At 29.5% G+C, this 57671-nt stretch carries 49 protein-coding genes (1 of these 49 only partly in view); 5 read left to right on the top strand and 44 right to left on the bottom strand.

Annotated elements, in window-relative coordinates; genetic code table 11:
- The 4 genes from queA to CUEA01_RS05195 all read right to left on the bottom strand — a co-directional run.
- Positions 1–555: the 5' portion of a tRNA preQ1(34) S-adenosylmethionine ribosyltransferase-isomerase QueA gene (queA, locus tag CUEA01_RS05210; RefSeq protein WP_234122124.1), read on the bottom strand. 471 nt of this gene lie to the left of the window's left edge; only the first 555 of its 1026 coding nucleotides appear in the window; its start codon is at positions 553–555; the stop codon falls past the left edge of the window.
- Between the two features lie 32 nt (positions 556–587).
- On the bottom strand, positions 588–1631 hold the full coding sequence (ruvB, locus tag CUEA01_RS05205; protein WP_234119376.1) for a Holliday junction branch migration DNA helicase RuvB: 1044 nt from the start codon (positions 1629–1631) through the stop codon (positions 588–590).
- Positions 1632–1643: 12 nt separating this feature from the next.
- Positions 1644–2252 carry a Holliday junction branch migration protein RuvA gene (gene ruvA, locus CUEA01_RS05200; RefSeq protein WP_234119374.1) on the bottom strand — a complete coding sequence of 203 codons (609 nt, stop codon included), beginning with the start codon at positions 2250–2252 and terminating at the stop codon, positions 1644–1646.
- A 301-nt stretch (positions 2253–2553) separates the two neighbouring features.
- Complete coding sequence (locus tag CUEA01_RS05195) at positions 2554–3204, bottom strand: hypothetical protein (protein WP_234119372.1); 651 nt, start codon at positions 3202–3204, stop codon at positions 2554–2556.
- Positions 3205–4165: 961 nt separating this feature from the next.
- Between CUEA01_RS05195 and CUEA01_RS05190 the strand changes: the two genes are divergently transcribed.
- Positions 4166–5038, top strand: a complete 873-nt coding sequence (locus tag CUEA01_RS05190) for an aminoglycoside 6-adenylyltransferase (RefSeq protein ID WP_234119371.1) — start codon at positions 4166–4168, stop codon at positions 5036–5038.
- 283 nt (positions 5039–5321) lie between these two features.
- On the opposite strand, the gene CUEA01_RS05185 is transcribed toward CUEA01_RS05190, so the two are convergent.
- From CUEA01_RS05185 to hflX, 8 genes are all read right to left on the bottom strand, one after another.
- A complete protein-coding gene (locus CUEA01_RS05185; protein ID WP_234119366.1) occupies positions 5322–6674 on the bottom strand; it encodes an acyl-CoA reductase in 1353 nt (450 codons plus the stop codon).
- The gene (locus CUEA01_RS05180) at positions 6664–7824 is read right to left on the bottom strand and encodes a LuxE/PaaK family acyltransferase (protein ID WP_234119364.1); all 1161 of its coding nucleotides are present in this window, start codon (positions 7822–7824) and stop codon (positions 6664–6666) included. The genes CUEA01_RS05185 and CUEA01_RS05180 overlap by 11 nt, the downstream gene beginning before the upstream one ends.
- 673 nt (positions 7825–8497) lie before the next feature.
- Positions 8498–9382: a DMT family transporter gene (locus CUEA01_RS05175; RefSeq protein ID WP_234119363.1), complete on the bottom strand. Its 885-nt coding sequence runs from the start codon at positions 9380–9382 to the stop codon at positions 8498–8500.
- 107 nt (positions 9383–9489) lie between these two features.
- On the bottom strand, positions 9490–10230 hold the full coding sequence (locus CUEA01_RS05170) for a YebC/PmpR family DNA-binding transcriptional regulator (protein WP_234119361.1): 741 nt from the start codon (positions 10228–10230) through the stop codon (positions 9490–9492).
- Between the two features lie 197 nt (positions 10231–10427).
- Positions 10428–11072, bottom strand: coding sequence for a YigZ family protein (locus CUEA01_RS05165; protein WP_234119359.1), 645 nt, complete (start codon positions 11070–11072; stop codon positions 10428–10430).
- Complete coding sequence (pdxR, locus tag CUEA01_RS05160) at positions 11069–12481, bottom strand: MocR-like pyridoxine biosynthesis transcription factor PdxR (RefSeq protein WP_234119358.1); 1413 nt, start codon at positions 12479–12481, stop codon at positions 11069–11071. The genes CUEA01_RS05165 and pdxR overlap by 4 nt, the downstream gene beginning before the upstream one ends.
- A 10-nt stretch (positions 12482–12491) precedes the next feature.
- Positions 12492–13391 carry a nucleotidyltransferase domain-containing protein gene (locus tag CUEA01_RS05155; protein ID WP_234119356.1) on the bottom strand — a complete coding sequence of 300 codons (900 nt, stop codon included), beginning with the start codon at positions 13389–13391 and terminating at the stop codon, positions 12492–12494.
- Positions 13392–13412: 21 nt separating this feature from the next.
- Positions 13413–15206: a GTPase HflX gene (gene hflX, locus CUEA01_RS05150; protein WP_234119354.1), complete on the bottom strand. Its 1794-nt coding sequence runs from the start codon at positions 15204–15206 to the stop codon at positions 13413–13415.
- A gap of 458 nt (positions 15207–15664) precedes the next feature.
- Here hflX and hpt point away from each other — a divergent pair, with 458 nt between their 5' ends.
- Complete coding sequence (gene hpt / locus CUEA01_RS05145) at positions 15665–16189, top strand: hypoxanthine phosphoribosyltransferase (protein WP_234119346.1); 525 nt, start codon at positions 15665–15667, stop codon at positions 16187–16189.
- Positions 16190–16688: 499 nt separating this feature from the next.
- Here the strand turns inward: hpt and CUEA01_RS05140 are convergent, their stop codons facing one another.
- Complete coding sequence (locus tag CUEA01_RS05140) at positions 16689–16877, bottom strand: hypothetical protein (RefSeq protein ID WP_234119332.1); 189 nt, start codon at positions 16875–16877, stop codon at positions 16689–16691.
- Positions 16878–16973: 96 nt separating this feature from the next.
- Entirely contained in the window at positions 16974–17624 is a 651-nt protein-coding gene (gene yunB, locus CUEA01_RS05135) for a sporulation protein YunB (RefSeq protein WP_234119330.1), read from the bottom strand.
- A 196-nt stretch (positions 17625–17820) separates the two neighbouring features.
- Here yunB and CUEA01_RS05130 point away from each other — a divergent pair, with 196 nt between their 5' ends.
- Positions 17821–20181, top strand: a complete 2361-nt coding sequence (locus CUEA01_RS05130; RefSeq protein WP_329603966.1) for a transglycosylase domain-containing protein — start codon at positions 17821–17823, stop codon at positions 20179–20181.
- A 47-nt stretch (positions 20182–20228) separates the two neighbouring features.
- Here the strand turns inward: CUEA01_RS05130 and CUEA01_RS05125 are convergent, their stop codons facing one another.
- The 24 genes from CUEA01_RS05125 to CUEA01_RS05010 form a co-directional block, all read right to left on the bottom strand.
- Positions 20229–20798 (bottom strand): stage V sporulation protein AE, encoded by a 570-nt coding sequence (locus CUEA01_RS05125; RefSeq protein ID WP_234119322.1) that lies wholly within the window; start codon positions 20796–20798, stop codon positions 20229–20231.
- Positions 20795–21154, bottom strand: a complete 360-nt coding sequence (gene spoVAE / locus CUEA01_RS05120; protein ID WP_234119319.1) for a stage V sporulation protein AE — start codon at positions 21152–21154, stop codon at positions 20795–20797. The genes CUEA01_RS05125 and spoVAE overlap by 4 nt, the downstream gene beginning before the upstream one ends.
- Positions 21151–22176, bottom strand: a complete 1026-nt coding sequence (spoVAD, locus tag CUEA01_RS05115; RefSeq protein WP_234119317.1) for a stage V sporulation protein AD — start codon at positions 22174–22176, stop codon at positions 21151–21153. The genes spoVAE and spoVAD overlap by 4 nt, the downstream gene beginning before the upstream one ends.
- 9 nt (positions 22177–22185) lie before the next feature.
- Positions 22186–22638 carry a stage V sporulation protein AC gene (gene spoVAC, locus CUEA01_RS05110; protein ID WP_234119315.1) on the bottom strand — a complete coding sequence of 151 codons (453 nt, stop codon included), beginning with the start codon at positions 22636–22638 and terminating at the stop codon, positions 22186–22188.
- Between the two features lie 90 nt (positions 22639–22728).
- On the bottom strand, positions 22729–23487 hold the full coding sequence (gene sigF, locus CUEA01_RS05105) for an RNA polymerase sporulation sigma factor SigF (RefSeq protein WP_234119313.1): 759 nt from the start codon (positions 23485–23487) through the stop codon (positions 22729–22731).
- 48 nt (positions 23488–23535) lie between these two features.
- A complete protein-coding gene (gene spoIIAB, locus CUEA01_RS05100; RefSeq protein WP_234119311.1) occupies positions 23536–23973 on the bottom strand; it encodes an anti-sigma F factor in 438 nt (145 codons plus the stop codon).
- A gap of 13 nt (positions 23974–23986) precedes the next feature.
- Positions 23987–24322 (bottom strand): anti-sigma F factor antagonist, encoded by a 336-nt coding sequence (spoIIAA, locus tag CUEA01_RS05095; RefSeq protein WP_234119309.1) that lies wholly within the window; start codon positions 24320–24322, stop codon positions 23987–23989.
- 313 nt (positions 24323–24635) lie between these two features.
- On the bottom strand, positions 24636–26417 hold the full coding sequence (locus tag CUEA01_RS05090; protein ID WP_234119307.1) for an Eco57I restriction-modification methylase domain-containing protein: 1782 nt from the start codon (positions 26415–26417) through the stop codon (positions 24636–24638).
- A gap of 52 nt (positions 26418–26469) precedes the next feature.
- Positions 26470–27105: a cyclodeaminase/cyclohydrolase family protein gene (locus CUEA01_RS05085; RefSeq protein ID WP_234119305.1), complete on the bottom strand. Its 636-nt coding sequence runs from the start codon at positions 27103–27105 to the stop codon at positions 26470–26472.
- 265 nt (positions 27106–27370) lie between these two features.
- On the bottom strand, positions 27371–27934 hold the full coding sequence (locus CUEA01_RS05080) for a nitroreductase family protein (RefSeq protein WP_234119303.1): 564 nt from the start codon (positions 27932–27934) through the stop codon (positions 27371–27373).
- Positions 27935–27999: 65 nt separating this feature from the next.
- Positions 28000–28905: a glycosyltransferase family 2 protein gene (locus CUEA01_RS05075; protein WP_234119295.1), complete on the bottom strand. Its 906-nt coding sequence runs from the start codon at positions 28903–28905 to the stop codon at positions 28000–28002.
- Positions 28898–30031, bottom strand: coding sequence for a glycosyltransferase (locus CUEA01_RS05070; RefSeq protein WP_234119290.1), 1134 nt, complete (start codon positions 30029–30031; stop codon positions 28898–28900). Before CUEA01_RS05070 ends, CUEA01_RS05075 begins: the two co-directional genes overlap by 8 nt.
- On the bottom strand, positions 30031–31461 hold the full coding sequence (locus tag CUEA01_RS05065) for a flippase (RefSeq protein ID WP_234119288.1): 1431 nt from the start codon (positions 31459–31461) through the stop codon (positions 30031–30033). The genes CUEA01_RS05070 and CUEA01_RS05065 overlap by 1 nt, the downstream gene beginning before the upstream one ends.
- Positions 31462–31545: 84 nt before the next feature.
- Entirely contained in the window at positions 31546–32253 is a 708-nt protein-coding gene (locus tag CUEA01_RS05060) for a WecB/TagA/CpsF family glycosyltransferase (RefSeq protein ID WP_234119286.1), read from the bottom strand.
- A 23-nt stretch (positions 32254–32276) separates the two neighbouring features.
- Positions 32277–32480, bottom strand: a complete 204-nt coding sequence (locus CUEA01_RS25260) for an acyltransferase (RefSeq protein WP_407929245.1) — start codon at positions 32478–32480, stop codon at positions 32277–32279.
- A 715-nt stretch (positions 32481–33195) separates the two neighbouring features.
- Positions 33196–33849 (bottom strand): sugar transferase, encoded by a 654-nt coding sequence (locus tag CUEA01_RS05050; protein ID WP_234119277.1) that lies wholly within the window; start codon positions 33847–33849, stop codon positions 33196–33198.
- A gap of 27 nt (positions 33850–33876) precedes the next feature.
- Positions 33877–35103 (bottom strand): O-antigen ligase family protein, encoded by a 1227-nt coding sequence (locus tag CUEA01_RS05045; protein WP_234119269.1) that lies wholly within the window; start codon positions 35101–35103, stop codon positions 33877–33879.
- 62 nt (positions 35104–35165) lie between these two features.
- Positions 35166–36389 carry a glycosyltransferase family 4 protein gene (locus tag CUEA01_RS05040; protein ID WP_234119267.1) on the bottom strand — a complete coding sequence of 408 codons (1224 nt, stop codon included), beginning with the start codon at positions 36387–36389 and terminating at the stop codon, positions 35166–35168.
- A 219-nt stretch (positions 36390–36608) separates the two neighbouring features.
- Positions 36609–37655, bottom strand: a complete 1047-nt coding sequence (gene wecB, locus CUEA01_RS05035) for a non-hydrolyzing UDP-N-acetylglucosamine 2-epimerase (RefSeq protein WP_234119264.1) — start codon at positions 37653–37655, stop codon at positions 36609–36611.
- Positions 37656–37669: 14 nt separating this feature from the next.
- Positions 37670–38872: a glycosyltransferase family 4 protein gene (locus CUEA01_RS05030; protein WP_234119262.1), complete on the bottom strand. Its 1203-nt coding sequence runs from the start codon at positions 38870–38872 to the stop codon at positions 37670–37672.
- Entirely contained in the window at positions 38873–40441 is a 1569-nt protein-coding gene (gene murJ / locus CUEA01_RS05025; protein WP_234119260.1) for a murein biosynthesis integral membrane protein MurJ, read from the bottom strand. It abuts the gene before it with no gap.
- 105 nt (positions 40442–40546) lie between these two features.
- A complete protein-coding gene (locus tag CUEA01_RS05020; RefSeq protein WP_234119257.1) occupies positions 40547–42133 on the bottom strand; it encodes an O-antigen ligase family protein in 1587 nt (528 codons plus the stop codon).
- Positions 42134–42270: 137 nt separating this feature from the next.
- On the bottom strand, positions 42271–43011 hold the full coding sequence (locus CUEA01_RS05015) for an acyltransferase (protein WP_234119245.1): 741 nt from the start codon (positions 43009–43011) through the stop codon (positions 42271–42273).
- A 276-nt stretch (positions 43012–43287) separates the two neighbouring features.
- The gene (locus CUEA01_RS05010; RefSeq protein WP_234119243.1) at positions 43288–44373 is read right to left on the bottom strand and encodes a Gfo/Idh/MocA family protein; all 1086 of its coding nucleotides are present in this window, start codon (positions 44371–44373) and stop codon (positions 43288–43290) included.
- Positions 44374–44936: 563 nt separating this feature from the next.
- Between CUEA01_RS05010 and CUEA01_RS05005 the strand changes: the two genes are divergently transcribed.
- Together CUEA01_RS05005 and CUEA01_RS05000 are read left to right on the top strand one after the other, a co-directional pair.
- A complete protein-coding gene (locus CUEA01_RS05005; protein WP_234119241.1) occupies positions 44937–46403 on the top strand; it encodes a right-handed parallel beta-helix repeat-containing protein in 1467 nt (488 codons plus the stop codon).
- Between the two features lie 68 nt (positions 46404–46471).
- Positions 46472–47518 carry a glycosyltransferase family 4 protein gene (locus CUEA01_RS05000; protein WP_234119239.1) on the top strand — a complete coding sequence of 349 codons (1047 nt, stop codon included), beginning with the start codon at positions 46472–46474 and terminating at the stop codon, positions 47516–47518.
- Positions 47519–47589: 71 nt separating this feature from the next.
- Here CUEA01_RS05000 and CUEA01_RS04995 read toward each other — a convergent pair whose 3' ends face one another.
- The 6 genes from CUEA01_RS04995 to CUEA01_RS04970 form a co-directional block, all read right to left on the bottom strand.
- Complete coding sequence (locus CUEA01_RS04995) at positions 47590–48939, bottom strand: nucleotide sugar dehydrogenase (protein WP_234119236.1); 1350 nt, start codon at positions 48937–48939, stop codon at positions 47590–47592.
- A gap of 120 nt (positions 48940–49059) precedes the next feature.
- Positions 49060–50598: a murein biosynthesis integral membrane protein MurJ gene (gene murJ / locus CUEA01_RS04990; protein ID WP_234119227.1), complete on the bottom strand. Its 1539-nt coding sequence runs from the start codon at positions 50596–50598 to the stop codon at positions 49060–49062.
- 97 nt (positions 50599–50695) lie between these two features.
- Entirely contained in the window at positions 50696–52012 is a 1317-nt protein-coding gene (locus tag CUEA01_RS04985; protein ID WP_234119218.1) for a nucleotide sugar dehydrogenase, read from the bottom strand.
- 137 nt (positions 52013–52149) lie between these two features.
- Positions 52150–53259 carry a glycosyltransferase family 4 protein gene (locus CUEA01_RS04980; protein WP_234119215.1) on the bottom strand — a complete coding sequence of 370 codons (1110 nt, stop codon included), beginning with the start codon at positions 53257–53259 and terminating at the stop codon, positions 52150–52152.
- A gap of 79 nt (positions 53260–53338) precedes the next feature.
- A complete protein-coding gene (locus CUEA01_RS04975) occupies positions 53339–55198 on the bottom strand; it encodes a polysaccharide biosynthesis protein (protein ID WP_234119212.1) in 1860 nt (619 codons plus the stop codon).
- A 224-nt stretch (positions 55199–55422) separates the two neighbouring features.
- Positions 55423–57561 carry an N-acetylglucosaminidase gene (locus tag CUEA01_RS04970; protein ID WP_234119209.1) on the bottom strand — a complete coding sequence of 713 codons (2139 nt, stop codon included), beginning with the start codon at positions 57559–57561 and terminating at the stop codon, positions 55423–55425.
- Positions 57562–57671 lie beyond the last annotated feature (110 nt).

Here is a 57671-nt window from a genome sequence, read left to right as displayed (position 1 = left end):
TGTAAAATGTAATCCTGCTGTTGGTGCTGCAGCCGAGCCTTCATTTTTCGAATAAACTGTTTGATATTTTTCTTTATCATTAAGCTTTTCAGTTATGTATGGTGGTAGTGGCATTTCTCCAAGTTTATCTAATATTTCTTCAAATATTCCATTGTAATAAAATTCTACAACTCTATTACCATCTTCTCCAATTTTTTTAACTTCAGCTTTTAATATTCCATCTCCAAATGTAAACTTAGTTCCTACTTTAGCCCTTTTCCCTGGCTTAACTAAAGTTTCCCACATGTCTCCCTGAAGTCTTTTAAGTAGTAAAAATTCTATTTTTCCACCTGTTCCTTCTTTTTCTCCAATTAATCTCGCAGGCATTACCCTTGTATCATTAAGTACCAAACAATCACCAGGATTCAAATAATTAATTATATCTTTAAAAATTTTATGCTCAATTTCCCCTGTTTTTTTGTTAAGCACCATAAGTCTGCATTCATCTCTAACATCAGATGGATGCTGTGCTATAAGTTCCTTTGGTAAATCATAATAAAAATCTTTTAATTCCAAAACTCTCCACATTCCTTCCGCTATTGTATTTTTCAATCTTTGTCATCAAACACAGAGTATTGTTTATTTTCTATATTATTATTTTTTCTATAAACTCTATTTAAATGCTTATATGCTTTTTCAGTTGCAATTCTTCCCCTAGGCGTTCTTACAATAAATCCTTTTTGAAGAAGGTATGGTTCATATACATCTTCTATAGTATCTAATTCTTCACCAACAAAGTATGCAAGTGTTTCAATTCCAACCGGTCCCCCATTAAAATTATCTACTACAGCTTCAATAATTTTGTTATCTATACTGTCAAAACCTTCTTTATCTACTTCTAAAAGTTCAAGGGCTTTTTCAGAAGAATTAACATCTATAATTCCCTTTCCCTTAACTTCTGAGTAATCTCTTACTCTTTTTAAAAGTCTATTTGCAATTCTAGGGGTTCCTCTTGAACGTCTTGCTATTTCATAAGCTGCATCTTCTTCTATTTCTATGTTTAATATTGCCGCCGACCTAACAATTATTTCTTTAAGTTCATCATCACTATAAAATTCCATTGGACACAACACGCCAAACCTATCTCTCAAAGGCGATGTTAGAAGTCCAACCCTTGTAGTAGCACCTATAAGAGTAAACTTAGGTAAATCTAATCTTATAGATTTTGCTGCTGCTCCTTTACCTATCATTATATCCAAAGCATAATCTTCCATAGCAGGATACAATATTTCTTCTACACTTCTATTAAGCCTATGTATTTCGTCAATAAACAAAACATCAAATTCAGAAAGCCCTGTAAGCACAGCTGCTAAATCTCCTGCCCTTTCAATTGCCGGACCTGAAGTTATTTTTAAATTTCCACCCATTTCCCTGGCAATTATATTTGCAAGAGTGGTCTTTCCAAGCCCTGGAGGTCCATAAAGGAGCACATGATCTAAAGCTTCCTTTCGCTTTTTAGCGGCTGTAACAAATATATTCATTTTTTCTTTTACTTTACTCTGCCCTATGTATTCAGATAATTTTTGAGGTCTTAAACTATATTCATATGAATCCTCTTGTAAATTTAATGCCGTTAAAATTCTATCTTCCACAATTCATCACCATCAATTCATAAGAAATTTCAAGCAGCTTTTTATTATATTTTCTATAGTGTCATTCTTGTCCACAATATTTAATGCCTTTTCAGCCTCTTTTTCAGAATATCCTAAAGAAATTAAAGCAGCATTAGCTTCTGACATTTTCTTAGCATTTTCAGAATCTTCAACATATGTTAAATTGCTATTTTCCAATTCTTCCAGGCTTATTTCTCCTAGGTCTATCTTATCCTTAAGTTCAAGTATTATTCTTTGTGCCATTTTCTTACCCACACCAGCTGCTTTTGTAATTGTTTTCTCATCTTCATTTACAATAGCACATTTTAACTTTTCTACAGAACATATTGACAAAAGTGATAATGCCGCTTTTGCACCTACTCCGCTTATAGTTAATAATTTATTAAACATTTCAAGTTCTTCTTTAGTAAAAAATCCATAAAGCCCTATAAAATCTTCTCTAACAATTTGGTTTAAATATACAAATACTTCCTCACCAATTTTAGGCATATCAGCCATTGTACTTCCTGACGTAAAAATTTTATACCCAATTCCATTGTTATCTATTATTATATAATCTTTATTTATGCCTATAAATTTTCCTTTTATGTATTCATACATAAAACCACCACCTATTCCAGAGTACGGAGTACAGATGACAGAGTACAGTAAATGTTGATTTTTCTCCGCTAACGCTACAAAAAATCCAAAAACTTATTTTTTATTGCTTACGCAATTGCACCACACTTAGTGCTAAGCGAAGCTGACAATATATAAGTTCTAAGATTTACCTGAGTAAAACGAAATGTAAATCTCCCTTCACTGTACTCTGTACTCCGTCATCTGTACTCTGCTTCATAAATTCTAATTTAACAGAATACATTTAGCATTTCTTATTTTGCTGTTTCAAGCGGGTTTATCTTTAATTGTATCCTGCAAGCTTTTTAGCATCATCTTTTGAGCCAAAAACTAATAATCCTTTGTTTACTAAATCCAAAGTTTCTGCTTTCAAATCACTTAACTTTTTATACGATGTAGTATTAGTATCTAAAAGTTTACCATCATTACTTACCTTGTATATATCTATAGAATTACTAACCTTACTAGGTTTTACAACAAATACTCCATCAACTTGAGTATTATTAATATAGTTATTTTTTATAATTTCAACGTTTCTATCATTATCCCAAACAACTATATATCCTTGTTTTTCATAGCTTTTAGTAAGCTGTTGCTTTGACAAATTACTTTTCTTTTCATCTTTAGAATTTGTCATTTTGCTTGATTTTAATATGTTATTTTTGGTTTCATCATTTGGATTAAATGTTACATCATAATTTTTTATAGTTATAACAAGTGTATTTCCAACACTATTATTATTGTTTTGATTTGAAACATATTTAGTCCTCTTAGCTTGTTTCTTACCTTCATTGTTATTTATAAAATTCACAATTTTATTTTTTTCATATGATAGCATATTAATTATATTATTTTTATACCCTATACAAAATGATAGCATAAAAACAAAAAAAACAATCAAAAAGGCCAATATTATTTTTTTCTTTCTTGTCATACTATCCCTCCTATTACTGGATAGTATTGACATATTTTTATTTTTTATTCAATAGATATGCTTTAATAACTTACTTATTATAAGGTTACGTGGTATATTATATATCAAATTGATCACAAATTGCAACATGGGGAAGAGAGATTAGATCAAAGTACAAAGTACAGAGTACAGAGTACAATGAAGGATGATTTTTCTTCGTTAGCACTACTAAAAATCTCAAAACTTAATGCTAACGCAATTGCACCACAAGTGGTGTTCAGCGAAGCTGACATTATATAAGTTCTAAGATTTACCTGACACGAGGAAGGCAAATCCACCTTCATTGTACTCTGAACTTTGTACTCCTATATCTTCATACCTCTAGCAATATAGAAATTGCAAGTAAAGCAGTGTATAATAATTCCATATGCTCACATCATATTTTTAGACATATAAAAAAACAATAAATCCAAATTAAGAAATAGTTTTGTGTAATACAAGGAAATATAACTTGTTAACACTGGTTATCTTAGGGTGTTACAGTGACGAAGCATTATGCAAAAATAACTAAAAGTTGGACTTGGTATCTCTTTATAGATGAACCACTGTGAAACTTGAAAATTGCAAATTACAATTTGAAAAGCAGAGTATAAAGTACAAAGTACAGAGTACAAAGAATGATGATTTACCTTTCGTTTTACTCAGGCAAATCTTAAACTTAAATGGTATCAGCTTCGCTGAGTACCATGTATGGCGCGATTGCGCAGCAATAAAAAAATAAGTTTTCAGATTTTTTCGTAGTGCTAACGGAGAAAAATCGTCCTTCATTGTACTTTGTACTCTGTACTTTGTACTTTGGCTTCTCCTCGATAAATTGTAACTTATCAGGATGAATTTGGTATTAGCAATTTCAATCTTCTCGGCTGTTTATCTATAGTTCTTATGTAATTAAAAATAAGAAAATATAATTGGGGGTTTTGCAATGCGTACAAAAACTGAAATGATGAACTTAATCATGAAAAAAGCTATTGAAGATGAACGAATTCGTGCGGTTACTATGAATGGTTCAAGGGCAAATAAAAATTCCGTACATGATCAATACAGCGATTTTGATATTGTATATTTTGTTACCGACATACGTGAATTTACAAAAGATAAAAACTGGATAAGCTATTTTGGTGACATACTTATAGTCCAGTATCCGGTGGATTGGTATTCACATCCTTATGATTATTGTGGCCATGAAGCATTTGCATTTCTTATTCAATTTACGGATGGTAACCGCATCGACCTTAATATTGTAGATATAATAAATATAGAAAATGAAAAAGATAATAATGAACCAAGGATTGTTTTGCTTAATAAAGATAATTATAAAGAATTAATTCCCATAGCTACTGAAACTGCCTTTTTTATTAAGCCACCAACAAAGATGGAATTTTATAATACCACCAATGAATTCCGATGGTTATCTATTTACATATCAAAGGGACTGTGCAGAGAAGAGTTTTATTATGCGAAATACACTTATGATGTTCTAATTATGAAAATGTTCATGAAGATGCTAAACTGGGAAATTGGAATACAGCATCAATTTAATGTGACTACTGGAAGCAGTAATAAATATTTAAAAAGATTTCTTTCTGAGACTGAAATGAAGCGCTTGCAAAACATATTTCCAAATGGTGAATATGAGGATATATGGAATAAACTATTCCTTATGTATGATTATTTTAGTGAATTAGAATCAAAAGTTGCAATCCATTTTAATTTCATATGTGATAAAAATGAAACCAAAAAAGTTAGAGATTTTCTTGCAAAAAGAAGATTAGAAAAAAACTCTATTTTAAGATAGATATACGTAACGAAAGCTGCTACACTAAAATTATTTTATACTTAAATTTTAAAAATGGGAACCTTTATTCAAAGTACAGTTGACAAAGTACAGTGAAGGATGATTTTATGTAGCAAAGCTACAGAAAATCTCAAAACTTATTTTTTTGATTGCTTACGCAATCGCGTCATTACTGGTGTTAGCAAAGCTAACACCAGTTAAGTTTAAGATTTACCTGACTTAAGGAAAGGTAAATCATCCTTCGTTGTACTCTGTACTCTGTACTTTGTACTCTGGTCTAATCTCAAATTTGTCTGCTTACAAGCAGTGTCATATCATAAAGATTATGAGTGCCATCATGAGAAGTTCCCGGATAATGAATCGCCATATAGCCAGGTTTCGTTACTATACTTACTCCAAGCAAAGTCATTTTTTCAATGAAACCAATATCATCGCCAGCATACCCCATAGTTTGTAGATATTCCTTCAAATTTTCACTTACATATTCATAAACTTCATCTTCATTATCATAAGGACAAACAAATATAAATCTATAAAAACATCTATTTATATCTTCCTTATCAGGCATACCTTTACTTAAAATTACTGTATAATCAGCATTATATGAAGAATAAATTTTTGTATCATTTTCTTTCATTCCATATTTTATTTCACAATATTGCCTATCTTGTATAGTTTTTATAGAATTCCATGCAGTTGAATAAGCTTTAGGTATTGAACTACCGATTTCTTTTAAGCTTTTTCCTAATATTTTTGCAAATTTATTTACATCATTCTTTCTATTTATAAAGACTATTCTTGGTGACAAACATGCTTTTTGTTCCCAGCAAATAATGTCTTTTGCTACATTATTTGCGATTTCTATACTATCGTCTAAACTGTCAATAACCTCAAAGCTTATTTTTTGACCATGCATTATTAAATGTTTTTGATATTTTGCACATATGCTTGAAATCTTTTTACTTGAACTTTCCCCACCCCAATGGATTATAGAGTCACTATTTTTTACAATTGTATCATAAATATTTTCATTTGAACTATCAAAATATATTATAGATAATCTATCTTTTATACTATCATCAATTTCACATAAACTTTTATAAAAGGCATATGCAAAATAAGGTTCGTCGCCAGAAACTTTTACTAAATTACAATTTTTCGATAAAAGTCCCATTGCAATACTCATTAAGATTACAACAAGAGCATTTCCTGAAATATTATGAAAGATCAGTCCCCTAGGCTGCCTATGGGCATAACCATAGCTTCTTTTTACCCAAGTATCAAGTATATCTAAATCTCCCAATTCTTCTTTAATAGTTTTTTGAATATTGTCTTTTAAAAGCATTTCCATGCTTCCATTAAGTTCATAGGTTATAAGAGGAACACTTTGGTTTGTAATTTGGGCTAGTATATTTATATGTTCTTTAGAGTATTCTCCATCTAACCACATTCTTGCACACTTATCTAAAATTTCTATAGTTTTTTCTGTAATTATTTTATGACTTTTAATTTTATTTTTTTTAAGTCTCTCTATTTCTTTTAAGATATTATCCTCATTGGAGATATTTAGCTCCATTTTTAAACCATTTAATTCCTTTTCAGCAAACGTGCTTCCTGTAGAATAATTAATTCTCATTTTTATCCCCTCCAACATTTAAAGTTGCTCCACATCCTTTTGCTTCTGAACCTTTAACTCTTCCTAATATTTTAATTGTCATACAATTTGCCATGCACTCTGGACATTTTTCTTTAGAAACAATCTCTGCCATATCATCAACAAGTATAGAAGCTCCAGCAAAAGCCGATGTTCCATATGCATTTAATATTTGAATTAATCCCTTGTCACCATCATTATGAAGAGGCTTTAAAGTCTTTGGATCTCTTATAACAACTCTTCCTCCACTTGGCACATGAAATAAATAATTTTTTAATTTGCTAGAATAATGACCAGTTATAGGAAGACTATTTTCCGTAAATGAATATATGTCGATAAAATTTTCTTCTGGAATTCCTAAAAACTCCGAAACAATTTTTACAAATTGCCATCTTTCCATTTTCTTACCCATAGAGACATTTCCCTTTTTTCCATCCCAGCCTCCGCCGCCGGTACGAATAATCGCCTTATCTCCCAATTCAACTGGCTTAACTCCATTCTTTTTTAAAGCTTCCACTGCATTATATAGCAATATAGTTGATCCGCCTATTAATAAATAATGCTTCATTTTATCATGAACTTTAATAAATTCAGCAAACTCATCTATATCCACATCAAATCTATCCTCATATGGCTTTAATAAAAACTTTGCATTTGACCCAAAATCACTTGTATCTGCCATTAAATCTAATACATTCCCTATATATGACTCTGTTGGCTTGTCCATTATTTTTATACTTTTATATTTTTTCATTACTTCGGGTTCAGGATAAAAGACACAATTGAATTCACATTTAGGATCAATCATAGTATCATTTTTTATTATTTGTCTTAAGGTATCTATATCTTCATTTTTTCTTCCTACAAAGCTGGGATCACCACTTGTACTACTTGATACAGTCCATTTATCTAATTCATTAGTAGGTACTTTAAGCAATTTGTCAAATAAATTTGCAGATTTCTTAAAAACTGTAGTTACTAAAAAAGGAACCTTCTCAATATCTTCTTCACATTTTAATTGAGTTTTTGGATTATACTTTTGATTATCACATATTATTTTATAAGCTTCACATTTTTCATATTGATCAATTAAATTTCTTCTAAAATCGTCAAAAAAATTTAAATTTTCCATAAATCCTTCTCCTTACATCTATTTTGCATTCAATATATTGAATTAACTACATAGTAAATCAAATTTATATATATTGTAAAATGTTATAATTACATGAATACTTTATTTAAGCCAATTTGCTTTTAATTATCTGTATTTTCTTCCATATTTTATACTTTTATACTACTAAGTACAAACTTTCTAAAAACAATACCATATTCAATAATTATTCTTATTTATAGTAAAATAGAAAGGCTATGTTTTCAATAAGTGTGAAAATCAATACTTATTTAAAACATAGCCAATAAAAAAAGCTCCATCTAGTCATTTATTTCTCTGACTAAACAAAGCTCAAATTTTACTATAGATGTACAACTTGGAACATTGAAATTGCAAATACCAAGTTTATCCTGGCAAATTACAATTTAACTCAGAGTACAGAGTACAATGAAGGACGATTTTTCTCCGTTAGCACTACGAAAAATCTCAAAAATTATTTTTTTATTGCTGCGCAATTGCGTGATGCATGGCGTTCAGCGAAGCTGACACCATTTAAGTTTAAGATTTACCTGAGTAAAACGAAAGGCAAATCATCCTTCTTTGTACTCTGCTCTAAAAATTGTAATTTAATAGGATAAATTTGGTATAAGCAATTTTAACTTTTCAAATTGCTTATCTATATATGTTTACCTGCTCAACTATTTCTTGCAAAAATTTTAACTTGAGATACAACCATTCCTATAAGCATAAGTATACATCCCAAAACGGCTCTAATACTTAAATGTTCGTTTAAAAGAATAAAGCCGCCAATTGCTGCAAATGCTGCTTCCATACTCATTATAATTGAGGCATGCGTTGGTTCCGCATTTTTTTGTCCCACAATTTGAAGAGTGTATGCTATACCTACTGAAAAAACTCCCCCATAAATTATTGGTATGCCTGCATTAAAAATTTCAATCAAATTAATATTTTCGAATAGTACAGCTGCTATCATGCTTAAAATGGAGCATACAACATATTGAAGAAAAGCAAGTTTTATAGCATTTACCTTTTGCGCTGAATGATCAATAAATAAAATATGTATAGCAAATACAAAAGCGCTTGCAAGAATAACCAAATCGCTATTTGTTATATTAAAATTTTCTTTTACACATAAAAAATACAATCCTACAGCTGCAATGATTGCCCCAATCCATGAATTTATTGCAACCTTCTTTTTCAATACTATTCCAATTAATGGAACAATTACAATATATAAATCCGTTATAAATCCAGCTTTTCCTGCTTGTGTCTTTATAAGTCCTATTTGTTGAAGATTAGAGCCTGCAAAAATTAAAACACCAGCTATAGCTCCATAAATCAAATAGGTTTTTTTTTGACTTTTTTCATTTTTTCTATTTTTATCGCTCCTAAAAAACATAATTGGAATTAATGATATAGCTCCAAATGCAAATCTTACACCATTATACGTATAAGGTCCTATGTAATTCATTCCAACTCTCTGAGCAACAAAAGCAAATCCCCATATTGCTGCTGTAATTAAAAGTAACAAATCTGACTTGTATGAATTTTCCTTCATCTAGTGGCCCCCTAAAATTAATAACTATAATTTAATAATCGAATCTAGAAACAGAATAGAGAGTAGGTAATTACTCTCTACTCTCTACTCTAAATAGATATTACAAATTAGCCTTCAAAATCCTCTGCAAATTCAGCATTATGCCAAACATCTTGAACGTCATCATTATCTTCTAATTTATCTATTAATGACTGAACTCTTTCAGAATCTTCAAGATTTAAACTTACAGTATTATCTGGTATCATTGTTATTTCTGCAGATTCAAATTCAAAATTTTCTTTTTCTAAAGCTTCTCTTACAGTTGAAAAATCTTCTTGAGCTGTTGTAATTACAAAAACTTCCTCTTCTGCTGAAAAATCTTCTGCACCAAGCTCTAATACTTTCATCATTAATTCATCTTCATCTATTCCATCTTGCTTTTGTATAACTATTTGTCCTTTTCTTTGGAACATCCATGATACACAACCTGTAGCACCTAAATTTCCACCATTTCTATCAAATATACATCTAACATCGCTTGCACTTCTATTTTTATTATCAGTTAAAACATTAACAAGTACAGCTACTCCTGCAGGACCATATCCTTCGTACATTAATTCTTCATAATTTACGCCTTCAAGTTCTCCTGCTCCCTTTTTAATAGCTTTTGTTATTGTATCCATAGGCATATTAGCTGCTTTAGCTTTAGCAACGCAGTCTCTTAATTTTGAATTTCCGTCTAAATTAGATCCTCCTGATTTAACAGCAACCGCTATTTCCTTACCTATCTTTGTAAATATTTTTCCTCTTTTAGCATCTACCTTACCTTTTTTAGCTTGAATATTATGCCACTTTGAGTGTCCTGACATTTGCTATTCCTCCTAACTCAAACCTATATATTAGAAATATGTATTACATATTTACAGTCACGCTTAATATTATACCACAAAATTTCTTTTAAGACACATAAAAATTACCAAGAGCTACTGCACTAATTTAATTATTGGCTATGTTTTAAATAAGTGTTGATTTTCACGCTTATTTAAAACATAGCCTATTTATTACACTACGAACTAATTAATCTATTTTCAGACTTAAAATAATATCCTTCTTTATCAATTTTAAATTCGCATTTTCCCGAACAAATCTCTGATATTTCCTTTTTTATTTTATCTAAATACTGACTTTCAAAATTAAATTTGATTTCAACTTTATCAGTATATAGTATATCTTCAATGTGCCAGTTTTTAATTGAAAAATGATATTGGAGTTTACCAAGAAGCTCATAATTTAAGATAATTGTAATTTGTACTCCCAGCACCTTTTCCACTATTCCGCTTTCATTTACAGCTTCAGAAGCTCCCTTTGAATATGCCCTTACAAGTCCACCTGTACCTAAAAGAATTCCTCCAAAATATCTTGTAACCACTATAGCAACATCTGTTATTCCATTCTTTTTTATTACATCCAAAACTGGAACTCCAGCGGTACCTTGGGGTTCTCCATCATCCGTACATTTTTGTATAAGCATATCCCTTCCAACAATATATGCATAAACATTATGCGTAGCATCTTTATGCTCTTTTTTTATTTTTTCTACAAATTCTTTTGCTTCACTTTCAGTTTCAACTCTCTTTGCATGGCCAATAAAAACCGATTTTCTTTCTTCAAATTCAGCACATGCTTCTTTTCTTATTGTAAAATAACTCATACATCCATCCCCAGTATATTATTTATTACCCCAATACCTTTTAAAATTTCACTTTCATTTGCTTTAGAAAATCCAATTTTAAAATACTTTAAACCATCATCATTATTTTTATAAAAAAATACTCCCGGAGTTATAAGTACCTTTTTTTTCTTACAGCTATAGAATAAATCAACACAATTATTTTCTACATTATCTTTAATTTTTAAATAAAAACTAAATCCACCCTTAGGATCACTAATTTCAACTTTATTACCTAATATATCCTCTAGTTTCTCGTGCATATAATAATATCTTGCCCTATACATGCTGTTAATCTTAGCTATATAACTTCTCCAATAGCCTTTTCTTATATATAAATCAAGTGCTCTTTGCATAAGACTTGATGTTGATATATCTGTTGTAATCTTTGAATTTTCAATTTGTTCTTGAAGTAAGGATGGCATTATTAAATATCCTATTCTTATTCCTGGAAGAAATATCTTAGAAAAACTTTTTATGTATATAACCCTATCCTTTGTATCTAAGCTTTTAAAACTTCTATATTCAAATTTATCATTATATTGTATTTCTGAAAGGTAATCATCTTCTATTATATAAAAGTCATACTTTTCAGCTAATCTTAATATTTCCTTTTTTTTATTAATACTATATGAAATTCCTGTAGGATTCTGAAAATAAGTCATTGTATAAAAACATTTTATATAATTCTTTTTCAATATTTTTTCAAATTGATTTATATTTATTCCATCTTCCTCCATATCAACTTCAAAGATGTTAGCTCTTCTCCATTTGAATAGTGATAAGGCACCACTATATGTTGGCTTCTCAATAACAACATTATCATTTACATTTACAATGGCCTTAGAAATTATATCAATTCCCTGCTGTGCACCAGAAACAATGATTATCCTATCCTCGTCAACTGTTTTATTCCACAAAAAATCACTTATACTACTTCTAAGTCCTATATATCCTAGAGCTTCTTGATAAACAAGAGCATCTAATCCATCCCTTACGAGCACTTCATCAATTACATTTTTAAAATTTTCTATGGGAAAATATTCTCCGCACGGATTTTCTTCTGCAAAATCTATATAGCCCTCTTCACTTCTACCATCCATTTTCTTAAATATATTTGAATAGTCTCTTTTTAAACTTGTATATGCATCCTTTTTTTTAGCATATGTGCCGCTCCCCATTTTTAGGTATGCATAACCTTCACTTTTCATTTTTCTATAAGCTGCAACTATAGTATCACTATTAACATTTAAGTATTTTGCAAGTTCCCTTATTGGTGGCAATTTTTCTTCATTCTTTATTACATCTGTATCTATTAAATTTTTAATATGTCTCGCTATTTGAACATACTTTGGAACTTCCTCTTTAAATTTCATTGCATACTTTTTCATTATAAATCACCTATATATAATATACATTTTCTTTTACTAAAATACTTCCATCTTTAAGTAAATATTCCCTAGTTTTTTTCTTAATAATATTAAGAATCCAAAGTTTATTTAATAATTCCTCCGAATTTATATTAAAATCTTTAAATATTAAATCATTATTTATATCTTCCTCACTTAAAAAGCAATCTTTTTTCCTCATATAATCAATTAATAAATCAGCAATATTCTTTAAATTGGCATTTACAAATAAATCCATATAAGTAACCATAGCTTCAATTGACTTTTTAATATCGCTTTTATCAAATAATAAATTATCAACATGTTTTTTAAATTTCTCATCTATATTCATAAGCATACTTACAGCATCCTTATTTATCATATATCCAGAGTAATTAACATAAAGCTTTGAAAAATCATCTACACATTTCACTGCTTCACAATAAGCCGTATATATTCCATCATTAATCAAATATTTTTTACAAGTATCTATACTCTTAATTACATTTCCTGCATAAACCATATTCCACTTTCTTCTATCGATATCTGGGTAATATCTCCCACTATCATATCTTGCTGTTATTTCCATATCATTAGAAAATACAAGCTTAGACGAAGCAAATATTCTGTGAAAAAAGCCACCCTTAAGGTCATTTTCATTGAGTCTCAAAAACTTATTTTTGCCCATTAATTTTATATGAATTGATATACCTTCTTCTTCAGTAAATATGTTTTTTATACTATTTGATCCTTCATCATTTGCAATAACAAAAAGGTCTATATCAGATCCATCCCATAAATCTCCAGAAACCATACTTCCGAAAACCATAACTGCAAGAACATTTTTATTGGACTTTAAATTTTCAATTTCTGTTGTAAATGCTTTTTGATATTGTGAAATTGTCTTTTTCAAAAGAAACACCTTCTTCCCCTGTTACTCTCCAATCATATATTCTCTGCATTTATTATAGACTTTTTCATCTACAATTGCTTTTAAATATGTTCCATTATCTTTAAATTCCTCTAATTCGACAACTGAATATTGATGAATATAAGCTGTCACTTTTTGAGCATCATATGGAATTAAATACTCAACCTTTTTAGTTTTACTTGGGAGCTTATCTTCAATCTCCGATAATAATTTATCTATATTAATCTTTTCTTTTGCAGATATTTGAACTACTTCATAACCTTCACAAAACTTAACTAAAGCCTCTATTTTTTCATTTTCCGCTTTATCTATTTTATTAAGCACAATAATTGTATTCTTGTCTTTCGCATTAAGTTCAGTTAAAACTTCATTTACAGCTTTAATTTGATCTATTGCTGTATCAGAAGAAGAATCCACGACATGAACTAAAAGATCAGAATAAATTACTTCTTCAAGCGTAGATTTAAATGATTCAACAAGACTGTGTGGAAGTTTTCTCACAAAGCCAACAGTATCCGTAAGAGCTGCTGTTCTATTATCCGTGAGCTTAATAGCTCTTGTAGTTACATCTAGTGTCGCAAATAGCATATTTGCTTCAAATACCTTTTCTTTAGCAGCATAGTCCCTTGGTGTTAGAAGTTCACAAAGTAAATTTCTAAGAGTTGATTTTCCTGCATTAGTATACCCAACTAATGATATTTGAGGTAATTCACTAGAAACTCTTTTTTCCCTTTGTACTTCCCTTGTTTTCTTTGCCTTTTTTAATTCATTTTCTAAGTCATGTATTCTATCTCTTATATGTCTTTTATCAACTTCAAGTTTCTTTTCTCCAGGTCCCCTTGTTCCTATTCCTCCCCCCGTTCTAGATAATACGCTTCCAAGTCCCATTAATCTAGGCAGCCTATACTTTAATTGTGCTAATTCAACTTGTATTTTAGCTTCCTTGCTCTTAGCTCTCCTTGCAAAAATATCTAATATTAAAGTAGTCCTATCAATTACCTTTGTTCCTATACTATCTTCTAAGTTTCTAACCTGCGAACCCGCAAGCTCATCATCAAATATTATGACATTGGCCATCTTTACTTGCCTCAAAAGCGCTATTTCCGAAACTTTGCCCTTTCCTATAAAAAATGCGTTATCGATTTTATCCTTCTTTTGCATAACCTTCATAACTGGTTCTACATTACAAGCTCTAGCAAGTTCCCCTAATTCTTCTAAACTTTCATCAGTATCAATTCCAACTAGTATAGCTCTTTCTTTATCGTCTTCATTTAAATTTTCAATATTACTGATTATTTCCTCAGTATATGTAAGCTTATTTAAATATTTATATTCAATAGCATCTTCTAATTTTAATGGTCCAACTTCTTCAAATGTAAGGATATCATCTTTAACATCACAAAATCCAATACATACACCAGTAACCAAATTATTAAAGGTGCCAATTGCAACAATACAATCTAACTTTAGCTTAAGCAAAGCAGATGTATCTACGGCTGAAAGTTTTGGATTGCCATTTGGATGAGTATGTATTACCCTTACTCCAGAAAGCTTATTTTGATAAACATCTACTAGCGGCAATTCAACTGTACTACTGTCACCTATGGCTACACTAATAACTTTTCCCTTCCTATTAATTGACACACTTACTTCTCTTTCTATTAAATTTGATACCTTGCATAATAAACTTACAATTTCATCTGTAAATATACTATCTTTTGGTACAAAAAAATTATATATATTATCGAGTTCATTTAAAATAGAGTTCTTTACTCCTTCTATATTACCTAAAATCATAATTGATACCCTCTTTTATTCACATTTTTTTAATCTTGACAATTTCCATATAATTGTATACTATAAAAGAAATATTGTAAATACATAAGTACATTAGCTTTACCATATTGTAAAAGTTTTATTACTTCTACAATTTTTTTATTTATGAATAACTTAGCTATGTTTTAAAAGAAAGATTATATGAGCTTATGACATTAATGGACTCTAAGAATTGCTCGTATATAATTTGCTACCCATTTAGATGCATCGTCCTGATGCCTAAATGGCTTTGACCGTCCTAGTCAAAATTACGCAAATTATAAACAAGCAATCCTAAGAGTCCATAAAAGTCAACACATCATAGAAACATTCTTTTAAAAATAGCTAAACTTACTAAAGGAAGCTATGTTTTAAATAAGTGCTAAAATCAACACTTATCTAAACCATAGCCAATTATTTTTATTTGGGAGGATCTTTTTATGGAAAAGAAAAAAAGAAATATAGTAATAAGTGAAGATGCAATTAAAAGTAAAATTAAAGATTTAGGAAAAATTATAACTCATGACTATAGTGATAAAAATCTGTATGTTTTATCATTATTAAGAGGTAGCTTTATATATACCGCTGACCTTGTACGTGAAATTGACCTTCCTACAAAAATAGGTTTTATGACAACTTCAAGTTATGGTAATAACGAAACTTCTTCAGGGGCAATTAAAGTAGTAAATGATATTAAAGATGATATTAAGGATTTAGACGTATTAATAATAGATGATATAGTTGATTCAGGATTAACTATGAATTTTGTTATAGAACATGCTAAATCTCTTGGCGCCAAAAGTGTAAAATCATGTGTTCTACTTGATAAACCAGAAAGAAGACAAGTTGATTTAAAGCCGGATTATTTTTGCTTTGAAATACCTGACATATTTGTTGTTGGCTATGGCCTTAATTATGGAGATTACTACAGAAATGTTCCGTACATATTTAATTGGGAAGAGTAAAATTGTTGGGAAGTAAGAACATTCTGGAACATTAAATAACATCAATAAATCTAAGGTGAAAAACTTTAAAAGCCTAAGATTTATGAGATGCTATTTAAATCGTTCCAAAACGTTCTTACTTCCCAATTACAGTGGTTTAAGGTAAAAATTCCTCCGTGCCTACGGAATTTTGGTATACAATTGTTTTTCAAATTATAACAAGGGGCTGTCGAACAAAAAAACAGAGTACGGAGTACAGAGTACAAAGTACAGTGAAGGATGATTTTCTTACGCCTTGCTACAGAAAATCTTAAAGCTTATTTTTTGATTGCTTACGCAATAGCTACATTAATGTTGTTCAGCTTCGCTGAACAACATTTAAGTTTAAGATTTACCTGGCGCAAGGAAAGGTAAATCATCCTTCGTTGTACTCTGTACTTTGTACTCTGTTTTAACGCTTCGCAATAATTTTAAGTTACGTATTAAATAAGTTTATTTCGACATCCCCTAGAAAGCATATCTATAAATTTTTTCCTAATAACCAAATTTTTTCACATGAATTAGGCATTTGTTTTTCATCCACATTGCAAGGGTCAACAAAAGAATCTTTTATTTTTTCTGTGAACCCCATTCTTTTGTATAAACGTATATTATCTGTTTCTTCCCATAAATTTAGTAAATCTTTTTCATTTGCTAACCTAATTTCCATTAAAATCACCTTTCTATTTATATAAAAAAAAATTTCTTTATTATATTCTTTGTGCTGATTATATCATTAATTCCAAACATTTTTTACCTATACCAACTAATTACTATTTTTTCCCATATTTAACTGAAGAGCATTATCCGGTACCTTACCTACAATAATCGTTTCAGATATTGGTACTTCATTTTTAACTTCAATATCATTATAAGATGTGGGAATTATAACCCTAATTTTAGTTTTTACATTAACATATATAAGAAGTCTTGTTTGATTTATTCCAGCACCTTCAAATTTTGACTTATAGCTTGTTTGTACATTTCCTACTGGCTCCATTCTTACTGTTATATTTGGTCCAAAATATGCAAGTATGTTATTTTTAAATATATATCCTGCTGGTATCTTAATACCAATTTGTCCAATTTTTCTTATGCTCTCTTGAGATTTCAGTGAAACATCACATGCAATTTTATTCATCTTAAGTGTGTTAGCCTTTACCATAACAATATTGCCCAAATTATCTTTTTCTACATTAATTATATCATCAGAATTGAAATTATTGTTATACTCATTAATTAAGATTTTATTTACGATATCATTACTTTTTTCCCGCATTTCTGCATCACCAACTGCCAAAACGGTTGGAGTAATTATCTTATCAAATTCATATATAAATAAATTGAATACTAATAATATAACTGTCAATATTATTAGTATTGTTATTTTAAATTTCTTGGCTTTAATATTTCTCACCTCTTAATTTCAACATAATTAAATTTAATATAAAATTAATACTTTCTATTCATATACTATGTTATTAAGAATCTTTTTATTAACAATAGTAAAATTTAATTATACTTTTTGTATTTTATGTATAAATATGGATTTATTATTTTTCTATTATATGCTATAATTATTCAACATAGTGATTTACTTAAGGAGGAAACTTATGTCTGGTAATGTAAAAACTAAAAAGACAAATAATACAAAATATAAAAAGAAAAAAAAGCGTTTTAGAATTTTCAAAACACTATTACTTATATTTTTTTGTGTATTTTTTCTATGTTCTGTAGCTGCTGCTGGATTCATTTTTGCAACAATAAAAAACGCTCCAGAATTAGACGTTAATGGTACAATACTCAATCTTGCTCAAGCATCACAATTATACGACGATAGTGGTAATCCAATGGATACCGTAATTACAAACCAAAAAAGAGTGGTTGTATCCTTGAAGGATGTACCTGCAAATTTATCTCATGCCTTTGTAAGCATAGAAGATGAAAGATTTTATAAGCATAATGGAATAGATTTGAAAAGAATAGTAGGTGCCCTATATAACGATATTAAATCTAAAATTCATAGACAAAATAATATCCAAGGTGCATCAACTATAACTCAACAACTTATAAAGACAAGACTATTTTTAAATGATTCACTTCAAAATAGATTGTCCTTAAGGCGAAAAATTCAAGAAGCTTATTTATCAATTCAGCTAGAAAAACAATTATCAAAAGATCAAATATTAGAAGCCTATATGAATACAATTTATTTAGGCGGTCAAGCAAATGGAGTCGAAACTGCTGCAGAGCAATATTTCGGAACAGACGTAAAAAATTTAAATTTAATACAGTGTGCTTTTATAGCTGGACTCGCTCAAAGCCCTTCAGCATACTACCCATTTTCACCAAATGCACAAAAAAATCACAACATTTATCTAAACAGAACAAGAACTGTTTTATTTAAAATGAAAGATAATGGATACATAAGTGATTCAGAATACCAAAATGCACTGAATGATTTAAACAACAACAAGTTAATTTTTCCTGGCTCTAAACTTTCAAATAAATATAATTATGAATGGTTTTCAATTCCTGTTGTTGAACAAGTAAAAAAAGATTTAAAAGCTCAGTATCAATATACTGATGAAGAAATTGATAATCTTCTAAGAGATGGCAATCTAAAAATATATACTACAATGAACACTAATCTTCAAAATAAAGCTCAAGAGATTATAAACACTACTAAATATCTTCAAGGTGTTACTCATACTGATAAACATGGAATAGTTCAACCAGAAGCTTCTGCTGCAATTTTTGATTATCATACTGGTGAAGTTAAGGCTTTAATAGGTGGTAGAGGAACGCAACCTCCTACTTCGTATAATAGAGCAGCCTCAAATAGCTATTTAAGACCTACTGGTTCAAGTATCAAGCCACTTACAGTCTACGGTCCTTCTATAGATACTAAACTAATAACATCAGAAACAACAATAAATGACTCTGCGCTTTCACCTGAACTTCAAAGTAAATACGGATCTAATGGTGACCCTTATAATCCTAAAAATGATGATGGTGTCTTTACTAACACCCCACTTTCCGTAAGAACGGCTCTTGCAGAATCAAAAAATGTTATAGCAGTTAAGGTTGAAGATAAATTAGGTTTAACTACAGGTGTTTCATATGCTGATAAATTTGGACTAAAGTTTAATAACACTGATAAATCAAGTATTGCTGCTGTAGCCTTAGGTGAATTCAGTGGTAGTAATACACTTACCATGTCAGCCGCTTACGGGGTTTTTGGTAATCAAGGTTTATATAGTTCACCTAGACTTTATACAAAAGTTGTTGATAAAAAGGGAAATGTTTTATTGCAAAGTAGCTATGCCACTAGAAAAGTAATTTCTCCTCAAGCTGCTTATATAATGTATGATTTATTGAAGGGACCTATGGATTATAATGATGGAACCGGTACAAATGCTAGAGCTGAACTTGGAGAGATGCCTGCTGGTGGTAAAACTGGTTCTTCAACAGGTTTTAGAGACTTATGGTTTTGTGGATTAACTCCATATTACTCTGCAGCTGTTTGGGTAGGCAATGACGACCATAGTATCCCCGGCATTTATAGTAATGGTGCTGCAGGTATTTGGGGACAAATAATGAATGCTGCTTCTCAAAATGAGCCTATAAAAGATATTCAAATGCCTGATGGAATAGTTCAAATTGGCAATGACATATTTATTGATGGAACTGCACCTACTAGCTTAGACCCTACTGACAATGCACAAAATAGCAATGCTGAACAGAATACACAGACACAGACACAACCACAGACTGGTACACAACAAAATCAAAACCAAAACTCACAAGTTCCACAAAATAATATTCCATCAAACAACACTACTAATACTACTAAAGTTCCACAAAATAATGTTCCATCAAATAACACTACTAATACTAATAACACTACTAACACTACTAATACCACTAATACTACTAATAGCACTAATAACAATTCTCAAAATAAACATTAAATTCTCTATAGTATATATGCTAAAATAGATAAGGTCTAAAAAATGCCTTATCTATTTTTTTTGTATTCTTCAATAATTATTTTTAACGCTTTACTTAATATTCTATCTTCATTTTCAATATCATTACCTTGTTCTACTTTGCCTGGATCACCTATTCCTACAACACAAACCTTACTTCCTAAATTTATTGTATTTACCGTATCACCTTTTAATACATTTGTATTTTGTACATTTCCATACTTATCTACGGCACAATTTACTTGCTCACAATTTCTATCAACTGAATACTTTATTTTTATACCACTTGCATTTTTAGTATTTGATGCTACTGCTACAATACCTATAACTTCAACTTCTTCACATTTTATAAGAAAATTTATTGCTTTTTCACCATTACCTCTTCCAATATTTCCCCTATCATCTGCCATAACAATAACAGGATCAAATTTCACACACTTTATAAGCCTAACCATTTCTTCCCCTGTTATTTTAGTTGGGTTTCCCCAAGAAATTGAAAGGCATCTTCCACCTACACTTAAAGCTGATTTTTCAACAACCTTTTTTGCAATACTATCTCCATCAGTTACAACTATAACTTTCCTCTTCAATTTATTCATCCTTTCGTCTTAGAATTGAAGATTAAAGCTGCAATGTATCCAAAAAAGACAGCTCCAGTTATACCTCCCGCTGCCCCTTTAATTCCACCTGTAAATGCACCAACAAGTCCATTTGTCTTAACCTCTTTTATTGTTGCTTTAGCAAGTGAATATCCAAATCCAGGAAGAGGTATAGTTGCACCTGCTTTACCATACTTTATTATAATATCATATATGTTTAATGCTCCAAGTATTACACCTATTGTTACAAAACTTACCAATATTAATCCTGGTGTAATTGTCGTTTTATCCATTATTATTTGAGCAATTACACAAATCAGTCCTCCTACTAAAAATGACATTATATAATTAGTCATTTTTTAACACCTCCAAATTCTATAGAAACTGCATGAGCAATTCCCGGAATTGATTCACCTTGCAAAGTAGCAGTTGTACTCATAAGGGCTCCCGTTGAAACAAGAAGAACCTTTTTATATTTTCCCTTTAAAATATTTTTATATATATATCCACAATCAACAACAGCTGAACAACCACATCCACTTCCACCTGAATTAGTGTTTTGCTTCTCACAATCAAATATTTTTTCACCACAATCCATATAAACATTACTTATGTCATATCCATATTCTTTCTTTAAAAGTTCAGCTGTTATTTGTCTACCAACTTTGCCTAAATCTCCTGTAGCAATTAAATCATAATCTGTTGGTTTTCTACCTGTATCCTTAAAATGTTGTTTTAGTGTATCAACTGCTGCCGGCGCCATAGCTTCTCCCATGCTATCTGGGCTACTTATACCATAATCCTTTACTTTTCCTGTTGTAGCATAGGTTATACATGGATGATCACCTTTTCTTCCAAGTAACATGGCTCCTGCTCCTGTAACTGTCCATTGAGAATTTGGTTTTCTTTGACTTCCAAATTCAAGTGGAAATCTAAATTGCCTTTCTGAAGAAGAAAAATGAGAGGACGTAGCTGCTATAGCATGATCTGCAAATTCACCTTCAATTGTCATTGCTGCAATTCCAAGCGATTCCGTCATAGTTGAGCATGCTCCATAAAGTCCATAAAATGGTATTTCAAGTTCTCTTGCTGCAAAGTTTGAAGAAGATATTTGATTTAAAAGATCTCCTGCAAATAAAAAATCAATATCTGTTTCTTTAAGCTTTGCTTTCCTTATAACCTCAGTTATAACATTATATATCATACTACATTCTGCTTTTTCAAAGCTTTCTTTTCCATTTAAATCATCACTTAGTATAATATCAAAGTAATCTTTAAGAGGACCTGCCCCTTCCTTAGGTCCAACTATTGACTCTGCAGCTATAATTTTAGGTTTTGTTTCAAATTTTACTGTTTGAATTCCTATTCGTTTACTCATTAAATCACCCTATCTCATAATAAAATAATATATTATACCTACAATAACCGAGGAGCTTAATCCATAAACTAGCACAGGACCTGCTATAGTGAACATTTTGGCACCAACTCCAAACACAAAGCCTTCTTTCTTAAATTCAATTGCAGGTGCAACTATAGAGTTTGCAAAGCCAGTTATAGGCACAACAGTTCCTGCCCCACCTATATTAGCTATCTTGTCATAAATACCTATTCCAGTTAAAAATGCACCTATAAAAACCATAACTATAGCTGTATATGTACCTAAATCATCCTGTGGAACTCCTACGCTAGAAAAAAAATCTGAAACCAATTGACCAACATCACAAATCAAACCTCCTATTATAAAGGCGCAAATACAATTTTTAATAATTTTAGGTTTAGGCTTTGAATTTTGTGATAATGATTTAAAATCTTTTTTTATTTTTTCTTCACTAACCTTCATTATTTTCACCCCTTAAATAACTTTTATACCATTATTGTTTGCATAAATATTTTTTTTAAACAAAAAAAAGATGCACTGATTATTTGTGCATCATTTACTTAATTTTTGTTTCATAACTTTTAAAACTTTTTTTTCAATTCTTGAAACTTGTACTTGACTAATTCCTAACATTTTAGCAACTTGAATTTGAGTTTTATCCTTAAAATATCTTAGAATTATTATCTTCCTTGATTTTTCGTCAAGATTATTAATTGCCTCTTTTAAAACTATTTTGTCTACAACATCTGAATTTTCATCAGCTGATTGGCTTATTTTATCTATTAATAAAACTGGTGAACCGTCATCTTGATGAACTACATCATATAAGTACTGTGTATTTATTGTTGATTCAGTAGCAAAAACTATTTCTTCTGGAGCTATTCCTGAAAACTTTGCCAATTCCTCTATAGTAGGTTCCCTGTTTAGCTTTTTCACTAGATTTTCCCTATCATAGTGTAATTGACGTGCTGTGTTTTTTACGCTTCTACTTACTTTAATCATTCCATCATCTCTTAAAAACCTCTTTATTTCACCCATAATCATGGGAACAGCATAAGTTGAAAACTTTACATTAAACTTACTTTCAAAATTATTTACAGCTTTAACTAGTCCCATACATCCTATTTGAAATATATCATCATACTCATATCCTCTGTTTAAAAACTTTCTGCTTATAGCTGAAACAAGTGGAAGATTATTTTCAATAAGCTTATCTAGAGATTCCTTATCCCCTGCTTTGGCAAATTTTATTAATTCTTGATTATTTCCATACTTGCATTCTTCCTTTTTTACAGTATTTTCATTCTCCATATCATATAGCTTCTTCGCTATTTCACTCCTCTTTATACTCTTAACCCTCTATTCCTTTACTGATGTAAATCTCTTTCTTAATACTACCTTTGTACCTTTTTTAGGCTCAGATTTTATCTCCATTGTATCCATAAAACTTTCCATAATCGTAAATCCCATTCCAGACCTTTCTAAATCAGGTCTAGAGGTATATAATGGTTCTCTAGCTTTTTCTATATCTGCAATTCCAATTCCCTCATCAATAATCTCTAAAACAAGTTCATTTCTATTAATAGCTGCTGAAATTTCAACTATACCTGCCTCATTATTTTCATATCCATGAATAATAGAATTAGTTACAGCTTCAGATACTGCAGTTTTAACATCCTCTATTTCTTCAATCGTTGGATCAAGCTGTGATGCAAAAGCTGCAACAGTAACTCTTGCAAAACCTTCATTTTCTGGTTTTGCTAAAAATTTTACATTCATTCTGTTGTTTTTAGACATTAAAATCCCCCCATTAAATGCTTTCAACAGCTAAATTTACATTATTATAAACATTTATTATTTTAAATAATCCTGATAATTCAAAAACCTTTTTCACGGAATTGCTTATATTAGCAATACATAATACTCCATTTGATAACTTTAATTTTTTATATCTTCCAATTATAACTCCAATACCAGAGCTGTCCATAAATGTTACATGTGAAAAATCTAAAATTACTTTTTTATAACCACCACTTTTTATCTTATCATCTATTTTATTTCTAATTTCGTCAGTACTGTGATGATCAAGTTCACCTATAATAGATATTATAAGTTTATCATTTACTTGTTTAAATTCTAAATCCATATTAATTTTCCCCCTAAAAATATTCTATAGATTTATTATTCTATATTTGTATATTATTTCCTTTTTTATTCATATAAGTTTTACATTTTTAATTATTGACACATTTTTCATACAATATACACTTATTTAAAAAAAAGAGTACGGAGTACAGAGTACAAAGTACAGTGAAGGATGATTTTCCTCCGCTAACGCTACAAAAAATCTTAAAACTTAAATATTGGCAGCTTCGCTGAACAATATTTATTCTACGATTGCGTAAGCAATCAAAGATAAGTTATAAGATTTCCTGTAGCAAAGCGCAGGGAAATCATCCTTAATTGTACTCTGTACTCTGTACTTTGTACTCTGAGTCAACGCTTTTTTCAATAATTTTAACTTCTTCTTTCGTTAAATTAAATATATCATATAAACTTTTCTCACCAAATTTTAAATTAAGTTTTTCTATATTAGGAATGCGTAATTTCATTACTGTGTTAGGATAATACTCATATAGGTCGTTTCCAAGCTTTTTGCCAAAGGTTTTAAAATAAAATTCATATACTTTACTATTCAACAAACATAATAAATCTTCATAAGTAAATGAAGAATTTTCTTTTAGCTTTAGGCAATAAACATCTGCACTGAAATAACTTCCTGTATCAATTGCGAACCTATTACTTGAAGACTTATATGGAAATATTATTTTTGTTCCTTCAAATATGTTTCTCTTTCTTCCCCACTGAAGCTCGTACCAATTTCTAATTCCATTTTTACATTCTCTTCGTAAAGAAAGTTTATCTTTATACTTGCTAATATGTTTAATTGCATTAGGATATAGTGAAGTATCTTTAATTACATCAGAATATATTATATAAAGCTGTTCCTGTTCAACTACGCCCTTTTTAATAAGCTTGCTTTTAAGCCACGGCTTAATTAACTCTTGCTCTATATATTCATCCCTTATGACATTTTTATCAATTATAAATGCCTTGTCACACCCTGTAATGATACCTTGAAAACTATCACAAATATTTGATAATGAAAATTCACAATTTTCTTCTATCTTTTTAATTATATTCATTTCATCATCAGTTCTTAATATCCAGCCTTCATTATTTAAAGATAATTTATTTATAAAAAATCTATTACAGTTTTTTATGCCTCCATTAAATAAAGAATAAAAAAAGTCATCTCCAATTTTACCTTTAGTACAATACGGTTTTATAATTTCTATTTTTTCATTAAAGTTTTGTTCTTTTTGGAGGAAAATTATAACTGGATCTATTCCAATGTTTTTAAATGGTCTTATACCATAAAAATCGACAATTTTATAAATTTTACATTCCTCTTTTAGCATTGTTCTAAGTTCTCTTCCACTTGGTGATTCTAAAAAATACCTAGAGGTTATAAAACTTAATTTGCCCTTATTATTAACACAATTAATGGCTCTCTGAAAAAAACAATATGACAAATCACCTTTGTCCTTATATGTACTATATATTTTCTTTAAATTTAAAGAATATTCCTTATCTATAACTTTTTGTCCTATGTAAGGAGGATTACTCAAAAACACATCAAATTTCACATCTACTGTATCAATTAAAAAATCTTTTATATAAAAATTTTTCGTCAGTGTAGAAGTTTCACAAAACAAATCTATAATTAAAATTTGGACAGCTGCTTTATCTATATCGAAACCAAATAAATTATTTTTAATTATATGCAAATTTATGTTATCTTTATTTAAGTTAATACCATGCTTTTTATTAATTTCCGCCATAAATTTCAAATATATATTCTTCAAATATCTAAAACATGGAATAATAATATTTCCACTTCCACATGCAGGATCTGAAATTTTTAAAAACGGATTTTCAATTATATCTTTATCTAAAATTGTATTTTTAACTATATAATCTGCTATTTCATAAGGAGTATAAACTACTCCTTTTTCTTTGTTTAATGATATCCTATTATAATATTCAATTGAAAAGCTTTGTTCTATGCCTAAAGACTGTTTTAATTTTTCTATACTCTGTCTTTTAAAATTCAATTCTTCATCACTTTTAATTATTTTATACAATTCGTCAATTCTACATATAAAGTCTTTTAACATAATATCTCCATTCCAAAATAGAAGTTGGACTTGTTATTTTCTTTAAGATGACTTAAATACTTTTATAAACCTCTTCCATTATTTTAGTTTTCCACTTTTGTCCTTCTACCATAACCTCATTACACTTAATATTCATCTTTTTCTTTAATTCTTCATCTTTAATGGAACTTAAATTTACTTTAATATTAAGAATAGAACTTTCAATGGTTGACTGAACTAAAATTGCGGCTACCCCAGCATCAGATATTAAATTTTTATTACCATATCTACAAGAAGTCCAAATTAAATTATATAATTTATATGAAGTTTCAGCTACACTCATGGGAACTTCTGCAGCAGCTTTAGTATATTCTTGTATTTTCGATTTTCTATATTCTTTTTCTTCTTCTGTATTTTTAGGTAATTTAAAACTTTCCATAAGCTTTGAAAATGTATCTGCATCTCTATCTAAGGATAATATGGCTTGTTCCATTATTTTACTTGTTTCTTCCGCATCTAATTTTATAAGTTCTTTTATATCTTCAGTTAAAGTTTCATATACCTTTTTTCCAATAGTAAGATTAAAAACCATACTGTTTAATGCAGCTGAAAGTCCTAATGTTAACGCAGCTGCACCGCCGCCTCCAGGCGTAGGCTCTTCTGAAGCAAGTTTGCTTAAAAATTCTTTTACAGTTAAATTTTCTAACATTTTTATTCCCCCCGGTAATTATATATTGTAAGGCTTAATAATAAATCAGAGTACAAAGTACAGATGACAGAGTACAGTGAAGGTTGATTTACCTTCCTTTCGTCAGGTAAATCTTTAAATATTATAACTTCGCTGAGTATCATATATGAACCTTAGTAGAAGCATTAAGTTATAAGATTTTCTGTAGCAAAACGGAAGAAAATCAACCTTCACTGTACTCTGTACTCCGTCATCTGTACTCTGAATAAAAATTATCAATTTTTATTCATTGCATAACAAGGTGTTTTTTTTCACTATATGGAACAGTCCAATAATTTTTAAATACATGTTCTCTAATATCCTTTGGTTCATTATGCGGTTTTGTTTCTCCAAATTCTCCTAATGGTGTAACTGCAACAACTGCATATTTTTCAGGAATTCTAAGTGAAGTTTTTATTTTCTTTTGATCTAAAGAAGCTATCCAGCATGTTCCATATCCTTCATTAGTTGCTGCCAATATAAAATGTTCCATAGCAATTGCACTATCTACTAAATACATCTGTTTGCCATCAACATTTCCAGAATCATCTGGCTCACCAACAATAACAACAGCCATTGGCGCTTCTCTTATAGAATCTGCTGCTTCTGTAGAACCATTTTTAATAGCCTCTGCAATTTCATTCTTCTTATCTGCATCATCTACAATAATAAAACTACATGAAGTTTTATTTTTCCATGAAGGAGACATCATAGCTGCATTTATAATACTATCTAATTTAGGCTCTGATATAGGTGTATTTTTAAATTTTTTTATACTTGTTCTTTTTTTAACAACCTCATAAAAATCCATAAAAAATCACACTCCTTATGTATAGTAGGATATACATAAACCAGTTTTTTATTCATGCCTTTATATCAAACAAACTTATTAACTGAAGCAATATCAATGGAATTTCTATCGGCTTTAAACCCAGATATAAAATTTTTTATTAAACTAAAAGGTTCTCGTCTTATTATAATTCTTCCTATAGCTTCAATAAAAATGTACATTGAAAATATAATTTTTTGAAATAAATTAGAATTTCTTTTTATAAAAACAACTCTATTCCTGTTTAAAAAGTAGTAACTAAGTCCACTAAATCTTGAAATTGTAGACGAGCCCTTATGATATATTTTACTATTTGTCACACATGTTAACTTATATCCAGCTTTTTTTGCTTTAATACAAAATTCTGTCTCCTCAAAAAATAGGAAATAAATTTCTGGTATTAAGCCTATCTTTTCAAAAACTTCTCTCCTGCAAACAAAACATGCCCCACCAAGAAAGTCAACTAATTTATTTTCTTTTTCTATTTCTTCGTATTTATAGCCTCTATACAGTCGCTTTGTTAATCCTGTATATAAACTTATATTTGCTCCTGCACACTGTACAAGCTCTCTTTTATTGTATTCACAAATACACGGTCCTGCTATACCTATAGCTTTGTCATTTTTAAGTTTGTCTACAATTATTTTCAAAAAATCTTTTTCAACAACCACATCAGCATTTAAAATACATATATATTCAGCTCCATGCTCTAAAGCAAACTTTATGCCAATATTATTTCCATTAGCATATCCTAAATTTTGATCAGTTCTTATAATGTTATGCTTACTAAATTTGCTTTTTAATTTTTTATAATCCTCTTCTGAATTAGAATTATCTACAACAACTATTTCATAATTATTATAACTTATATCCTCTAAGCTTATTAAACACTCTTTAGTATCTTCAAATGAATTGAAATTCAATATTATAATAAAAACTTTAGGATTATTCATTTATATCATTTCCTTTTATCTCTATTATTTTGTCACGAAGCTTTTTAACTATAATATTCCAATCATAATTTTCCCTACAAAATTTTTCTGTAACTGAAGCTTGTAAGCCCAAATTTTCAATTGTAATCAATTTATCAATTGCACTAGTAAGTGCAGAAACATCTCCTACGTTAATCACAACTCCATTATTATTATTTATAATTTCATCTGCTATACCTACATTGGTAGAAATAATAACATCCCCCATAGCACCAGCTTCAATAAGCACTATTCCAACACTTTCAAATTTAGAGGTAAGACAAAATATTTTAGCCTTTCTATACTCATCGTAAAGCGCTTTTCTGTCATACATGGGTCCTTTAAATATTACTCTTTCTCGAAGTTCTTTATGCTCTTTAAAGTAGGCTTCTATTTCTTTTTTAAAATCCTCTTCTATAGGTCCTACAAAGACAAGTTTCCATGAACCCAGTTTACCTTTATCTACTTTTGAAAAAGCATCCATCAAAATTTTAGAATCTTTTTCTGGACTGCCTATCCTTCCAACGCTTAAAATTATATTTTCTTTATTAGAAAATTCAGCTTTAGCATTAATTTCTTCCCTATCAAAATCGAGCCCATTAGGAATATTCAAAAGCTTTGTTTTATGATTTTTTAATTCAATTTTAAGTGCCTCAAATATTTCTTTTTTTTCTACACCTATAATATCTACCCTTTTTAAAAAAGCATTTAATATCCTTCTTTGTGCAAAATTCATCTTCTTTATTTTATCTACAAGTACCTTAGTGCAATCTAATTTCAAAAACACAATACCTTTTTTATTAAACATTTTATATATAAAGGCATAAACCACAGAATTTAAAGTCATATGAAATATTTGAAGTACATCTATTTTTATAGCATTCTTTTTAAAATATAAATATACGTCTTTAAAATGACCATGTTCTTTTTTTATAAAATCAAGCTTTAAACCTTTAACTTCATCCTGCAAATACGGATATTCACCATTTTTATACGTTGCTACAAAGGCATCATAGCCATATAATTTATTTAATTTGTATGCAATCATTCCCACATCTTTTGTTAAATGCACATTTTCTGTTTTTGGATACAAAACGCAATATTTCATTACACACCATTCTTTCTAAGTAAAAAATCCTTTATTTCACTTGCAGTCATATATTTAAATAAAAATACTGAAACTATATAAACTAAAGCACTAATTATTATGTTTATTATAGCATTCACCATAAAAACTTTTAAAGCTATAGTTACAATACCCATTGCAAAGCATGGTAACATTATTCTTAAAATATACTTTACAGAAGAAACCTTAACAACACTTAAAGAATATTTTCTCATTAAATAAAGATTTATAACCTCTGAAATAACAGTTATAAAAGCAGCTACATTCATTCCATACACTGGTGTCAAGATAAGATTCATTATTAAATTAAAAAATGACGAAAATGTAACCGCCTTTAAATACTTCTTTTCCATATTCCAGGCATTAAGTCCATATCCATATACCTCTCTTATAAATAGAATTAATATATATATTAATAATATAGAAAAAGGAGCGTATGCTTCAGCATAACTTTTTCCAAAAAAGATTATCATAATATCTTTTGAAAGTATAAATCCGCCTAAGACAAGAGGCATAACCACAGCTACAATGATTTTTGTTGTTTTATCTACTATTTTATACAAAGATTTCTTATCATTATTATTATAATAATTGATGAAAAGAGGAAATACAACTGTAAATATCATTGTTTCAACATTCATTAAAAAATTAATAATATAATAAGCTGAAGAATAAATACCCGCTTCAGTGTTTCCCCTAGTAAATTCTATTATAATCTTATCTACATTTCCATTTATCATGGCTAAAATACCAGATACTAAGAATGGAAATCCAAAATTAACATAGTCACTTATTTTAGCTCTACTTAAATTAACTTTAAGCTTGAATTTTACTCTAAAAAAATAAACATATAGCTGATATACACTTCCAATTACTAAGGCAAGGAAAGTAAATAATGGTATGTAGTAAATTTGGCTTTTATTTTTCAAAAAAACATATATTAAAATAAAAGGTATAATATTTTTTATTATATTATACACTGCATTGTACTTCATCTCTTGAATTCCATTATATACCCAATCTATATTCATACCTGCTGGAATCAAGGTAATTCCGTATACCAATAAAATTAACCTCAAGGAGTTATTTTTTTCACTAACACCGAGCAATTCGTATATAAAAAATATTATTACAGCTGCAAAAATAAGAAGTATAGCTCTAAAAGCAAAAGTGTCACCTACAATATATGGTGTATTCTCTTTATCTTTTGCAATTTCTCTTGTACCATAGGTTTGAAGTCCAAATAGCACAAGCATAGTTAAATAAGTCATTATTGCTTGAACTGTTGTAATATCTCCAAAAGCCGATTTTCCTATTATTTTTGCATAGTGAGTTCCAGTAAAAAAAACTATAACTTGAGCTAATAAATTAGATACACTTACAAACATAAAATTTTTTGCTACTTTATTCATTTCTCCCCTCCTCTTTCTAAATGCCTCTACTATGGTATTAATAACCACAATTTAACGTTCATAATTTTAATGCCTATCCACATCTTATTTATTTCTCATAACCTTAATTAAAAACACAGGAATTGCACCTAATCTTTTTATTCTAAAAGGCTCTTTAATCACTCTATAAAGCCATTCAAGACCTAGCTTAATCATCCACCTTGGAGCTCTATTAAGAACACCTGCAAAAATGTCAAAACTTCCTCCAACACCCATGTAAACCGTACATGGAAGTTCATTCATATACTTAACAATAAACTTTTCTTGTCTTGGGCTCCCCATAGCAACAAAAATAGCGTAGGGCTTAGACTCTTTTATATCCTCAATAAGGTCATTACAATTATCCAAGTCGAAAAAGCCATTGTGAAAACCTGCTATTCTTAACTTAGGATACTTTTTCTGTATGTTCTGTGCACAAGCTTCAATTATTTCCTGCTTTGTCCCAACAAGATATATACCCTTATTTTCAGCCTCACACTTTTTTATTATTTCCTCCATAACCTCTATCCCTGCAACCTTTTCTTTTACAGGAGTTCCTACAAGTTTAGCTGCAAGAACAACTCCAACACCATCTGGAATTATTATAGAGTTTTCGTTTGTAAAATTATCAAATAAAAATTTATTGCTAAGTCCATTATAAAGTATTTCTGGATTTCCAGAAATTATATTAACCTTATCCATGTGACTAATATCCTTTATAAGCTCGCTTTTTGTATTACTATATATATCATATCCTAATATACTTACAGACATATCTGTAGCTTCCTCCTTAAACTCTAATTGTTAAGCTTTTTTATAAATTTTGCCGGTACACCACCTACTACAGAGTAAGCTTCTACGTTCTTAGTAACAACAGCACCTGCCCCTATTACGGCACACTTTCCTATTGTGACACCACACAAAATAGTTGAATTTGCTCCTACAAATGCACCTTCTTCTACTACTACTTTAGATTGTTTTCTATCATAAAACTTTTTCATCATTCTATTACCAACATCCTGATGTGTAATTATACTTACGCCTTCAGATATTACAGAGTCCTTTTCTAAGAAAATTTCGTCAGCAAGATCAAAAAAAACTTTTCTCCCTATAAAACAATTATCACCAATATGCAATTTAGTATATTGGCGATAAGTATTATCAAGTATTAATCCTCTTTTAATATTGGCATTTAAAGAAACCTGTACACCAAATTTCTTTAAAGAAACCGCAAGAAATCGTTCACTGCAATTTTCTATGTACTTATTTATTATGTAGTCACCTAAAACTCTTGCCTTCATTTTAACTAGTGATATTTTTAAACATATAAATAATCTCAATAATTTTCTAATAAAACTTTTCATTAATACTACCCCTTATAGCTAAATAATCTGAAACATGCAAACTATCAAATCTAATATTGCCCATATGCTCATTGTATTTATTCAGAGTACGGAGTACAGAGTACAGTGAAGGATGATTTACCTTCCTTTTGTCAGGTAAATCTTAAAACATATATATTTTTAAACCTAGTTGAACACCACATGTGGTGTAATCGCGTAAGCATTAAGTTTTTAGATTTTTCTACGCTCGCGGAGAAAAATCATCCTTCATTGTACTCTGTCATCTGTACTCTGTACTCTGAGTTAATTTCTAATCTATAAGGATAAACCTGGTATTAGCAATTTCCATATTTTAAGTGCTTTATCCCTATAATTAGAAAGCTCCATCATGCTTAAATACAGCTACAAAAGTTTTAACTAAAATTTTTAAATCATATAATACCGAAAAATTCTTAATATACGTCAAATCATAGCCAATAGTTTTGCCTAGTTCAATTTCTCCTCTTCCACTTACCTGTGCAAGCCCTGTTATGCCCGGTACAACTTTAAGTCTTTGCTTATAACTTTCAGGATAAAACTTAACTACATCTGGTATTTCCGGTCTAGGTCCAACTAAACTCATATTTCCTATTAAAACATTAAAAAGTTGAGGTAATTCATCAAGACTAGTTTTTCTTAAAAAAGCTCCAACCTTTGTTATTCTATTATCACTTTTGCTTTGAAATACAAATTTATCTAAATTTTCGGGATCTAATTCAAGTTCTCTCTTTTTTTCTGCATTTACTATCATTGTCCTAAATTTATATATCTTAAACTCTTTTTCATCTTTTCCAACTCTAATTTGCTTAAATAATGCAGGTCCCTTAGAATCTAATTTGATTGCAATAAATACAATTAAAAGCACAGGACTCAATATTATAATACCAATTAAAGAAAGAATGAAATCAAAAAATCTTTTTATTGCAAATTGAATTTTTTTGTCTCTAATGTCTTTTATAGAATCAATTACTATACTATTTTCAACCATTAATAATCTACTCCCTTATATTTATAATTACAAATTTTTTTCTTTTAAATATGCTGCCTCTGATAAAGCTAAAAGTACCCAGAAAAAAGTAGTTACCTTTGGAACGAAAAACAAATTATCAACAGTATTCATTACTAAAAATCCAATTGTTGATGCAAAAAATCCAGTAAAAAAATGCTTATAAAAGTTATCCTTTGTCACACTTATAAACTTTTTTACATGAATGATTGCTAATAATATTATAGCACAAAAATTAACTATTCCAATTATTCCAAGCTCGCTAAATACTTTAAGATATGAATTATGAACTGGGAAATGACTATATCCATATTCTAAATATGGGTATCTCTTTACATATTCATCATATCTTTCAACATAATTTCCATTTCCAACACCAAGTATAGGATGATCTTTAATCATCTTCAAGGCTATTTTCCATAATTTAAGTCTTGTGTTATTTTGCGTACTGCTAGTTATATTTAAAATTCTCTCTCTAATTTTGGAATTAAGAAAAGCAAATATAACCACCGGCACAACTACAACAAGCATTTTTAATGAATAAAAAAGCACCAAACAAAACAAACCTACTCCAATTCCAACATACGAACTTCTAGAATAAGTAAAAACTATATTGAAAAATATTATCAATGTAAATATACCATATAAACATTTTTTAAGCTTGTTTTTCTCATATATTATCATCATAATTATAGGAAAAATTGCTATTACCATAAAAGCTGCAAGGCTATTAGGATTGTCTAATGTTGATGGTATTTTAACCTTTGTATAATCAAATCCAGTTTTAAATTCTTTAGCAACGCCTTTGCCACCAGTCACATATTGATAAATTCCAATAATAGCAACAACTGCCGTACTACAATATAAAGCTGCTATAATTTTTTTTATATAACTTTTTTCACCAAGTTTAAATTTGATTGTATAAAAAATCATAATATACGAAGCAAATCTTATGGCTTCACTTAAAGCAAGTGATTTATTTTTTGCATATGATACTGATATAAGCATAATAATTACAAAAATTAAAAGAGCTAACCCTAAGGCATCTTTAAAAAACATAAAAAAGTCTGTTATAGCCTTTTCTCTTGTGTCTTTTACTATAAAACATAATAAGTTGTATAGTACTAATATTACAAAAAACAATTCTTCTATTTTGTCAACTTGATAATTATTTATAGGTAATACAAATAAATATATACACATAATACCAAGCATTAATTTTTCCAAGAGTTTCATATAAATCACCATCTCTTATTATTGCCATTTTGGCTAAATAAAATCAAATTTTTAATAATATACTATTTATCTAAATCTAAAAGTATTTTTTCCATCTTCTTTGTTATATTTACTCTTGAATAATTTTGAATAGCATATTTTCTTCCATTTCTACCAAGTTCGTTTCTAAGCTCAGGGTTTTCATACAGTTTTAAAACTGCTTCTGCCATTTCCTTAGAATTTTCAGGTTCTACTACTACACCCGCATTAGCTGATTTTATAAGTCTTTCTGCTTCTCCTTCAGCTGATAATACTATTGCCGTTTCAGATGAAAGTGTTTCAAATATTTTTGATGGAAGTGCACCCTTAAATAATTCAAGCTTCTTAAGTGGTATAATTGCTGCATCCATAGATGCCACTATTTTAGGCATATTTTTCTTTGGCTGAAGACCTATAAAGATTACATTATTTAAGCCTTTTTCCTTTACCATATTTACAAGCTTTGGCTTTTCTGGTCCTTCACCTACAAATACAAATTGTATATTTTCATTATCCCTTAATATTTCTGCTGCGTTAATAATAACTTCAAGTCCCTGAGCAATACCATGTATTCCTGCATAACAAACTGAAAACTTATCTTTAATGCCCCATTCTTCTCTAAGTTTTTCATCTCTATTTTCTGGTTTAAACAATTCAGTATCTATTCCATTAGTTATAAGATGAACTTTGTTTTTATCAAAACCTCTTGAAACTATATTATCTACTATTCCCTGGGTTTGACCAGTTACAGCATCAGCTTTTCTATAACAAAATTCTTCAAGCTTTGTTGATAGGTTTATAAGTGTTTTATTGTGAAGCATATCTAATTTCACAGCTGATTCTGGCCACAAATCTGATACATTAAATATAAATTTAGCCTTCTTCTTCTTTGCTATTTTGTACCCTGACCATCCAAGAAATAATGGTGGAGATTCTACTATTACAACATCTTGATCCCCAACATTTTTTGCACCTGTAAACACAGATGAAAAAGTAAAGGATAAATAATTTCTAAGCCTTTTAGTAAATGTCTTTTCCTTAGAAGTATATATACTTGTTCTAACTATGTTTATTCCATCTAGCTCTTCTTTAACTAGCTTTTTTCCTTTATATCCATCAAATATTTCACCTTTAGGATAGTTTGGCATTGCTGTAAGAATGGTTATTTCGTGCCCAAACCTTTTTAAATGCTTTGCCATTTCAAAGATTCTATTTTGTGGTGCCCCTACTTCTGGAGGACAATATTGAGTTAAAAACAATATTTTCATTTTTCCACTCCTCATAAAAATTTTAAAATAAATTACCTTGAAATTTATTTGTACCAAAATGCCTTCTTCTAGACATTTTGGTACAAGTGAATTTCAATAGTTAAACTGGTTTATCTATAGGAGCATGTGAAAAACATAGGTATTCTTTTTTACGAGCCGTTCATAAGGCTTTATGTGCGGTATAGTAAAACCCATAGAATACCTTTTTTTCACATCCTCCTATATAATCTCTACTATTTTATTTGCTGCTGTTCCATCGCCAAATATTTCTTCCTGCTTGCTTGTAGGCATAAAATTATTAATTCCATCAATAATCTTATTTTTATCAGCTCCTACAAGTATATTCCAACCATTTTCAACAGTTTCAACCCATTCAGTTTCATCTCTCATTGTAATACATGGTTTATGCACAAAAAATGCTTCCTTTTGAAGTCCACCGCTATCTGTTGCAATTTTACAAGAATGCATTTCTAAAGCTATCATATCAAGTGGTCCAACTGGTTCAACAACTTTTACATTACTAGCAAAAGCAAGACCATAACTTTCCATATACTTATGAGTTCTTGGATGAAGTGGCAATACTACTTTTTTACCACTTTCATTTAATGCTCCAATTATGTTTTTTAATCTCTTAGGATCATTAGTATTTTCTGCTCTATGTATTGTTGTAAGGATATAATCATTATCATCTAAGTTTAGTTTTTCAAGTATTCTTGAATTTTCCTTAGCCAGCTTTGATATTCTAAGCACTGAATCATACATTACATCTCCAACATTATAAACACCATTTTTAATACCTTCATTTTTAAGATTCTTTTCTGCTGTATTAGTTGGTACAAAAAGGTACTTTGAAATATGGTCCGTTAATATTCTATTTTGTTCTTCTGGCATATTCATATTAAAACTTCTAAGTCCAGCCTCAACGTGAGCCACAGGAATAAGAAGTTTACTTGCGCATAATGCTCCTGCTAAAGTAGAATTAGTATCACCATATACTAAAACAATATCTGGTTTTTCCTTTTCATAAATTTCTTCAAGTTCTATTAGCATAGTTCCCGTCTGCTTTCCATGATTTCCAGAACCAACACCCAAATTATAATCTGGCTTTGGGATTTGTAATTCTTCAAAAAATACCTTCGACATATTTTCATCATAGTGCTGTCCAGTATGTACTAATATTTCTTGATCTTTTTCTCTAATTACATTTGAAACAGCAGCAGCCTTCATAAATTGAGGTCTTGCTCCAACTACCGTCAATACTTTCATATAATTCACTCCTATCAATCTTTCATAAGCTTCAACATTTTTGTAACAACTGAAGATATATAGAATTCGTCATAAACGCGTTTATATCCATTAACTTCAACCGTCTTTCTATAGCCGTCATCATCTATAAGTTTTTTTAAGCCTTCAACCAATTCATCTATGTTTTTTTCATGAACTAATACACCACAGTCTTCACCTAAAAGTTCTGGAATACCTCCAGTATAGGTCGACACTGCTGGAATGTTATATGCCATTGCTTCCATAAGAGAAACTGGTATACCTTCTTTTTCACCATCAGCTGTAACAATACTAGGAAGTGCTACACAATCAACTTCACCTTCTAAATACATTTTAAGTAAATCATCATGTGCAATTTTACCGCATACCTTAATTGAATCGCTCATTCCTAGCTTTTCTATATTATCAATTAATTGCTTTTCCAAAGGTCCACTGCCATAAAAACTACATTTTATACTATAACCCATTTTTACAAGTTTCTCAATTGCTTCAATCAAATATTTATGACCTTTTTTCTCTACGAAATTAGCTGGTGTAACTATATAAAAATAATCTCTCTTCTTTTTAGGCTTTACCTCTGCATCAGCAATTTGAACACCTACATGAATTTTATGGCACTTTTCTTTATTTGCCTCTCCAATAAATCCAACCATTTCCTTAAAACCTGGATCATCTATTACCCTTATAAACTTAGCTGTTTCTGCCTTTTTTCTAAGCATATTATTTTCAGCTATATCCCACCTATGAGAGGTAAAACTATACTCTATACCAGACATATAGGAAGCAATAAAAGCTGCAGTTGATGGAGTAGATGCCCAATGTGCATGTATGTGCTCTACATTATTTTCCTTTGCAATATCAGCTATCACAAGTCCTTTACCAAGCAAAAGTAAATTTTTAAATACCTTAAGTACACTGCCTGAATTACTTAAAATATTTCCTAGTATCTTAAAATATTTTATAGGGTGCTTAAATAATACAGCAGCAGCACATAAAACAACCTTAACATTAATAAGAGGAACATATTTAGTATACTTAGCTATTTGCCTTGTCTCACCGCCTTTTGCTAAATCACGATTTGGTCTTAGCGGAACAACTATTATTTCATTTCCCTTATTCATCATTTCTATAATTTCTGGTGGTATAAATTGTTCTCCATCCCCATAAGGGGTCTGTGCTGTAATATATAATATTTTCATTTAATTCACCCCTGATTTATCAGACTTTTTTATTTTACTTATGGCTATATTTGCAATAGTTCCAATTTCACCTATTTTTAGTATATATGATGCTATAACAAATACACACAAGCCAGTGCCGCCTATAACTATAAGCTTTAATAAAACAATTATAGTTGAATTTAAACTTGTGAGCAAATATGAATTTAAAACATTTATATACAATCCCATTGCCGCACATGCAACAAGGGTCTTTATAGCCGTTATAACACCAGATTTTATACTAAATTTACCTATTTTATATTTTAACTGATAAATAAGTAAAAAACAACAAATATATGTTGAGATTGAATTAGCAAATCCTAAACCTGTTAATCCCATAAATTTTACGCATACAAATATTAAAGCAACATTTATTAACATTCCAATAGCACTATTAATCATTGGCGTTTTTGTATCCTTAAAAGAGTAGTAAGCTTTACATATAAAATCTCTAAGTCCATAGGCAAGTAAACCTAAAGCATACGTTAATAACAAACTTCCTGTTGTAAGTGTAGCTGTTCTATCAAATTTTCCTCTTTCAAATAATATGTATATAATGCTGTTTGCTTCCAACATTATAATTACCGTAATTGGAATTATTAAAACTAGTAGAATGTTTACATATTTTTTAAGTGTAGCTTTTAAATTGTTCAAATTATCTTCTACTGCTTGTTTTGACATCATTGGATATATTACTGTTGATATTGCAACAACAAACACATCTACAAACAAAGTAAATACCCTGTATGAATACGTTAAAGCAGTTAAACTTCCAGCACTATAATTTGTTGCAACAGCTCTTTCCACCATGCTATTTATTTGTTGTCCACTAACACCTATTATTACTGGTATTATCATTACTTCCATTCTCTTTAATGCCTCATCCTTAAAATCAATAAAAAATTTATATTTAAATCCAACTTTTTTTATTGCAAATAATTGAGGTATTATTTGAGCAAAAGTAGCCACAAATGTTATTATTGTTAATCCAATAACTCCTTGATTAGCTCCAAAAATAAAAAGATATATTATGGTTATTCCATTCAATGGAAGTGACACCAGTGAAGGTACTGTAAATTGACCTTCTGATTGAAGCACTCCATTAAAAATATATATTATGGCGTTAAAAATCAAAGTAGGTATTAATATCACCGTTAGTATTTGGGTTAAAGATTGTTCACTTCCCTTAAAACCAGGATTTAATATATGAACAATTGGTTTATTTAAAATTATACAAACTAAAGATATTATTCCTGTAGCTAAAATAAAAAAATTGAGTACATTATTAGCAAACCTATTTGCAGATTCTTTTCCCTCTTTTAATTTTTCACTGTACAAAGGAATAAGCGTAGTAGTTATAGCTGTACCAATTGTCATGAATATAATCATTGGTACATTTGAAGCTGCAACATAAGCATCAAGTGCTTTATTAGCTCCAAATTTTGAAGCAGTTATCATATCCCTTAAAAGCCCTAAAGCCCTAGCAAACAATGTAAAAAAAGCAATAAATGTAACGCTTTTAATTATGCTGTTACTCTTTTTCTTCATTCAATAATTTCCTTTCAAACTATACAAATTTTTAAGCAAAACAGCTAACTGTTCTTGTAAAATTTATACAAGAACAATTAACAATTTACTAATAAAAATTATATACTATATTTTCTTCTTGTTATTGATACAGGATATGCATAAACCATAAAGCAGCCAGTGAGGAAGAAAATACGTAACTGAACTTGGTGAAAAACTCCCGAATATAAATCCACCTAAAGCTAAAAATAGTGATAACGAAATATATTTTTGACTACCTTTTCCTGTCTTATATGCATCAAAAAGGTTTTTAAGCAAGTACGCATAAAATGCAATATATAGAACAAAGAATAAAATTCCAAAATCCCCGAACAATTCTATAAACCATCCATGTGGATCATAAGTTTTATGGGTATTATTTGCCTTTTCTACATAATAAGAAGAATTTCCAACTCCAACACCTAAAAAGTGTTTCTGTTTTATAACTGCACTAACTACGTCATATGCAACTGTTAATCTTTCACCTATAGAATCTGCTCTACCTATTTCAGTACCCTTTTTAATATCAGTTATTGACGTTGAACCATTAATTACCTTCTGTCTATAATCATTCTTAGTGCTTAATACAGATGAATAATTATAAGCGGCTAAAAATAAAATAATAAATATGACTGGGAAAACTAAAACTTTTGGTTTCTTTTCTAAAGCTATGAAGATTGCATACACTACAGCAAATGCTATCATGATTACAACTCCATACTTTGCAAACTTAGATGAAACTACTACCACTGCGCTTGCTAATGTAACAATTCCAACTACTGCTGTAAATATAAGTGATTTAGATTTTTTTCCATACAAAATTATAACTGAATAAACTGCCAAAATTAACATCAAAACGGAATAGTTAGTTCTAGAAGCAGTTAAAACTAATACAACAAAACTTATAAACGCAGCTACAACAGAAATAATTTGAATTTTTCTGTTTTCTATAAAATAACTTATAGTAAGTAAAAAAGGAATTCCTATAGTTAAGAAGGTTCCAAAATTATTTGTATTAAAGAAAAATGCTATAGGCCTACTTCTTAATTCAACTAAAGTTGATTTTTCAATTTTGTATTGCTTATACACATCATAGTAATGTTGAACAGGTAATTGTTTTGCAAGTAAAATCTCAAACATTCCAACAATTACTGATACACAAAACATAAATACAAAAACTTTTATAGTCTTATTCAAGCTATTACCAATTGCATGGTAAACTACTATATCAAAAACAAATGCAAACATCATTATATATATAGCAATGTATTTAATATTATTAGTTCTACTTGCAGACCAAACTACACTTAAGCACATGTATACAAGCCAAATCACAAAAAATATTGCAATTTTCTTATCCATAGTCTTCAATATTTTTTCTCTATTTTGAACAAATTTAAAAATTGAAACTAATGTAGTTATAACTAAAAAGAAATGAAAAACATATAATTTTGAAGAATGTATAAAAAAGGTATAATCCATTACTGAAGTAATTATAAGGGTATATATTAAATTTTCATAAATTTGTTCAGGCTTTAAAACCAAAATAACAATCGCAGAACAAACTACAAATATACCTCCTGTTATATAAGTGCCACTAATTACTGCATTAGCTATAGTAAATATGACCAAAATGGCTAAGTAAATATAATTTTTTTTATTTATTGCAAGCATTTTTCTCCTCCTAAATTGTCTATAGATATATACCAGTCCAACTATTAAAATCCATGTGCACAAAAATGCGTAGAAGCCGGCATTTTTGTACAAGTGAATTTCAAGTTTGACGGTGGTTTATCTTTATAAAATCATATTTATTGATTTTCTAAAAGTTGATCCAAAGGAACATTTCTTAAATATTTTGCTGGATTACCTGCAACAATGCTTTCTTTTTCAACATTTTTAGTAACTACACTTCCTGCTGCAACAAAAGCATCATTTTCTATAACCTTTCCTGGAAGTATAGTTGCTTGAGCACCAATTCTTCCACCCTTTTTCACAGTAACTCCTTTAAAATGATTATATCTTTCCTTAGAGCGTGCAGCGTAATTATCGTTAGAGGTAACAACTCCAGGTGCTATAAATACAGAATCTTCAATTTGCGAATAGGCAGTTATGTATGCATTGGTTTCTATTTTACAATTTGAACCAACACTGCAAAAGTTTTCAATAGCCACACCTCTTCCAACTATTGTTTTAACTCCAACAGTTACATTCTCTCTTATGGTTGCCAAATCAGCTACTAGCGTATTTTCTCCTATTTTACATCCACAGTATATTATTACACCTGCGCCAACTAAACATCCATCTTCAATAATGCATGGTTCATATTTTTTTTCTTCTTTAAAAATACTATTCACGGATCTCATTGGCTCTTTTCCTATAACTGTATTGTCATCAACCCTAATGTTTTTGCCTAATTTACTTCCTTTATGTATAACGACATTATTTCCAATAATACAATTTTCACCTATAACTACATCGTCTTCTACTACAGCAAAATGCCCAATCTTTGTATTTTCACCTATATTACTTTTTTCAGAAATATAATTCATTTAAACTCCCTCTATTCACATTAATATCTTAACCAAAAGGAGCTGTTGCACTAAAAAATTGTTCAACCGTAGTTTTTTAATATTACGAATCAAATCAATTTACAATTCACGATGCACAATTCACAATGAAGGAAAATCTTCCTTCATTGTGCATTGTGAACTGTAAATTGTGCATTGATTAAGTTAATTCGTAATATTTTTAAACTACGTATTAAATAATTATTAGCACAACAGCCCCTTTCCTTTAAAATCAAATATTTTAAATATAATTTATCTTTATTTCATATCCAAAGTTGAGAAATTTTCAAGTGGAAACTTCACTGGCATTTTAGTAAGTGATGATTTATAAGCAGCAAGTATAATAGACATACCTTTCTTGCCTTCCTCACCACTAACAAGTGGAGTTCTATTATTGTTAACTGCATCTATCATATCCTTAAATAAAGGTGTATGCCCAAAACCATACACTGTATCAGGATCTCCTGCTTGTGCTTTTAATATTTCATCTTCACTATCCTTGCCATCTTCAAATCTCCATGTTTCGATTCTATTAACAGCAAGTCCGCCTATAGCAACTGTTCCCTTTTCTCCAAATACACTTAAAGTTTCTTCCAGATTTTTAGGATAAACGCAAGCACTTCCCTCTATTATTCCTATAGCTTTATTTTTAAATCTAATTACAACTGCTCCAAAATCTTCTGCTTCTATATCTCTTAAGAAGTTACCACATTCTGCATATACGCTTTCAACTTCGCTTCCCATCATCCATTGAAGTAAATCTATATTATGTATGCATTGATTCATTAAAGTTCCACCATCAAGTTCCCATGTACCTCTCCATGGTGCCTGCCTATAATAATCCATATTTCTATTCCAAAGTATTCTTGCAGTTCCATTAATAAGTTTGCCAAATCTTCCTTCATCCAATGCCTTTCTCAATTGCTTGATAGGCTTATTAAATCTATTTTGATGACTTACACATAATTTAACATCATTACTTTTTGATGCTGCAATCATATCATCTGCATCTTTTATTGAAAGTGCCATTGGTTTTTCGCAAATAACATTCTTTTTATTACTCATGCAGTATATTGCAATTTCAGGATGATATCCGCTTTCAGTTGCAATTGTAACAACATCTATATCTTCCTTTCTAAGCATTTCTTTGTAGTCAGCATATGTATTAACAGTTAGATCTAAGTTCATCTTATCTTTGTACTCTTTAGCTCTACCTTCTGCTTTTTCTATTTCTATATCACATACTGCAACAAGTTCTGCCTCTTCCCTATTATTTACAAGTGCTTCCACATGTTTATATGAAATTCTTCCGCAACCAATAATTGCAAACCTTAATTTTTTCATAAATATTCACCTCAAAATTATAAGTATTTGTATATAAACAACCTAAAAACATCAAAATTTACTCACCAATAATTTCTAAACTTCTCATTATGTAAGGCAAATAAACTTTAACTTTTCAAATTTATTTATCTTTTAGTTAAACATGCCTAATCTTTATTATAATACAACATCATTTTTTTGTCATTATAATAATATTTATTGTAACCAAATTTTAAGTTTATCACGACAAATTAGAATTTGTCTAGGAGAATCCAAAGTACAAAGTACAGAGTACAAAGTACAATGAAGGACGGTTTTTCTCCGCTAACGCTACGAAAAATCTCAAAACTTAATGCTAACGCAATCGCACCACAAGTGGTGTTCAGCGAAGCTGACATTATATAAGTTCTAAGATTTACCTGACGCAAGGAAGGCAAATCCACCTTCATTGTACTCTGTACTTTGTACTCTGCTTTTCAAATTGTAATTTAACAGGATGAATTTGGTACAAGCAATTTTAACTTTTCAAATTGCTTATCTGTATTGTATAATTACATTTGGATTATTTTTAAGGAGATGAATTTATGAAAAGCAAAAATAAATTATTTTTATTTTTATTCTCGACAGCATTAGTATTTATAGCAACAGGGTTTTCTAGTAAATTTACAGCATATGCAAAAACATATTATGTTTCACCGAATGGGTTTGACTGTAATTGGTCACAAGCAACTAGTGATACTGGAAGTATAGACAAGCCTCTTAAAACATTAAAAAATGCCGTTTGTAACTATATGAAGCCTGGTGACACTTTAATAGTTAGAGGCGGTACATACCATGAAAGACTTGATATTTATAAACAAGGTACCCCTACTTCACAATTCACTATAAAAAACTACCCAAATGAGACAGTAACCTTATATGCCGATGGTGATGCTACAGAAATGGGAAATGGAATAGTCTTTCACGACAATGCATGTTATTGGAATATTTCCGGATTAAATATAACAAATTATACTGGCTCTGGTGTATGGCTAGATGGTGAAGGCACTAGTAGCAATGTAAATCATATAAATTTAAATAATTTAAACATATACGGCATTAATGGCCCTTTAACAGGTAATTATGGTACTGAGGGTATTTTTGCTAATGCCAATGTATCATACTGCACAATCCAAAATTGCAAAATTCACGACATAAGCTTACCTGCTAATAGAACAGATAGAGATCACGGAATATACATAGGCTATGGTGTAAGTCATATAATTATTGATGGAAACGAAATTTACAATAATGTCGGTTCAGGTATACAATTTTACGGCAGCTCTAATGGTCATAATGGTGCAAGTTACTGTACTATTTCAAATAATAAAATATACAATAATCACGCTTATGGTCTTACAATTTTTACATCTTCTGAGCACAACAGTGTATATAGAAATTCGTTTTATGGCAATAAAATTTATGATTTAAGAATACACGATTCATCAAATAATAATGTATTCAAAAATAATTTATTCGGTTCTATAAATAGTGATTATAATGTAGACATGGAAAATAACTCAGATAATAATACATTTAATAACAACTGTTATGCTAAATCTGATAGTAAAGTTGTATATGCACATAACCTCTGCATGGATTTTAATATTTGGCAAAGTAAATATTCAGAAGATTTAGGTGGAAACAAACTTACAACAGCTTCTAGAACTAATGACGTATTAAATGCCCAAAACACAGAAATATCAAAAAGATTACAATTTTCTAATTTTAATCAAACAACTAACTTTGTTTCTTCAAGTAAAACTTGGAGCATAAATTTCAACAATACTATAGACAAAGCTTCTTTAAATAGTAACACTGTATGGGTTGAAGATGCTTTAGGAAATATTTTTAGTACAAGCTTACAGCTATCAGACGATCAAAAAACTATTGTAGTTTCACCTAATAAGAATTATACTAATAATACTATGTATTGCTTATATATAAATAACTTAACATCTACAAGCGGAAAAGTTTTAACTCCATTGAAAATGTCATTTTTAACATACTAAAATCAATTCACAGTTCACAATTATCATGAACTGTGAATTAACGTTAACTATTCTAAGGTGGTAATTAAATGAAAATATGTTACATTGCAAATTCTGCTATTTCTCATACTGTAAAGTGGGTAGATTATTTTACAACACTCGGAAATGAAGTTCATGTAATTTCTCATTCAAATGTACCTATTAAAGGGGCAAAAGTTCATTATATAAACTACAATCTAAAAAATTTCCCTTTAATGGTTCATAAAGTACATAAATTAATAAAAACTATAAATCCCGATATACTTCATGCTCATCAGGTTAACACTTGCGGACTTTATGCAGCTTCACAAAAAAAGTATAAGACTATAGTATCTGCTTGGGGTTCGGATATACTATTAGCCCCTGAGAAATCATTTATTATGAAAAAAATCGTACAATATGTTTTAAAACACTCTTATTACATAACTTCCGATTCAAATTATATGTCACAAAAAATAATCGAGCTCGGTGGTAATAAAGATAAAATTTTAACATTCCCTATGGGTATAGAAAATGATTTATTAAGCTTTGAACATAAATACGACTTTAGTAAAAATGAAATTCATATACTAAGTTATAGAAGATTAGAAAAACTATATAATATCGATATTATAATTAGAGGTTTTTCAAAAGCTCTAATTAAACATAAAAATTTATATTTGGACATAGCTGCAAATGGAACTGAATTTAACAACCTTAACTCTTTAGTAAAATCATTAAATATACAAGATCATGTTAATTTTTTAGGCTCCTTTGAAAGAAAAGATTTAGGAAATATATTAATAAATAATGACATATTTATTTCAATACCAGACTCTGATTCAACTTCTGTTAGCTTACTTGAAAGCATGTGCTGCGGTTTATTTCCTATAGTTTCAAATCTTCCATCAAATTTAGAATGGGTTACAAATAAACAAAATGGAATTGTGCTGGATTCAATAAATGAAAATGCTGTTTGTGATTCACTTAATTGGTGTGTTAGAAACTATTTTTCTCTTTCTGATGTTTCTAAAATTAATATGAAAATCATAAGAGAAAAAGCTCTTTGGGAAAACAACGCGAAGATAGTTGAACAATTATACAATAAAACATTGTGAAGTAAGAATACTCTTACTTCACAATGTTTTTATATATTTAAATGCTCACTACACCATTAGTATCTTTAAGCTTATATTTTCCAATACAAAAAACCATTTTTCTCTGCCAACTCTTTTTGAGATACATTTTTAGTATCTATATATATAGGTTTTTTATTCATCATTTCAGAAAACATCTCAAAGTTGTTAAATTCTATATTTTCCTGTACTGCCAAAACAAGAATAACGTCAGCCTTTTCAACCGCCTCTTTTTGTGTTGAAACTTTAAAATCATATTCAGTTACAACAGCAGGGTCATATGCTTTTACAACTGCCCCTCTTTTTATAAGTAGTTTAACTGTATCAATTGCTGGACTTATTCTATCATCATTTGAATAGTCCTTCATAGCTATTCCTAAAACACATATCTTTGCTTCATTTATATTTTTACTACTCTTATTTAAAAGTTCCTCAACCTTATTACATATAAATGTTGGTATATTTTCGTTTTTCGTTCTACTTAATTTTAATATATCCATAGGAACATTCAATTCTGATGCCTTAGGGCTTAAATAATGATATGCATTTGGTATACAATAGCCTCCAACTCCAGGACCAGGCGTTAACAAATTTACTCTTTTATGCGTATTAGCCAAATTAATTACTTCGAATATATCAATTCCTAAAGCCTCAGTAAATCTAGCAAACTCTTGAACCATAGCAAGATTTACATCTCTTTGAACATTTTCAAATACTTTAGCAGTTTCTACAACTTTTATATTTGAAGCTTTTACTATCCTTGCTTTACAAACAATACTTAATAATTTTGAAGCCCTATTATAGCTTTCTTCATTAATTCCACTTACTAAAGTATCCATATTAGCAAATTCTTCAAATGCCCTTCCTTCAGCAATTCTCTCAGATGAATACGCTAGATAAAAATCAACACCAGCTGTCAAGCCTGATTTTTCTTCTAAAATAGGCTTTATTAATTCTTCTGTGATTCCTGGAATAACTGTACTCCTAACTATAACCAAATCATTCTTTTTTAAATTATTTCCTATAGCCTCACATACATTTTTCAAATCGCTATCTATGTACTCACCTTTTTTAATTGGTATTCCAACCGTGATAATTATATTATTGCAACTTTTCATAGCACATTCAGCATCTGTTGTCACAGTATAGTTTCCTTGTTTTATTTCATTCTCTAAAATTTCTTTAATTGATACCCCTTGAAACTTTTCGGTATGGTGGGTAATTCCATTACTAATCTCTTCAATTAGTGACTTATTAACATCAACTCCGACTGTAGTGCAGCCTCTCAACGCAAAGCTTAATGCTAAAGGTAATCCAACATATCCTTGTCCAAATACGCATACATTTTTATATTCTAATTGGATATCTTCTTTAAGATTAAATATATCATTTACTTTATTCACAACAAACCTCCAATTAACTTACACAATCTTGTGTTATTTTTTTCACATCTACCATTTTAACATTTACTATCATATGTATGATGTTATATATAAATTATTAACCTAATTTATATATATAAATCATTTGGCCTTTTTTAATTTAACTTGTATAATCTCCATAACTTCAGATATTTTAAGTAGCCTTGATAATAAAGCAAAAACAATTATAGCCACAATTCCACTTATAACAAGTGTAATCACTAATTTTGTTATAGAATTTATATTAAACATAATACCTGCACCAAAATAAATAAGATATGCAGATAATGACATTCCTGCTCCAAGTATTAGCGCTTTTCCCAAAGCAATACCTGTATTTTTAATTGTAATACCACCAAGCCTTTTTCTTACCTCAAACAGCAATATTGTTCCCATAATTAAGCTTGAACTAGCGGTTGCTAATGGCAATCCATTAACTTTAAATATCGGTACAAAAACACTAATAAATATTACATTTAATATAACCTGTATAAATCCATTAACCATAGGAATTATAGTCTCTCGAGCCGAAAAAAAAGTTTTACTTAATGAATCCATCAGTGCAAATCCAAGGGTACTTACAGCCAAATATTTTAAACACATTGATGTGATTTTAGTATCCTCAGCTGTGAATTTACCATGTTGAAGCAGCAACCTTACAATAGGCGTACTTAATGCAATCATGCACAACATCAATGGAATAGTAACAGTTATTACTATATTTACTGTCTTTACAATTAAATTTTTGAATTCAGTTTTATCTTCATTATTAAATTTTTCAGTAAGCATTGGATATAAAACAGTAGTTATTGACGCTACAAAAACTTGATTTATTAATGTACTAATTTTGCTTGCATAGTCTACTACAGATATACTTCCTGCTGCTAAATGAGAGGCAAATGTCCTATCAACAATTAAACTTACTTGGCTAACAGTAGCACTTATTAAAACAGGTACGCCAAGTTTTAACATCCTTTTAAAATTTTCATCTTTGAAATTTATGTAAAATCGATATTTAAAATTTTTCATAAACGGTCTTTGAACTACAGTCTGCACTACAGCACTTAATAAAAACGATATAATAGCCGCCGTTATGCCATATTTCATAAATACTACAATACCAACTATTATTACAATATTTGATACTATACTAGTAATTGCTGGTTGAATGTATATTCCATAACATTGAAGATATCCAGTATATAACCCTGCAACCGCAAGAAAAATTATACTTGGCATAACTATTTTAGTCATATTGGAAGTCATTTCAAAATATTTAGGTGTAAAACCACTAGCAAATAATTTAGTCAACTGTCTTGAAAATAATATTCCTAAAACAGATAACGTTAAACATGCTAAAACAACTATGTTAATTATATTACTAAAAAAATCATTTGATTTTTCCCTATCATCTTTCACCATGGAGAAAATAGGAATAAAAGTAGTTACAAGTGCTGCTGAGACACATGAAAATATTGAATTTGGAATAGTTGTTGCAATTTTAAAAACATCCGACTCAGAAGTAGCTCCAAATACTGCTGCTATAACAAATTCTCTTAAAGAACCAAATACCTTACTTACTATCAAAATTATAGTAATAATCATACTATACTTAGCTATATTTTTTACTTTTGTGTTCATAACCCCACCTCAAAATCAATTGCAGTAGTATTTACTTTTACTAAAGCATAGGTAATAATATTTTAGAGGGCATTAAGCCCTCTAAAATTAGCATTTTCTATAATTTTACTATTTTTTCCCTATTATTTTTAACACCTTTTGTTGCATTTCTAGTATCATATATTAAATTTGCTTCAGCAATTATTCTTTCATAGTCATAATCACTGTGATCAGTAGTTATAACAACTACATCTGCAGACTTAATCGCATCTTGCCATTTAACAGATTTATACTCAATACCATTATGCTTAAATGATGGTATATATGGATCATTATAAATTATTTCTGCACCATTTTTAATTAAGTGATCGATAACTTTAAGTGCAGGAGATTCCCTCATATCATCAATATCTTTTTTATAAGCTACACCTAATAAAAGTACCTTTGCTCCATTAAGCGCCTTTTTATTTCTATTTAATAATTTCATTACATTATCAACTACAAACTCAGGCATACAATCGTTTATCATTCCTGAAGTTTCTATTAATTTAGTATGGAAATCATATTCTTTAGCTTTCCATTCAAGATAAAATGGATCTAATGGTATACAATGTCCACCAAGTCCTGGACCTGGGTAAAATGGCATAAATCCATATGGCTTTGTCTTTGCAGCATCAATAACTTCCCATACATCTATACCCATTTTATTACACAACATTGCCATTTCATTTGCTAAAGCTATATTTATATTTCTAAAAGTATTTTCAAGAATTTTTTCCATTTCAGCAACAGCTGGTGATGATACTTCTTTAACATCACTTTCAAGAACATTTCTATAAAGTGCTGCTGCAACCTGTGTGCATTCTTCAGTGCATCCGCCAACTACCTTAGGTGTATTTTTAGTTTTAAACTCTTTGTTACCTGGGTCTACTCTTTCTGGAGAAAATGCTAAAAAGAAATCTTCTCCACATTTTAATCCGCTCTTTTCAAGTATAGGCTTGCATACTTCTTCAGTTGTTCCAGGATAAGTTGTGCTTTCAAGTACAACTAACATTCCTTTGTGCAAATATTTTGCTACACTTTCAGTAGAACTAACTACATATGATAAATCTGGTTGCTTATATATATCAAGTGGAGTTGGAACACAAATACAAACGGTATCCACTTCCTTAACAAAGCTAAAATCAGTAGTTGCTGTTAATTGTTTATCTGACACTAATTTTTTAAGATCTTCATTTACGATATCCCCTATGTAATTGTCTCCGGCATTAACCATATCTACTTTTTTTGACTGAACATCAAATCCTATAACTTTATATCCTGCTTTAGCTTTTTCAACTGCCAAAGGAAGACCTACATACCCTAAACCAACAACACCAAGTTTGGCTTCTTTATTTTTTAATTTTAACATTAAATTGTCCTTCAATTGAGACATAAATATTACCTCCTAAATTTACTGCTATAAATTCAACACATTCAAATTATAATACAATAAGAATTTTTTGTCATCCTTTTTGAAAAATTTCACATATAATTAAGGCATTAATTATTTTATTATAATGAAAATAAAATCTAATTTTTTAAAATATCATTATATACTTTAAATAACTTATTACTTTCTGCTTCCCATGAGTATTCTTCTTCTATAAGTTTTCTTCCACTTTGACCCATTTGCTTAGCTACATCTTTATTTTCAATTAAATATTCTATCTTTTCAGCTATTTCTTTAGGATCTTTAGGGTTTACAGGCAAATAGCATCCTTTAAAAATTGACTTCCAGTATTCAAAATCAGACATAATCATTGGTATTGAACATGCCATATATTCGAAAGGTTTATTTGGAAGTGTCCTAACATGGTTTGGTACTGCCCAAAAGTTAACTACTCCTATATTAGATATTTTCATATAAGAATATACTTCATCTTGTGGAATAAAGCCCTTTTCAACCACATACTTATATCCGTATAATTTTTTACATCTTTCATGGTATTCTGGTTCATCCCAATCTCCAAATATCCAAAGCTCTGCTTTACCATTTAAATGTCCTACTGCTTCAATAATTTCTTTTATACCTCTTATTTCTGTAAGCATACCAGCATAAATTACAATTTCTTTTTCACTAACCTTTTCTGCTGGCTTTACCTTATCAATTGAAGTTAATACAGGAAGATTTCTAACAACGGAAACCTTTTTTTCAGAAAACCTTTCTGAAATATCTGGTCTTGCCGCAATAATTGCTGTCATAAAATGGGCATTAAATTTTTCAAATACATTAAACAAGCCTGATACAACTTTTCTTATAAAAGCCCCACCGAGATATTCTTTATTCAATATTTGCATAGGCACATTCTCGTGAACATCATAAATAACTTTCTTTCCAAACAAGCGTAGAATTACAGCTACTATTATAAGCTCAGGATCATGTATATGGTATAAATCAGCTTTTAGCTGTAACGCTTTTTTTAGTGCAATCCAAATCTTTATAAATACCCTATAAAATCTATTTTTATTGTTATTAATAGGAATTATATTTACTCCTTCAAATTCTTTCTTATTTCCATCATAGCTTACAATAAAATAAACCTTATATCCTTGCTTTGCTAAACTTCTACACTCTTTATAAAAAATTCTTGTGTCATAGTGCGGATGGACAGTAGAAATATGACATACAACTTTTTTCATCTTTTTCCTCCAGCATTAGTAATTTAAAGTATTTTCTCTATGCATTAAACAATATGTGTACTCATTATATAATATTGTATTAATCCTTTTTTCTCTTGTATGTTGGAACTTTATTCTCCATAATTTTATATATTTCTTCTTTATCATTTTCTTTTAGAACTTCTTTAAAATCTTCAATTGAATTTTCAATAAAACTCATTTGAATATCCATAGGCTTTTCAACATGTATCTTTTCATGTTCTGTACTTGTTAAGGCAACCTCGCTCATTAAAAGTTCCTCGTAGAGCTTTTCACCAGGTCTAAGTCCTGTAATTTCTATTTTTATATCTTCTCCTGGATTAAAGCCTGATAATGTAATTAAATCTTTTGCAAGATCCATTATTTTTACTGGTTTACCCATGTCAAGAACAAATATTTCACCACCATGTGCCATTGCACCAGCTTGAATAACAAGTTGAGCTGCTTCAGGTATTGTCATAAAAAATCTGTTGATATCAGGATGTGTTAAAGTAACAGGCCCACCATGAGCTATTTGCTTTTTAAATAATGGAATTACAGAGCCATTGCTTCCAAGTACATTTCCAAATCTAACTGCTACAAATTCAGTTTTGCTTACTTTATCAAATGCTTGAACCATAAGCTCACAAAATCTTTTTGTAGCACCCATTATATTTGTAGGGTTTACTGCTTTATCTGTGCTGATTTGAACAAATTTTCCAACTCCATATTCATCACAGCATTTTAGGACATTAAAAGTTCCAAGCACATTATTCTTAATAGCTTCTGCTGGATTCCCCTCCATTAAAGGAACATGCTTATGAGCAGCTGCGTGAAAAACAACATCTGGCTTAAACTTTTCAAATACTTCATTTAATCTTTTTTTATCTCTTATTGAAGCAATTATTACATCTTTATCGAGTTTAGGTGCCTTATAATTTAACTCCATTTGAAGATCATATGCATTATTCTCATATATATCCAATATTATAAGCTTTTTAGGATTAAATCTAGAAACCTGCCTACACAACTCAGAACCTATGGAGCCACCTCCACCAGTAACTAAAATTGTTTTTCCTTTAATATACTTTTCTATATTTTCTGTATTTAATTTTACCTCTTCTCTTCCAAGCAAATCCTCAATACTTACATCCCTTACTTTTTTCATATCAAGCTTGCCATCTATTATGTCACTTATGCTCGGAAAAGTTCTAAGCTTACATTTTGTATTTTTACATATGTTAAATATTTCCTTTCTACTTTCTTCAGGTGCTGAAGGTATGGCCACTATAATTTCTTGAATCTCATTTTCATTGCAAAATTTATTTATATCATTTCTATTACCAACTACTTTAACTCCATAAATAAGCTTACCTAATTTTTCACCATCATCATCTATAAGCCCAATAATATCATAATTTAATTTTTTACTTCTTTTAATCTCCTTTATAAGGGTTGCAGCTGCATCCCCAGCCCCTACCATAAGTAATCTTATTTTATTTTTGCTAACGCCTTCTCTATTTTTCTTACTTTCATATGAAGCCCTATAAGCAAATCTAGTTCCACCTAAAAGTAATACAGAAAGCATCCAAAAAATAATATGAACTGTATAAGGAAATCTATAAAAATCGAATTTAAATTGAGCAATCTTCAGGTGAGTTAATATGTAACTGTATACAATAAACACCACATTAGTTAAAGATACAGAATAAACTATTGATAAAAGCTCATCTATAGATGCATACTTCCACATATTATTATAAAGATTAAATAACTTATTAAATATAACCATTAAAATGACTACTGGAATTATAGATCCTTTAAATAGCTTCATATATCTAACGTCTACTTTAAAGTCATATTTCAGCAGCAACGCTATATATAGTGACAAAATAACCATTACAATATCACTTATAACAAAAAACTTATTTTCCTTACGCATATATCCACTTCCTTAATCTTTGTTGACAAATTTAATTTTACACTATTTTTAAAATTATTCAATGTTTTTATATAAAAAATTGAAAATGAACAATGCAAAATCAGATTAAAAGCAATATAACTTAGGCATATTTTCCAAAAAACCACTTTAAAAATGAAGTGCTGTAAAACTAAATTTTAATAGTTTTACAGCACTTCAAACATATTTTATCTACAAGTAAACTTTTACTTAAAAACAGGAATATCAAAAATTAGTTTTGCCGCTGGGCAAAGATCATACAAAGATTTTATATTATCAATTTGATTAACTGCCCATTTTACATCTGTAGCATATTGATGTGATGGATTATTTGGATTCCACCTCATTTTGTACAGAGTATTTTGATTATATTTAGAATTGTTAATATATGAGCTTGATACAAATTTGGCCCCGCCTGTAATTGCTGCATCAACAGAAAACCAACCTGCATTATAAGCGTATTGTGAACCATAGTAATCTGCATCCGCATCATATGCTCCAATACCAAACATATTATATACTTTTTGATTATTTACTACAATACCAGTTGCAAGATCAGATGTACCATTTCCAGTTTCCAACAATGCATGAGAAACTAAATACATTGGATTTATATTACTTGCAGCTGCTGCCTGTAAAAATACACTTCCCTTACCATCCAGTACACCTTTACCCTTTAGGACAGTATTTAAATCATTTACTGTTATTCCATCATAATATGTTAACTTTAAGAATTCAAATCTTCCAAAAGTATCCGTAATATAATTAGTAGGATCTAAGTACTTTAGCACAGTAGCACTATCTGCACTAACCCACTGCCCATTAGAATTTTCATATACAGGTTGATTATTAACTTCAATATTTAAAAAATCCTGCAAAGTGTAATTATAATTCGTTTGAATATATTGAACTTTAGCATCTTCTTTTGACTGAACATTTTGAGTAAAACAGTAAAAATTATCGTAACTTCCCAATCCCATATTATTTGTAATAGTGCCACCTGTTCCTGCTGCTTTCACCCAAACTGACACCCTATATTGACCAGCCTTAAAAGGTGTATTTATTGAAAGCTTATATTGCGTACTCCCACTTACTGCAGAAGTATAACCATTTGTGGCATCTGTCCAATTATTTGTTCCATATGGAGCTACAAATACCCTATATTGGGCCTGTGCAAGTTCTGGTGCACTAACATTAAGACTTAACGTATCTCCCTCTGTTAACAATGATTGATTGTTTTGTACATTAATCTTAGGCAAACAAATTTTTTGAAATACATAATAGTTGTCATATCTTCCAAGACCTTGACTATTAACTATTTTACCATCTGTTCCTGCATTTTTAACCCATACGGATATTTTACTGTTTCCAGCACTTAAGATTTTATTTAGTTTAGCCGTATAGTAATTATCCCCATCAGCTGGTGACAAATATCCACCAGTAACATCTTGCCAACCGCTATTTGAATTATTTACAAATATCCTATATTGAACCTTTGAACTGACATTAGATAACAATTTTACATTAGGGTTAGCACTTGCTAGCATATTACTAACTGCTACATCTTTAATTTGAGGAATAGGATTAATATGTTGATTAAACCAATAATAATTATCATAGCTTCCTAAACCTTGACTATTAGAAAACATTCCTGTTGTGTTATAACGTTTAACCCATACAGATATTCTATAATCTCCATAACCATCAATTTTGCCAATATCTAAAGTAAATGGCGAATTTCCATCAACTGGCGAAGAATATCCATTAGTTTTATCAATCCACTGATTAGTATTTAATTTGTTAATCCATACCCTATACTGCACTTTTTCAGTGATATCACTTTGAAGTTTTAAGCTTATATCATCATTTTGATATACCTCATATGATAATTTTCCAACATCAACTTTAGGAACCACATTTTCCTCAAAGGTACGATAACCATCATATGATCCTAGTCCAAGTGAATTTTTAGTAGCACCTGCGCTCCCTGCCATTTTTACCCAAACAGAAATTTTATATTTACCAACAGCTAAATTATTTACAGTAACTTCGTATTTGTTGTTTCCAGAAACTGAAGATGAATATCCATTAAATAAATCCTTCCACTTACCTTCATCATATGAATATATAAAAAACCTATACTGAACATTAGAAGAAGTATTGGATAACACATCTATAGTAAATGCATCATTCTGTTTTACTACATTACTACTTGTATTTACAGAAATAATTTGTGCTTTGGCATTAGCTGCTTGTCCTGCTTGTGAAATGGTTGCTGCTTGTACATTTTGCTTAAATACTACACATATTAAAAAAACAAAAATGGCTACAACACTTAATTTCATTAATCTGCTAATATCATTCACCTCCCTTCACAAAAGGACAGGATTATATATACATTATACTATATCGTTATATTTAATAAAACATTAACTAAAAATTTTTATAATATTTA

Origin of the sequence: Clostridium hydrogenum, assembly GCF_021432385.1 — a bacterium.
Lineage (GTDB): Bacteria > Bacillota > Clostridia > Clostridiales > Clostridiaceae > Clostridium_S > Clostridium_S hydrogenum.
The sequence above is the reverse complement of the archived record's forward strand: the minus strand, read 5'-3'. Positions and strand labels throughout refer to the sequence as shown.

Coding starts and splice junctions, on each gene's coding strand:
- ruvA (WP_234119374.1), bottom strand. CDS start 2,252: ATGTATGAATACATAAAAGGAAAATTTATAGGCATAAATAAAGATTAT.
- CUEA01_RS05195 (WP_234119372.1), bottom strand. CDS start 3,204: ATGACAAGAAAGAAAAAAATAATATTGGCCTTTTTGATTGTTTTTTTT.
- CUEA01_RS05190 (WP_234119371.1), top strand. CDS start 4,166: ATGCGTACAAAAACTGAAATGATGAACTTAATCATGAAAAAAGCTATT.
- CUEA01_RS05185 (WP_234119366.1), bottom strand. CDS start 6,674: ATGAGAATTAATTATTCTACAGGAAGCACGTTTGCTGAAAAGGAATTA.
- CUEA01_RS05180 (WP_234119364.1), bottom strand. CDS start 7,824: ATGGAAAATTTAAATTTTTTTGACGATTTTAGAAGAAATTTAATTGAT.
- CUEA01_RS05175 (WP_234119363.1), bottom strand. CDS start 9,382: ATGAAGGAAAATTCATACAAGTCAGATTTGTTACTTTTAATTACAGCA.
- CUEA01_RS05170 (WP_234119361.1), bottom strand. CDS start 10,230: ATGTCAGGACACTCAAAGTGGCATAATATTCAAGCTAAAAAAGGTAAG.
- CUEA01_RS05165 (WP_234119359.1), bottom strand. CDS start 11,072: ATGAGTTATTTTACAATAAGAAAAGAAGCATGTGCTGAATTTGAAGAA.
- pdxR (WP_234119358.1), bottom strand. CDS start 12,481: ATGAAAAAGTATGCAATGAAATTTAAAGAGGAAGTTCCAAAGTATGTT.
- hflX (WP_234119354.1), bottom strand. CDS start 15,206: ATGATTTTAGGTAATATAGAAGGAGTAAAGAACTCTATTTTAAATGAA.
- hpt (WP_234119346.1), top strand. CDS start 15,665: ATGGAAAAGAAAAAAAGAAATATAGTAATAAGTGAAGATGCAATTAAA.
- CUEA01_RS05140 (WP_234119332.1), bottom strand. CDS start 16,877: ATGGAAATTAGGTTAGCAAATGAAAAAGATTTACTAAATTTATGGGAA.
- CUEA01_RS05130 (WP_329603966.1), top strand. CDS start 17,821: ATGTCTGGTAATGTAAAAACTAAAAAGACAAATAATACAAAATATAAA.
- CUEA01_RS05125 (WP_234119322.1), bottom strand. CDS start 20,798: ATGAATAAATTGAAGAGGAAAGTTATAGTTGTAACTGATGGAGATAGT.
- spoVAE (WP_234119319.1), bottom strand. CDS start 21,154: ATGACTAATTATATAATGTCATTTTTAGTAGGAGGACTGATTTGTGTA.
- spoVAD (WP_234119317.1), bottom strand. CDS start 22,176: ATGAGTAAACGAATAGGAATTCAAACAGTAAAATTTGAAACAAAACCT.
- spoVAC (WP_234119315.1), bottom strand. CDS start 22,638: ATGAAGGTTAGTGAAGAAAAAATAAAAAAAGATTTTAAATCATTATCA.
- sigF (WP_234119313.1), bottom strand. CDS start 23,487: ATGGAGAATGAAAATACTGTAAAAAAGGAAGAATGCAAGTATGGAAAT.
- spoIIAB (WP_234119311.1), bottom strand. CDS start 23,973: ATGTCTAAAAACAACAGAATGAATGTAAAATTTTTAGCAAAACCAGAA.
- spoIIAA (WP_234119309.1), bottom strand. CDS start 24,322: ATGGATTTAGAATTTAAACAAGTAAATGATAAACTTATAATATCTATT.
- CUEA01_RS05090 (WP_234119307.1), bottom strand. CDS start 26,417: ATGTTAAAAGACTTTATATGTAGAATTGACGAATTGTATAAAATAATT.
- CUEA01_RS05085 (WP_234119305.1), bottom strand. CDS start 27,105: ATGTTAGAAAATTTAACTGTAAAAGAATTTTTAAGCAAACTTGCTTCA.
- CUEA01_RS05080 (WP_234119303.1), bottom strand. CDS start 27,934: ATGGATTTTTATGAGGTTGTTAAAAAAAGAACAAGTATAAAAAAATTT.
- CUEA01_RS05075 (WP_234119295.1), bottom strand. CDS start 28,905: ATGAATAATCCTAAAGTTTTTATTATAATATTGAATTTCAATTCATTT.
- CUEA01_RS05070 (WP_234119290.1), bottom strand. CDS start 30,031: ATGAAATATTGCGTTTTGTATCCAAAAACAGAAAATGTGCATTTAACA.
- CUEA01_RS05065 (WP_234119288.1), bottom strand. CDS start 31,461: ATGAATAAAGTAGCAAAAAATTTTATGTTTGTAAGTGTATCTAATTTA.
- CUEA01_RS05060 (WP_234119286.1), bottom strand. CDS start 32,253: ATGTCTGTAAGTATATTAGGATATGATATATATAGTAATACAAAAAGC.
- CUEA01_RS25260 (WP_407929245.1), bottom strand. CDS start 32,480: ATGAAAAAGTTTTATGATAGAAAACAATCTAAAGTAGTAGTAGAAGAA.
- CUEA01_RS05050 (WP_234119277.1), bottom strand. CDS start 33,849: ATGGTTGAAAATAGTATAGTAATTGATTCTATAAAAGACATTAGAGAC.
- CUEA01_RS05045 (WP_234119269.1), bottom strand. CDS start 35,103: ATGAAACTCTTGGAAAAATTAATGCTTGGTATTATGTGTATATATTTA.
- CUEA01_RS05040 (WP_234119267.1), bottom strand. CDS start 36,389: ATGAAAATATTGTTTTTAACTCAATATTGTCCTCCAGAAGTAGGGGCA.
- wecB (WP_234119264.1), bottom strand. CDS start 37,655: ATGAAAGTATTGACGGTAGTTGGAGCAAGACCTCAATTTATGAAGGCT.
- CUEA01_RS05030 (WP_234119262.1), bottom strand. CDS start 38,872: ATGAAAATATTATATATTACAGCACAGACCCCTTATGGGGATGGAGAA.
- murJ (WP_234119260.1), bottom strand. CDS start 40,441: ATGAAGAAAAAGAGTAACAGCATAATTAAAAGCGTTACATTTATTGCT.
- CUEA01_RS05020 (WP_234119257.1), bottom strand. CDS start 42,133: ATGCTTGCAATAAATAAAAAAAATTATATTTACTTAGCCATTTTGGTC.
- CUEA01_RS05015 (WP_234119245.1), bottom strand. CDS start 43,011: ATGAATTATATTTCTGAAAAAAGTAATATAGGTGAAAATACAAAGATT.
- CUEA01_RS05010 (WP_234119243.1), bottom strand. CDS start 44,373: ATGAAAAAATTAAGGTTTGCAATTATTGGTTGCGGAAGAATTTCATAT.
- CUEA01_RS05005 (WP_234119241.1), top strand. CDS start 44,937: ATGAAAAGCAAAAATAAATTATTTTTATTTTTATTCTCGACAGCATTA.
- CUEA01_RS05000 (WP_234119239.1), top strand. CDS start 46,472: ATGAAAATATGTTACATTGCAAATTCTGCTATTTCTCATACTGTAAAG.
- murJ (WP_234119227.1), bottom strand. CDS start 50,598: ATGAACACAAAAGTAAAAAATATAGCTAAGTATAGTATGATTATTACT.
- CUEA01_RS04985 (WP_234119218.1), bottom strand. CDS start 52,012: ATGTCTCAATTGAAGGACAATTTAATGTTAAAATTAAAAAATAAAGAA.
- CUEA01_RS04980 (WP_234119215.1), bottom strand. CDS start 53,259: ATGAAAAAAGTTGTATGTCATATTTCTACTGTCCATCCGCACTATGAC.
- CUEA01_RS04975 (WP_234119212.1), bottom strand. CDS start 55,198: ATGCGTAAGGAAAATAAGTTTTTTGTTATAAGTGATATTGTAATGGTT.
- CUEA01_RS04970 (WP_234119209.1), bottom strand. CDS start 57,561: ATGAAATTAAGTGTTGTAGCCATTTTTGTTTTTTTAATATGTGTAGTA.